This window comes from Pseudomonas sp. GM79 (genome assembly GCF_000282495.1).
Taxonomy (GTDB): domain Bacteria; phylum Pseudomonadota; class Gammaproteobacteria; order Pseudomonadales; family Pseudomonadaceae; genus Aquipseudomonas.
In genome coordinates this window covers 1-57,671 of the sequence record NZ_AKJE01000050.1, presented here as the reverse complement: position 1 = coordinate 57,671, position 57,671 = coordinate 1, and the positions used below count along the sequence as shown (strand labels likewise).

38 protein-coding genes (1 of these 38 running past the window's edge) are annotated in these 57,671 nt (G+C 58.9%); 20 read left to right on the top strand and 18 right to left on the bottom strand.

Features of this window, described 5'->3' with window-relative positions; genetic code table 11:
- Window positions 1-3,434: the 3' portion of a dermonecrotic toxin domain-containing protein gene (locus PMI36_RS14095; RefSeq protein ID WP_008072316.1), read on the top strand. Its footprint begins 2,140 nt before the window's first position; only the last 3,434 of its 5,574 coding nucleotides appear in the window; its start codon lies beyond the left edge, outside the window; it ends in the stop codon at window positions 3,432-3,434.
- 198 nt (window positions 3,435-3,632) lie between these two features.
- On the opposite strand, the gene metE is transcribed toward PMI36_RS14095, so the two are convergent.
- On the bottom strand, window positions 3,633-5,945 hold the full coding sequence (gene metE / locus PMI36_RS14100; protein ID WP_008072315.1) for a 5-methyltetrahydropteroyltriglutamate--homocysteine S-methyltransferase: 2,313 nt from the start codon (window positions 5,943-5,945) through the stop codon (window positions 3,633-3,635).
- 109 nt (window positions 5,946-6,054) lie between these two features.
- Here metE and metR point away from each other — a divergent pair, with 109 nt between their 5' ends.
- On the top strand, window positions 6,055-6,972 hold the full coding sequence (gene metR / locus PMI36_RS14105) for a transcriptional regulator MetR (RefSeq protein WP_007898547.1): 918 nt from the start codon (window positions 6,055-6,057) through the stop codon (window positions 6,970-6,972).
- Between the two features lie 146 nt (window positions 6,973-7,118).
- Here the strand turns inward: metR and PMI36_RS14110 are convergent, their stop codons facing one another.
- The 4 genes from PMI36_RS14110 to PMI36_RS14125 all read right to left on the bottom strand — a co-directional run bounded on the left by PMI36_RS14110 (window position 7,119) and on the right by PMI36_RS14125 (window position 10,280).
- Window positions 7,119-7,616: a GNAT family N-acetyltransferase gene (locus PMI36_RS14110; RefSeq protein WP_008072314.1), complete on the bottom strand. Its 498-nt coding sequence runs from the start codon at window positions 7,614-7,616 to the stop codon at window positions 7,119-7,121.
- A gap of 1 nt (window position 7,617) precedes the next feature.
- On the bottom strand, window positions 7,618-8,256 hold the full coding sequence (locus PMI36_RS14115) for a LysE family translocator (RefSeq protein ID WP_008072313.1): 639 nt from the start codon (window positions 8,254-8,256) through the stop codon (window positions 7,618-7,620).
- 23 nt (window positions 8,257-8,279) lie between these two features.
- Window positions 8,280-8,714 carry an NUDIX hydrolase gene (locus tag PMI36_RS14120; RefSeq protein WP_008072312.1) on the bottom strand — a complete coding sequence of 145 codons (435 nt, stop codon included), beginning with the start codon at window positions 8,712-8,714 and terminating at the stop codon, window positions 8,280-8,282.
- Between the two features lie 207 nt (window positions 8,715-8,921).
- Complete coding sequence (locus PMI36_RS14125; protein ID WP_008072311.1) at window positions 8,922-10,280, bottom strand: HD domain-containing phosphohydrolase; 1,359 nt, start codon at window positions 10,278-10,280, stop codon at window positions 8,922-8,924.
- A 252-nt stretch (window positions 10,281-10,532) separates the two neighbouring features.
- Between PMI36_RS14125 and PMI36_RS14130 the strand changes: the two genes are divergently transcribed.
- The 6 genes from PMI36_RS14130 (at window position 10,533) to PMI36_RS14155 (ending at window position 19,615) form a co-directional block, all read left to right on the top strand.
- On the top strand, window positions 10,533-12,839 hold the full coding sequence (locus tag PMI36_RS14130) for an EAL domain-containing protein (RefSeq protein WP_008072310.1): 2,307 nt from the start codon (window positions 10,533-10,535) through the stop codon (window positions 12,837-12,839).
- Entirely contained in the window at window positions 12,836-14,710 is a 1,875-nt protein-coding gene (locus PMI36_RS14135) for a putative bifunctional diguanylate cyclase/phosphodiesterase (protein WP_008072309.1), read from the top strand. Before PMI36_RS14130 ends, PMI36_RS14135 begins: the two co-directional genes overlap by 4 nt.
- Window positions 14,711-14,756: 46 nt before the next feature.
- Window positions 14,757-15,716, top strand: coding sequence for a cytochrome-c peroxidase (locus tag PMI36_RS14140; RefSeq protein WP_008072308.1), 960 nt, complete (start codon window positions 14,757-14,759; stop codon window positions 15,714-15,716).
- Window positions 15,713-17,524, top strand: a complete 1,812-nt coding sequence (locus tag PMI36_RS14145; protein WP_008072307.1) for a DAHL domain-containing protein — start codon at window positions 15,713-15,715, stop codon at window positions 17,522-17,524. The genes PMI36_RS14140 and PMI36_RS14145 overlap by 4 nt, the downstream gene beginning before the upstream one ends.
- A complete protein-coding gene (locus tag PMI36_RS14150; protein WP_008072306.1) occupies window positions 17,521-18,924 on the top strand; it encodes an ATP-binding protein in 1,404 nt (467 codons plus the stop codon). Before PMI36_RS14145 ends, PMI36_RS14150 begins: the two co-directional genes overlap by 4 nt.
- 406 nt (window positions 18,925-19,330) lie before the next feature.
- Window positions 19,331-19,615 (top strand): putative quinol monooxygenase, encoded by a 285-nt coding sequence (locus PMI36_RS14155; protein ID WP_007905780.1) that lies wholly within the window; start codon window positions 19,331-19,333, stop codon window positions 19,613-19,615.
- Here the strand turns inward: PMI36_RS14155 and PMI36_RS14160 are convergent.
- From PMI36_RS14160 to PMI36_RS14170, 3 genes are read right to left on the bottom strand one after another with little or no spacing between them, the layout of a single operon-like run.
- Complete coding sequence (locus PMI36_RS14160) at window positions 19,563-21,134, bottom strand: glycosyltransferase family 39 protein (protein WP_008072305.1); 1,572 nt, start codon at window positions 21,132-21,134, stop codon at window positions 19,563-19,565. The genes PMI36_RS14155 and PMI36_RS14160 overlap by 53 nt on opposite strands.
- Window positions 21,135-21,181: 47 nt before the next feature.
- The gene (locus tag PMI36_RS14165) at window positions 21,182-22,690 is read right to left on the bottom strand and encodes a glucosyltransferase domain-containing protein (RefSeq protein ID WP_008072304.1); all 1,509 of its coding nucleotides are present in this window, start codon (window positions 22,688-22,690) and stop codon (window positions 21,182-21,184) included.
- A 1-nt stretch (window position 22,691) separates the two neighbouring features.
- On the bottom strand, window positions 22,692-23,633 hold the full coding sequence (locus PMI36_RS14170) for a glycosyltransferase family 2 protein (RefSeq protein WP_008072303.1): 942 nt from the start codon (window positions 23,631-23,633) through the stop codon (window positions 22,692-22,694).
- Window positions 23,634-23,854: 221 nt separating this feature from the next.
- Between PMI36_RS14170 and PMI36_RS14175 the strand changes: the two genes are divergently transcribed.
- Entirely contained in the window at window positions 23,855-24,979 is a 1,125-nt protein-coding gene (locus PMI36_RS14175) for an OpgC family protein (RefSeq protein WP_008072302.1), read from the top strand.
- A 163-nt stretch (window positions 24,980-25,142) separates the two neighbouring features.
- On the opposite strand, the gene PMI36_RS14180 is transcribed toward PMI36_RS14175, so the two are convergent.
- The gene (locus PMI36_RS14180) at window positions 25,143-26,564 is read right to left on the bottom strand and encodes an amino acid permease (protein ID WP_008072301.1); all 1,422 of its coding nucleotides are present in this window, start codon (window positions 26,562-26,564) and stop codon (window positions 25,143-25,145) included.
- 671 nt (window positions 26,565-27,235) lie between these two features.
- On the opposite strand from PMI36_RS14180, the gene PMI36_RS14185 reads away from it, so the two are divergent.
- Window positions 27,236-30,385, top strand: a complete 3,150-nt coding sequence (locus PMI36_RS14185; protein ID WP_008072300.1) for a transglycosylase domain-containing protein — start codon at window positions 27,236-27,238, stop codon at window positions 30,383-30,385.
- Between the two features lie 146 nt (window positions 30,386-30,531).
- A complete protein-coding gene (locus PMI36_RS14190; RefSeq protein WP_008072299.1) occupies window positions 30,532-35,643 on the top strand; it encodes an NEL-type E3 ubiquitin ligase domain-containing protein in 5,112 nt (1,703 codons plus the stop codon).
- 222 nt (window positions 35,644-35,865) lie between these two features.
- On the opposite strand, the gene PMI36_RS14195 is transcribed toward PMI36_RS14190, so the two are convergent.
- The 6 genes from PMI36_RS14195 to PMI36_RS14220 form a co-directional block, all read right to left on the bottom strand.
- Window positions 35,866-37,152 (bottom strand): hypothetical protein, encoded by a 1,287-nt coding sequence (locus PMI36_RS14195; protein ID WP_008072298.1) that lies wholly within the window; start codon window positions 37,150-37,152, stop codon window positions 35,866-35,868.
- 49 nt (window positions 37,153-37,201) lie between these two features.
- Complete coding sequence (locus PMI36_RS14200) at window positions 37,202-37,696, bottom strand: CS1 type fimbrial major subunit (RefSeq protein ID WP_008072297.1); 495 nt, start codon at window positions 37,694-37,696, stop codon at window positions 37,202-37,204.
- 47 nt (window positions 37,697-37,743) lie between these two features.
- Window positions 37,744-38,487, bottom strand: coding sequence for a hypothetical protein (locus PMI36_RS14205; protein ID WP_008072296.1), 744 nt, complete (start codon window positions 38,485-38,487; stop codon window positions 37,744-37,746).
- Between the two features lie 59 nt (window positions 38,488-38,546).
- Window positions 38,547-39,803, bottom strand: coding sequence for a hypothetical protein (locus PMI36_RS14210; RefSeq protein ID WP_008072295.1), 1,257 nt, complete (start codon window positions 39,801-39,803; stop codon window positions 38,547-38,549).
- A 37-nt stretch (window positions 39,804-39,840) separates the two neighbouring features.
- A complete protein-coding gene (locus PMI36_RS14215) occupies window positions 39,841-42,363 on the bottom strand; it encodes a CS1-pili formation C-terminal domain-containing protein (protein ID WP_008072294.1) in 2,523 nt (840 codons plus the stop codon).
- 107 nt (window positions 42,364-42,470) lie between these two features.
- On the bottom strand, window positions 42,471-42,965 hold the full coding sequence (locus PMI36_RS14220) for a CS1 type fimbrial major subunit (RefSeq protein ID WP_008072293.1): 495 nt from the start codon (window positions 42,963-42,965) through the stop codon (window positions 42,471-42,473).
- 515 nt (window positions 42,966-43,480) lie between these two features.
- Between PMI36_RS14220 and PMI36_RS14225 the strand changes: the two genes are divergently transcribed.
- Window positions 43,481-44,062 carry a PadR family transcriptional regulator gene (locus tag PMI36_RS14225; protein WP_008072292.1) on the top strand — a complete coding sequence of 194 codons (582 nt, stop codon included), beginning with the start codon at window positions 43,481-43,483 and terminating at the stop codon, window positions 44,060-44,062.
- The gene (locus PMI36_RS14230) at window positions 44,059-44,856 is read left to right on the top strand and encodes a siderophore-interacting protein (protein WP_008072291.1); all 798 of its coding nucleotides are present in this window, start codon (window positions 44,059-44,061) and stop codon (window positions 44,854-44,856) included. The genes PMI36_RS14225 and PMI36_RS14230 overlap by 4 nt, the downstream gene beginning before the upstream one ends.
- A 128-nt stretch (window positions 44,857-44,984) precedes the next feature.
- On the opposite strand, the gene PMI36_RS14235 is transcribed toward PMI36_RS14230, so the two are convergent.
- The 3 genes from PMI36_RS14235 to PMI36_RS14245 all read right to left on the bottom strand — a co-directional run bounded on the left by PMI36_RS14235 (window position 44,985) and on the right by PMI36_RS14245 (window position 47,427).
- Window positions 44,985-45,644, bottom strand: coding sequence for a Pr6Pr family membrane protein (locus PMI36_RS14235; protein WP_008072290.1), 660 nt, complete (start codon window positions 45,642-45,644; stop codon window positions 44,985-44,987).
- A gap of 2 nt (window positions 45,645-45,646) precedes the next feature.
- Window positions 45,647-45,877: a VF530 family DNA-binding protein gene (locus PMI36_RS14240; RefSeq protein WP_007941719.1), complete on the bottom strand. Its 231-nt coding sequence runs from the start codon at window positions 45,875-45,877 to the stop codon at window positions 45,647-45,649.
- A 161-nt stretch (window positions 45,878-46,038) separates the two neighbouring features.
- Entirely contained in the window at window positions 46,039-47,427 is a 1,389-nt protein-coding gene (locus tag PMI36_RS14245) for an aminotransferase-like domain-containing protein (protein ID WP_008072289.1), read from the bottom strand.
- A gap of 349 nt (window positions 47,428-47,776) precedes the next feature.
- Here PMI36_RS14245 and PMI36_RS14250 point away from each other — a divergent pair, with 349 nt between their 5' ends.
- The 7 genes from PMI36_RS14250 (at window position 47,777) to PMI36_RS14280 (ending at window position 57,472) form a co-directional block, all read left to right on the top strand.
- A complete protein-coding gene (locus tag PMI36_RS14250; protein ID WP_008072288.1) occupies window positions 47,777-48,982 on the top strand; it encodes a benzoate/H(+) symporter BenE family transporter in 1,206 nt (401 codons plus the stop codon).
- Entirely contained in the window at window positions 48,979-50,151 is a 1,173-nt protein-coding gene (locus tag PMI36_RS14255; RefSeq protein WP_008072287.1) for an NAD(P)/FAD-dependent oxidoreductase, read from the top strand. Before PMI36_RS14250 ends, PMI36_RS14255 begins: the two co-directional genes overlap by 4 nt.
- Window positions 50,152-50,181: 30 nt before the next feature.
- The gene (locus PMI36_RS14260; protein WP_007941724.1) at window positions 50,182-50,613 is read left to right on the top strand and encodes a Rid family detoxifying hydrolase; all 432 of its coding nucleotides are present in this window, start codon (window positions 50,182-50,184) and stop codon (window positions 50,611-50,613) included.
- A 106-nt stretch (window positions 50,614-50,719) separates the two neighbouring features.
- Window positions 50,720-51,973, top strand: a complete 1,254-nt coding sequence (gene thrC, locus PMI36_RS14265; RefSeq protein ID WP_008072286.1) for a threonine synthase — start codon at window positions 50,720-50,722, stop codon at window positions 51,971-51,973.
- Window positions 51,974-51,984: 11 nt separating this feature from the next.
- Complete coding sequence (glyA, locus tag PMI36_RS14270) at window positions 51,985-53,223, top strand: serine hydroxymethyltransferase (protein WP_008072285.1); 1,239 nt, start codon at window positions 51,985-51,987, stop codon at window positions 53,221-53,223.
- A 245-nt stretch (window positions 53,224-53,468) separates the two neighbouring features.
- Window positions 53,469-54,851 carry a carbohydrate porin gene (locus tag PMI36_RS14275; RefSeq protein ID WP_008072284.1) on the top strand — a complete coding sequence of 461 codons (1,383 nt, stop codon included), beginning with the start codon at window positions 53,469-53,471 and terminating at the stop codon, window positions 54,849-54,851.
- Between the two features lie 212 nt (window positions 54,852-55,063).
- Window positions 55,064-57,472, top strand: a complete 2,409-nt coding sequence (locus tag PMI36_RS14280) for a glucose/quinate/shikimate family membrane-bound PQQ-dependent dehydrogenase (protein WP_008072283.1) — start codon at window positions 55,064-55,066, stop codon at window positions 57,470-57,472.
- The last annotated feature ends 199 nt before the right edge of the window (window positions 57,473-57,671 follow it).

Here is a 57,671-nt window from a genome sequence, read left to right as displayed (position 1 = left end):
ACTTCTCGATCAAGGGCCATTTCGACGTGAAGCTCGACTTGCCCGATTCGGTGAAATGGGCAAAGCATCTCGATCCCGCTCCCGGAGCGCCAGGAACCCCGCAAAAACTCGTGCTGATTCCAAGTGTGACGCGTAGCAGGATGTCTCTCGAGGATCTGGCCCAACACAATATAGACAACACACCGTCGATGAACCTGGAACCCCTTTCCCTGCGATTGAGCTTCATGCAGGTGGAGGTTACTGCGGCGAACAAGTCAGAAGCCCAGGCCCTGAAAAGCGGCATCACCCGTGATTATCTGATGAGGGTCCTGCCGGAGCTCGACTTGCCCAAGGCATACGAAACGCTGATCCGCGACGCGTTCACGGGGGCGGCCACCGAGTCCGTCTTCAGCAAAGAGCATCACCGCGAGAGCCTGATCGAGCCCTGGGCTCTGATGCTCAAATTGCAGGGTGAGAGCGCCCTCTTGCAAAAGCAGATCGACCAAAACGACCTGCAGGTCCTGAACATCGCCATCGACGCCGACAACCCCGAAGCCTGGCGCACCGATGGCAAGCGCATCGTATTGCTGCCGGCCCACTTGAGCGTGGGTGGCAAGGACACACCCAATGAAGGCCCCGTGACTTTGTCTGGCGTGAACTTCATCGAGGAACAGGTCAGCGGGGTCACCCTGCTATACCTGCCCGACAGCCCCGATGGCCAATTCCTGCGCCGTTACGACAGCCTGGAAACCGCTCGCAAAGCCCTGTTCAACCTGTGTCTGCATGACAAATGGGTCGGCTACCTGGCTGGCCGGGCCTTACAGGGCGACGTACGAGCCCACGAAGTCCGCATCAAGCAGAGCATGCTTAAACACTACGACGCGTTGATCGGAGTCGGCTTGCGTTGGCCGGCGACCACCTCGTTGGCCGCCCACCTGGTCAATGCTCATATGGGTCGCCTGATCGAAACTCATCGCGGCACCTCCCGCGCCAACGACGCGCTGTACATGGAGCGTTACGCACTGAAAGGCCCGCGCGCCTTCAACTACATAAAAATGGCTTTTGGACTGGTGCCTTTCGTCGGGACCGCTATCTCACTCTACGATGTCTGGATCGCCGCAAACCAGGCGGTGGCGGCCTTTTTACGCGCAGACGTGGGTGACGGCCTGGCGGAAGTCGAGTCGGTGCTGTTGTCATTGATTGACGCGGCCATGGATCTGCTCCCCGGTGAAGTTGCAGTCTCGGCGCTTTCCCGGACAGCCCGCTCCGTCACGCGCGCGCGCCAGCTTCACAAGTTGGGCACAACGGCGGCCGCGATACGGATGCCCTCGATGCGTCAGGCCCGGTATGCGGCCGAACGCTTCGCCGGTTACGAATATGAGCAGCCAGTCTCCCTATCGGGACTCCAGCCGGCAACCCATGGGACCTATCGCAATATCTACCGCCATGCCGAGGGTGATTTTATCGTGCGCCAGGGACGGATTTTCCAGGTCGAGCGCAGCAAGGATTCACGCAACTGGCGCTTGAGCGGCAATAGTCAAAAAACCTACAAACAGCCCATCGCGCTCGATGAAGCAGGCCACTGGGATACTTATTTCGGCGTTTATGGCGTTACGTTCGAAGGCGGGGGGCTCGGTGGCGGCAACATGCTCGGGCACCTGGCGGATACGCTTGATCCGGTATGGCCTCAGGCTCTGCGCGAACGGTTGCCTCGCTGGTGGAGCGACCATGCTTATCGTCGCCATCATGCATTGACCATAGAGGCCGATAGACTCGCCCTGCAATTCGATACCCAGGTAAAGCGCACCAAAGCCGCCCTGCAAGCCTACAACGCCAATCCAGAGCGTCCCAAGGCGCTGATGCGCGAAGCTGAGACAGCCTGCATCGCCGATATCGAGTTAGCCAAACAGCACTACCAGACGCTAGCAGATCTGCTTCCACTCAGCCACGGCAACAAAAAGCGCGCGCTTGTGCAAATCCAAAGCGATGACGCGGCGTTACTGACCGACAGGTACAAGCAACAATTGTTCTTTGCCAATCATCGAACCGATCCGCTGCTGAACAGTATCGATGCGCTGATAGAGAGCCTGGACACATTGCCTGCTACAGCGCTCTCCGACCGGTTGCGGGCGCTGGGGGATATCAGGAAGCTGCGACTGGAAACGATTAAGGAACTCGACACCATCAAGGCCCAAATGCGGGACCTTAACTATTGGTACGAAAAAATTACCGTCAAGGCACACAAAGCCCAACTGACCCAGGAAGTCACAATGCTGAACGGGCGTCTCAGCGAGACAAACCTCCTTTACATGAGAACCGGTAACTTGCTGGAAATGGTGACACGCTATGACACCGCCAACGATGTGTCCTGGTTCTGGCTCCAAAGCCAGGCACAAGTGAAAAGAGCCCAAGTCGACCGCGCCCTGTTCACCCAATTCAGTCTGCCGGAAGTCAATGTTACCAAGGCTCAGCGTAACCAGATCCTTCAAGAGTGCATCGAGTACTACAGTCAATTTCGTCGGGATATGAATGCCTGGACTGCCAGCTATCCTCAGCATTTTCATCTGGATGACGTGCCGTCATTGATGGACGGCATCGCGAAAATGGCCGAGAGAGCGCGCAAGGCGCTTGATTTGCCTGCACCGACTATTCCAGGGCGCAGCAACAAAAGAGTGTTCACCACTGAAGGCGACCAATTGTTGATCGGGGTGGAGCGCTGGGAAACGACTAAACAAAAGCGGCAATACATCCTGACGGGACGAAGTGGGTACATGGAAATCTGGGAACAAGGGAGCGACGGTAAATTCCGCCTCTTGAACCCACAGCCACAGCCATCCCACTCCATTCGCAGAGAACTTGAACCGTTAGTGGCAGATGCCCGCCACCGATTGCAATCGCAAGGAACCTACCAGACCAGGGTTCAAGCCTACGCGGATCAAGACATGCTCCCGGTGGACCTTGAGCACATGATGATCAGTGAGGCGAATGAACTCACACGCCGCGCTCTTGGCATCGAGGACATTGCTCCAGGCAATGCCCTTGTCCAGCAGCTACGCGACAAGGCCACCGAACTGATTGCCACCGGTCGCGCACTGCGAACCCGTCAGTCGCTGCTGATTAAAAAACCAACCGATGGAATGCTCGACGACCTCGTCACGCACAACGTGGTAGATATCCGTAAAACCAGCCCGATCAAAAACCTGGGCAGACGCTCGAATGGTCGAATTGACTATATGCAGGAATACGAAGTCTGGAACTTGACGCAAACACCAGCGAAAGTGCTGTGGTACGCCCACTTCCATTACAACAAGGCCGCACCTGCATTCGGCGCATTCGAGAAAGCCCACTTGAAATTACCGCAACATCGGTTTCTCACCCACGCGGACAACGCCGACCTGCCTTACGCCGATATCGGCAAACAATCTGCCGCGCTGCCACACTTCGAAAACCTCTGATGAGAAAAAGGAGCGGGATTACCCCCAATGCCAGTCAGTTAAGGCGCAATCCATGTGGGAGCGGGCTTGCTCGCGAAGACGGCGGCACAGTCAACATTGATGTTGCCTGATACACCGCTTTCGCGAGCAAGCCCGCTCCCACAGGTTCCGCGCATTAACTGACTGGCATTGGGGATTACCCCGCTCCTTCCTGGCGCTTCACGCCAGCTGGCTACGCAACTGCCGTGCTGCCGCGACCATGTTTACCAGCGCTGCTTCGGTTTCCGGCCAGGCGCGGGTTTTCAAACCGCAATCGGGGTTGACCCACAAGCGCTCGGCTGGAATGCGCTTCACGGCTTTGCTCATCAATTTGACCATCTCGACCGTGTCCGGCACCCGTGGCGAGTGGATGTCATAGACGCCCGGGCCGATGTCGTTGGGGTAGTCGAACGCTTCGAAGGCTTCCAGCAATTCCATGTCCGAGCGCGAGGTTTCGATGGTGATCACGTCGGCGTCCATGGCGGCGATGGACTCGATCACGTCGTTGAATTCGCTGTAGCACATGTGGGTGTGTATCTGGGTTTCGTCACGCACGCCCGATGCACTCAAGCGGAAGGCTTCCACCGCCCAGTCCAGGTATTCCTGCCATTGCGCCCGGCGCAGTGGCAGCCCTTCACGGAACGCGGCTTCGTCGATCTGCACGATCTTGATGCCGGCGTTTTCCAGGTCCACCACTTCATCACGCAAGGCCAGGGCCAGTTGCTGCGCCTGAATTTTGCGCGAGACGTCTTCGCGCGGGAACGACCACATCAGCATGGTCACGGGGCCGGTGAGCATACCTTTCATGACTTTGTCGGTGAGGCTCTGGGCGTAGGTGATCCAGTCGACGGTCATCGGCTTCGGACGGCTCAGATCGCCGTAAATAATCGCCGGTTTAACGCAGCGCGAACCGTAGCTCTGGACCCAGCCGAACCGAGTGAACAAGTAGCCGTCCAGTTGCTCGGCAAAGTACTCGACCATGTCGTTGCGCTCGGCTTCACCGTGCACCAGCACGTCCAGGCCCAGGCGTTCCTGGATTTGCACGGCGTGGCGGATTTCGCTATGCATGGCATCGGTGTAATCGTTGGCCGACAGCTTGCCTTGCTTGAAGACCTGGCGCGCCAGACGGATCGAAGCGGTTTGCGGGAACGAACCGATGGTGGTGGTCGGGAACGCCGGCAGTTTCAGCCGTGCCTGTTGTTGTGCGATGCGTTTGGTAAATGGTGAGAGGCGTTGGCTGTCCGCTGCGCCGATGGCATTGATTCGGGCCTGCACATCCGCTTTGTGGATACGCGGAGATTGAGCGCGACTGGCCGCAATGGTGCGGCTTTCAGCCAGGGCGGTTTGCACTTTGGGCGATTGCGGATCGTTGAGGGCATCACGCAGCACGGCGATTTCACCGCACTTCTGCACGGCAAACGCCAGCCAGCTTTTCAGTTCCGGGTCGAGTTTGTCTTCACGGTCCAGGTCCACGGGGCTGTGCAGCAGCGAGCAGGAACTGCTGACCCACAAGTTATCGCCAAAGCGTTCCTGGGCTGGCTGCAGTTGCGCCAGCACTTGCTCCAGCTCGCAGCGCCAGACGTTGCGGCCGTTAACCAGACCCACCGAGAGAATCTTGTAGGTCGGCAGACGATCCAGCACCTGGCCAAGTTGATCCGGTGCGCGCACCGCGTCGATGTGCAGGCCTTGCACTGGCAGGCTGACAGCCAGGCCGAGGTTGTCTTCCAGGCCACTGAAATAAGTCGCTACGAGTTTTTTCAGCGGCGAGTATTGGAGGATGTGATAGGCGCGTTCGAAGGCGTTTTTCCAGGCCTGTGGCAGGTCGAGGGTGAGGATCGGTTCGTCGATCTGCACCCACTCCACGCCTTGGGCTGCGAGGCGACCGAGAATTTCGCCGTAGATCGGCAGCAGGCGCTCCAGCAGGTCGAGCTTGTCGAAGTCATTGCCTTTGGCCTTGCCCAGCCACAGGTAAGTCAACGGGCCGATGATCACCGGTTTGACGTTGTGGCCCAGGGCTTTGGCTTCGTCGACTTCGTCGAACAGCTGTTCCCAGCTCAGTTTGAACTGTTGATCAGCGGTGAATTCCGGGACCAGGTAATGGTAGTTAGTGTCGAACCATTTGGTCAGTTCCTGGGCGTATTGCGCCTGGGTATGTTCACCGCCGCAGCAGGCTGCGGTAGCGCCACGGGCCATGGCGAACAGGGTGTCGAGGGTCGGCAGGCCACGGGAGTCTTTGGCACCGTCGAAGCGCTCGGGAATCACGCCGAAGGTCAGGGAGTGAGTCAGTACCTGGTCGTACCAGGCGAAGTCGCCCACGGGCAGCAGGTCGATACCGGCGTCTTTCTGCAGTTGCCAGTGGGTGGCGCGCAATTGGCGGCCGACGCTTTTCAGTGCGTCCTGGTCAAGATCACCCTTCCAGTAGGATTCGAGGGCTTTTTTCAATTCGCGGTCAGCGCCGATGCGCGGAAAACCAAGTGTGTGGGCCAAGGCCATGGTGAGATTCCTCCCTATAAAAGATGGTGCTATTGTCGACAGCCCACCCAACATGAGACAAACTCAACCTTTTCGTGTTGATCACAAGTTTTCCTCATGGAGCCCCCCGGTGCTTGAAATCCGTCACCTGAAAACCCTGCACGCCCTGCGCGAAGCCGACAGCCTGGTGGATGCGGCCGACCGCCTGCACCTGACCCAGTCGGCACTGTCCCACCAGTTCAAGGAGCTGGAAGAGCGCATGGGCATGCCGTTGTTCGTGCGCAAGACCAAACCGGTGCGCTTCACCAGTGCCGGCTTGCGCCTGCTGCAACTGGCCGACGCCACCCTGCCGCTGCTGCGCGGTGCCGAGCGGGACATCGCACGGCTGGCCGGCGGCACGGCGGGGCGTTTGCACATGGCGATCGAGTGCCACAGTTGCTTTCAGTGGCTGATGCCGACCATCGACCAGTTCCGCGATGCCTGGCCGGAAGTCGAGCTGGACCTGGCCTCGGGGTTCTCCTTCGCCCCGCTGCCGGCGCTGGCCCGAGGCGACCTGGACCTGGTGGTGACCTCCGATCCGCTGGAACTGGTCGGGATCACTTACGTGCCGTTGTTCACCTACGAAGCCATGCTCGCGGTGGCTAACCAGCATCGCCTGGCGAGCAAGCCGTACATCGTGCCCGAAGATCTGCTGACGGAAACCTTGATCACCTACCCGGTGGAGCGTGATCGGCTGGACATCTTCACCCGCTTCCTGGAACCGGCCGACATCGAACCGGCCCAGGTGCGCACCTCGGAACTGACGGTGATGATGATGCAACTGGTGGCCAGCGGTCGCGGCGTCTGCGGCATGCCTCATTGGGCGCTGCATGAATACAGTTCACGGGGCTATGTGAAGGCCAAGCGACTGGGTGAGAAAGGCTTGTTCGCAACGCTCTACGCCGGCATTCGCGCCGACATGCTGGATGCACCGTACATGCGCGACTTTTTGCTGACGGCCAAGGACACGTCGTTTTCGACGCTGGATGGGGTTAGTGCAGTTCGCTAATGTTCTGTCACCCGAAATGGCTGGGGCAATGATGATCAAGTGTGGGAGCGGGCTTGCTCGCGAAGGCGGGTTCATATTCAACATAAATGTTGGCTGACCTACCGCTTTCGCGAGCAAGCCCGCTCCCACATTGGATCGAGGTGGTTTCAGATCTCACGCCACATGTGGATCTTGTCGAAGTAGTCCTCACCGACCCGCACCGCCAATGGTTCCAGACCGAACTGCACGAAACCGCATCGCTGATACAGCTTGAAAGCGGCTTCGTTGCCTGCGGTAACGGTCAGCTGGATCAGCTTCAGGCCCTGGTGAGCCTGGGCTTCAGCCAACGCTGCCTGAACCAGTTGATAGCCGAGCCCGCGCTGCCGAACCTCACCCGAAACGTACATGCCGAACAGCGTCGCCTTGTGCCGGGCCTTTTCCCGAGACTCGAAGGCCAGGCCGACGATGCCCGCCAGCTCACCCTTCTCGAACGCCCCGAACACTACGTCCAGCTTGCCGGTCAGGCGCGATTCCCACCAACTCAACGGCATTACCGCGCGCTCGCGCACGCTGGACGTGAACGCCTGGGGATGCAAGTCATAGGCCTCAAGCATCAGCGCCCGGTAATCCAGGGCGTGGCTGGCATCAAGCCGTTGAATCCACATTTCAGGCCACTCGCCGCTGCTCGAGCATCAAGCGCACCGCCAGCCCGGACAGCACGAAGCCCATGAAGTAACGCTGCATCGCCAGCCAGTTCGGGTTGTTGACGAACCAGGAGGCGATGCCCGCGGCAAACAGCGCGATCAGCAGATTGACGCTGAAGCTCACGCTGATCTGGGTCAGGCCGAGGATGATGCTCTGGGTGAACACCGAACCGTGCTCAGGGGTAATGAACTGCGGAAACACCGACAGGTAAAACACCGCGATTTTCGGGTTCAGCGCGCTGGTGAGAAAGCCCATGGTGATCAGCTTGCGGGACGAGTCCGCCGGCAACTGCTGCGCCTCGAACGGCGAACGCGCACCGGGCTTGACCGCCTGCCAGGCCAGCCACAGCAGGTACAACGCACCGGCCCACTTCAACACTTCATAGGCCATCGGCACTGCCACGAACACCGCGGTCAAACCCGCAGCGGCCGCGAACAGGTGCACTAAAAACCCCGCAACCACGCCGAGCAACGAAGTCACTCCGGCCTTGCGCCCCTGGCAAATTGAACGAGAGATCAGGTAGATCATGTTTGGCCCGGGCGTGAGTACCATCAGCAGCGCCGCCGCGGCGAAAATCAGCAAATCTTGAAGCGGGATCATGGGCATCCTCCGTCCTTGGACGATCAAGCGGTTTCGTTTAGTGAGGCTCGATAAAACGGCAATATCTGGTCCCGTGTCAATGGCGCCAGCATGACATCGCCGTCGGTGGCCGGATCGATCCAGCGCACCTCTTCGATTTCCGCCGCAGGGGAAACGTGCGAGTCGATGGTCAATTGAAAGAGTTCGGCTTGTACGACAAAACCCGGCTCATTGGCGGCCGGGGCCGAGAATTGTCCCAGGTAGGCGGCTTGCGCCGGATCGATGACCAGTCCCAGTTCCTCTTCCAGCTCCCGAGCGAGGGCATGGGCCGGTTGCTCACGGGCCTCGATCTTGCCTCCCGGCTGCATGAACGCCTGGGTACCGCGCTTGCGCACCAGCAGGGTGCGACCGTCGGGGCCGATCAGCAGGGCAGCGGCGATGCGGATGAGGCGGGGCGAAGCGGCGGATGGAAGCGTCATGGATCAGGATTGGCCTTGGGTAAAGGGTGCAAGGATCACATGTGTACCGGTTCTTCGTCACGCCGAAAACTATCTGCCGAGCGCCAAATAATGTGGGAGCGGGCTTGCTCGCGAAAGCGGTGTATCAGCCAACATTAATGTTGAATATAAAACCGTCTTCGCGAGCAAGCCCGCTCCCACACTGGATCTGTGCAAAGGCCAGGAAGCTCAGCTCGTCTCGAGAAGCGCGCCCTCCACTTCCTCCGGCACTTTCACAAATATGCTGTACCTGGCACCTTCCATCGCCTCGAAAGCGATCAACTTCTCCACCAGCGGCCCATTCAACACCTTGCCAGCATTGAGCAGCAGCATGCCGTTGTCAGCGTTGAGATTGCGCGCCAGGATCATGCCCGCGGCCAGATCCCGGGTGGTCAGCACCTTGACCGTCGGATCGGCCAGCGTCACGTCGCTCAGATAAGTGGCGCAGACCTGAATGAAATCCGCCACCAGTTCCGGGTCGTAGAGGCGACCGGCGTACTGGCGGATGTACACCAGGGCTTCATCGCTGTTCATCTGCCGTTCGAGGATCAGCCCGCGCTGCAACTCGATGAAATCCACCGCCAGTTTCAGCAACCGCGAACCGAACGGAATCGCTTCGCCCTTGAGCCGATCCGGAAAACCGCTGCCGTCCCAACGCTCCTGGTGATGCAGGATCAGCCGAGCGGCATCCTTCATTGGGTCGAGCGTCATCAGCAGCGACTCACTCTGCTTCGGGTACCCCCGATAGCGCTCGCGGTCATTGTGATGCAGCAGGTCCGAGGGCGTGCTCATCATGCTGTCGGTCCAGCTCAACTTCCCGATGTTGTAAAGCGCCGCGGCCATGGTCAGGTCACGACTGCTGCCTTCGTCCAGGCCATGCAGTTTGCAGTACACCCGCACCAGTTCGATGATCTGCCGGTTGGTCTGTTTGGCGGGCGGCAGGCGCAGGTTGGCCAGCAACGAAAACACCTCGGTGCCCGTGACATAGCTGCGTTTGAGCTCTTCGTAGGCCAGGTCCAGCATGTCGGCGGTCTGCTGCAGCTCGCTGGTGCGGGCCGCGACGTGTTTTTCCAGGGTGGCGTTGAGCAGCTTCAGTTTCTCGTTCTGATCCCACGTCTCCTGCACCAGACGCAAGCGTTCACGCTCGGAATGCTGATAGGCGAGTGATTGTCGAAGGGTCAGCAGCATTTCCTCATCGTGCCAGGGTTTGCTGATGTAACGATGAATCTGCCCTCCATTGATGGCTTTGATAATGACCGACGGATCGGCATAACCCGTCAGCATGATCCGCAGAGTGTCGGGGTAACGCTGATGGACATGAGCCAGCAGCGTGGCGCCGTCCATATTGGGCATGCGCGCGTCACTCATCACCAGATCGATCGGCTGCTGCGCCATGATCTCCAGCGCCTGGGCACCGCTGGTGGCCAGCAGCACCTCGTAGGGCTGACCGCGCAGCAGACGGCGCAGACTGTTGAGAATCGACTCCTCATCGTCGACCAGCAGTAACTTGGGTTTATAGGTCACAGTCGTGGGGAGTTGCTCTTCCATGGCATTACCTCAAGAAAACGTGTGTCTTTGTCGCGCGCGGGGCAAACGTCCTGGCGCCCCGAGCCTGACCTACAGGCTAGATGATTTTCAGCCCGACCCCGGAAATGATTCGTTTCAGTCAACCGGGCGCATTTCTGGCCGGGCGACTATGCTCAGATCACTCGGATCCAAACGATACCCGCTTCATCCTGCGATCAGGGAAGGGATACCCTCTATGAACTCATTGCACCAACCTGCTGTCGGCACAGGCGCATGTCAGTGAATACGCTGCTTGCGCGTATTAATCGTCGGATTCTCATTGTCGATGACACGGCGTCGATCCATGAGGATTTTGCCAAGATTCTCAGCCCGCCATCGATCGAAGACGACAGCCTGATCAGCGCCGAAAACGCCCTGTTCGGTACCCCTGTGTCGGTATCGTTGCAAAGTTTCGTCATCGATTCCGCGTTTCAGGGCCGCGAAGCGCTGGACAAGGTCGAGAGCGCACTGGCGAATGACTCGCCCTACGCGATGGCCTTCATCGACATGCGCATGCCGCCGGGCTGGGACGGCCTGGAAACCATCGAACGCTTGTGGCAAGTCGATCCCAAGTTGCAGGTGGCGCTCTGCACCGCGTATTCCGACTATTCCTGGGAAGACATCGCCGAGCGCCTGGAACTGGGCGATCGCCTGCTTATCCTGAAAAAACCCTTCGATGCCATCGAGATTCGTCAGATGGCCAGCGCATTGACCGCCAAGTGGCAAATGACCGAAGACGCGGCACTGAAGATGTCGCTACTGGAGCATGCGGTCGAAGAGCGCACCCGGGAGCTGTCCGACGCCAACATCATCGTGCAGAACAGCCCGACCATTCTGTATCGGCTGCGGGGCGAACCGTCGTTTCCGTTGATGTACATCTCCCACAACATCACCAAATACGGCCACATCGCGGCGGCCCTGGTGGCGTCGGCCAATTGGGCCCAGGAGCTGATCCATCCTGACGATCAGGCAAAAGTCGATACGGCGATGGCCAGGGTACTGGACCGCCATGCGTCAGGTGCTTCCATCGAGTTTCGGATGCGCACCGGCGACGGTGACTGGCGCTGGGTCGAAAACCGCTATATCCCGGTGCGCGACGATGAGGGCCGCTTGCTGGAAGTCGAAGGCATCATCATCGACGTCACCGAACGCAAACTGGCCGAGGAAAAAATCGCCCTGTTGGCCCGCACCGACGGGCTGACCGGGCTGGCCAACCGCGCGACGCTGATCGAACGGCTGCACCAGGCGTTCGCCGCCGCCCGGCGCGGGGCCACACCGTTCGCCATGTTCTATCTGGATCTGGATCACTTCAAACGCATCAACGACACCCTGGGCCACCCGGTGGGCGACCTGTTGCTGCAGGAGGTTGCCAGGCGCATCAAAAATTGCGTGCGCGAAAACGACGTGGTCGCCCGCCTGGGTGGCGACGAGTTCGCGATCCTGCAACTGGACGTCGGCGACCCGACCCAATCAGCAGCCCTGGCCGCCAAGGTCCGCGATGCACTGGTGCTGCCCTATTCCCTGGCCGGCAATGATGTGCGGGTCTCGGTCAGCATCGGCATCAGCAGCTACGCCCCGGCCAGTCTCAGCGCGGACAGCCTGTTGACCCAGGCCGACATGGCGCTGTATCGCTCCAAGGAAAAGGGCCGCAACCAGTACCACTTCCACTCTGAGGAGATCAATCAGGAAGTGGTCGAGCGCATGACCATCGCCAACGACCTGAAAAAGGCTATCGAACACGACGAACTCGAACTGCGTTACTGGCCGGAAGTGGATCTGAGCAGTGGCAAGATCCTCGGCATGGAAGCGCAGGTCAGCTGGAACCACCCCATACGCGGTTTACTGGAAGCCCCGGCGTTTTTGCCCGCGGCGGAAAAGACCGGCATCATCATCGCCCTCGGTCACTGGGTGCTGGAGCGCGCCTGTCGGCAAATGCGCCAGTGGCGAGACGAAGGCATGGCGCCACCGGTGGTGGCGATCAAACTGTCCCTGGCCCAGCTCAAGAGTGGTCCCGAGCTGATCTATGACGTGTTGCGCACCACCGCGCGCTGGGAACTGTGCCCGTGGGACCTGCGTTTCGACGTCACCGAAGCGACCCTGGCCCAGACCAAGTGGACGCACAACGATATCCTGCCGCGCCTGCATGAACTGGGGGTGAAGATCGCCATCGATGACTTCGGCACCGAATACTCTTCGTTCGACTACCTAAAGACTTACCAGGTCAATCACCTGAAACTCGCTCAGGCGTTCATCGACACCGCCGCCCACGACGCGGCCAGTGCCACCACCCTGCGGGCTATCATCAATTTCGCCCGCGATGTCGGGATCGGCATCATCGCCGAAGGCGTCGAAACCCAGGAGCAACGCCGCTCGCTGATAGCCACCGGCTCACCGATGAACGCCCAGGGTCACTACTTCAGCCAAGCGGTCAGCAGCCAGCAGGCCGCCGAGCTGCTGAAAGCCGGGAGTATCGTGCATGCCAGCCTCGGAACCGCAGCGATGCGCGACGACCCGAGGCGTGCTGAGGAGGACAAGGAATGAAGACTCCGTCCGTCCAGGCCAACCGGCGCATTCTGATCATCGACGACACGCCTTCGATCCATCAGGACTTTCGCAAGATTCTCGGCCCGGATACCGACGACGAACAAACCCTCGCCGGCACTGAAGCAGCGCTGTTCGGCAGCCCGCAGTCGGCACGGCTGATATTCCAGCTCGACTCCGCCTATCAGGGCGAGGAAGCGCTCGAACTGGTCAAGCGCGCCCAGGCACAAGGTCGCCCTTACGCCATGGCGTTCACCGACATGCGCATGCCCCCGGGCTGGGATGGCCTGGAAACCATCGAACAGCTCTGGAAGGCTGATCCTCACTTGCAAATCGCGCTGTGCACGGCCTTCTCCGATTACACCTGGGAAGCCATGGCCGAGCGACTGGAGTTCGGCGATCAGTTGCTGGTGCTGAAAAAACCTTTCGACAGCCTGGAAATCCGCCAGATGGCCAGCGCCTTGACCTGGAAGTGGCAGATGGCGCAGGACGCGGCCATGAAAGTGCAAACACTGGAGCAAACCATCGAGGCCCGGGTCCATGAGCTGCTCAAGGTGTCGCACTTGTTGCAGTACGACGTATTGACCGAATTGCCCAACAGCACCTTGCTGGGCGACCGGCTGAACCAGTCATTGGCCCTGTCGCGACGCCATGACAAACAACTGGCGGTGATGTTTCTGGGGCTCGATCGCTTCAAGCGCATCAACAATGCCTTGGGTCACCCGACCGGTGACGAGATGCTCAAACGTGTCGGGCACAATCTGGTGGCCTGCGTGCGCGCATCCGACTCGGTGTTTCGTTACGGCTCCGATGAGTTTGTGGTGATCCTGGCTGACATCCATCACCCCCAACAGACCAAGGGCATCGCCGAAAAGCTCTTGAACGCCATACGCGCGCCTCAACACATTGCCGGCCACGACCTGAGCGTGACGGCCAGCCTGGGCATCAGCATCTACCCCGAGGACGGCTTCGATGCCATTGCACTGATCAAAAAAGCCGAAACCGCCATGCGCAACGTCAAGGAAAGCGGCCCGAACGATTTCAGCTTTTTCATTGATGAGATGAACCAGCGCGCCCGGGAACAGCAGAGCATCGAGTCGGGTATTCGCCTGGCGCTGGAACGCAACGAATTTGTCCTGCACTACCAACCCAAACTCGACCTGGGCAGCGGCAAGGTGGTCGGCGCCGAGGCATTGATCCGCTGGCAAAAGCCCGGGCAAGGCTGGGTTTACCCGACAGATTTCATCGGTGTGGCCGAGGACAGCGGCTTGATCGTACCGTTGAGCAAATGGGTGCTCGCCCAGGCCTGTCAACAAGCCTGCGCCTGGCAGGCGAAAGGTCTGCCGAAACTCTGCATGTCGGTGAACGTGTCGGCCATCGATTTCCGTCAGCGGGACTTTGTCAAAGGGATCGAACAGATACTCAAGCAAACCGGTATGGACCCCACCTTGCTGGAGCTGGAAATTACCGAAGGCGTATTGATGCAGAACGTCGATGCCACGATGCTCGCGCTGAATCGGCTCAAGGCATTGGGCGTACGGCTGGCTATCGATGACTTCGGCACCGGCTATTCGAGCCTGAGTTACCTGCAACGGTTTCCCATCGATGTGTTGAAAATCGACCAGTCATTCATTCGTGGCCTGAGCCGTGACAGCAATGACGCGGCCCTGGTCAGCGCCATCATCAGCCTGGGCAAGAGCCTCAAACTGACCGTCATTGCCGAAGGGGTGGAAACCCTCGAGCAATTGAATTTTCTCAAGGCCCTCCAATGCGAGGAAGGCCAGGGTTATTACTTCAGCAAAGCCGTGGAGCCGGAGGCCTTCGTGCAATACCTGATGTCCGTGCAGCCCGCTCCATCCATCACCAGATAAACGACGCGCAACGACACCCAGGCCCCCTGCGCCAAGGAATCATAAGATGTCGAGCCCCTTCTACTACCTGCTTCTTGCGCCTCTACTCGGATGTTGTCTGATAGCCAACGGCGCACCGCTGGACGAACCACTCAAACCCTTGCCCGCAGTGCCCCAGCAGAATCCCTTGCAAGTCGAACTCGGTCGCCGGTTGTTCAACGAGCCACGCCTGTCGGTCAATAACACCCTGTCCTGCGCCAGTTGCCATCGTCTGGAAAGTGGAGGCGCCGACGCCCAGGCGTTTTCCATCGGCTTCAACGGCGCCCCCTTGACGATCAACACCCCTAGCGTCTTCAACTCAAGCCTGAATTTCCGGCAATTCTGGAACGGCCGCGCCGACACTCTGGAAACACAAGTCCACGAAGTGGTGCAGAGCCCCAGCGAAATGGGCAGTCATTGGGAGCATGTCGTTCGGACACTGACCGCCGACCCGGCTTACAAAAGCGCTTTCGCCCAGGCCTACCCTGACGGCGTGACCATGAACAATGTGCAAAAAGCCCTGGCCACCTATGAGCGCACCCTGATCAGCGCCAACTCGCGTTTCGACCAATACCTGTTGGGCAACACCGAAATTCTGACGATCGAGGAGAAGTACGGTTACCAGCGCTTCAAGGACTACGGCTGCATCGCCTGCCATCAGGGGGTCAATATCGGCGGCAACATGTTCCAGAAATTCGGGGTCATGAGTGATTACTTTGAGGTCCGGGGCAACCCCACCGAAGCCGATCTGGGCCGCTATCTGGTCACCAAGGCCGAAGAGGACCGCAACGTGTTCAAGGTTCCGAGCCTGCGCAACGTCGCCGTGACCGCGCCGTATTTTCACGACGGCTCGGCCAAGACCCTGGAAGACGCGGTAGACGTGATGTTCAAGTTCCAGCTCGGTCGCGTGCCCTCTGACAAGGACAAGACCTTGATCATCAAATTCCTCAAGACCCTGACCGGTGAGTGGGGAGGCAAATCTTTATGAAAACGTACCACCGTCGCAACCTCTTGTTGCTCAGTGGCGTGGCCGTGTTGCTGGCCTCGACACTGCTGTTTCTGTACCTCAAATCAAGCTCCGACCAGACCTCGACGTACGCCGAGTCCCGGGACCTGATTGGCCGGATCAAACAGTTCAACGCGCAGTGGGAAACCGAGATTCTCAAGGCCAGGATTGCCATCAGCCACAACTACGACCCGTTGGTTGCACCGCTGACCGAGATAACGAACCTGTGGGAGCGGTTCGAGACCATGGAGTCCAATCATGGCCGCAACGACTCGCCAACCTGGCGCGCCAGCCATGAGGCTTACCACGCCGCCATTCAGGAAAAAACCCGGCTGGTGGAGCAGTTCAAATCGCACAACGCTGTGCTGCGTAACTCACTGGCATTTTTGCCCACCGCCGAAGATGACATCCAGGAACCGCTTACCCAACTGGTCGACGAAGACAAACTGCAACTACAGAACATCGCCACCGACACCTACGACTTAATGCTCAGCAGCCTGGAGTTCGCCCAGGTCACCTCCAACGACAAAGCGGCCGATATCCTGGTCGGGCTGAACAAACTGCGGGTGAACAAGGAACGATTACCGGAGCAGTTTCATAGCCCGATCGATGTCTTGAGCAATCACATTGCGCTGATCCTGCGGGAACAACCCGTGGTCAATCGGCTGCTGGAGAATATCGAAGCCGTTCCCGTGGCCGCACGGCTGGACGACATTACTGCGCTGCTGAACAAGGACCAGCAGCAAACCGATGCAGCCAACCGGCGCTACCACTTCTACATGTTGGTATTCTCGACGTTGCTGGTGATGGTGCTGGTGTACTTGGCCATTCGCCTGATGCGCAGCTTCGGGGAGACCAACCGGGTCAACAAGGAACTGCAAACCGCCAACGACGTCCTCGAACAACGGGTCGAGGAGCGCACCCGCGAACTCAAGGATACCCAGAGCGAACTGCTCGACACCGCGCGCCAGGCCGGCATGGCTGAAATCGCCACCAATGTGCTGCACAACGTCGGCAACGTGCTCAACAGCGTGAACATCTCGGCCGACCTGGTCACCCGCAAACTGCGTAACAGCAAGGCCCAGGGACTGGGCAAGGCGATGCAGCTGATCAACGCGCATCAAGACGACCTGGGCGCCTTCCTGACCCAGGACGAGAAAGGAAAACTGCTACCCGGTTATCTGAACCAACTGGTGGATGCCATTGCCCTTGAACAACAAGGCATGACCGACGAACTCGCGCAACTGAGCAAAAGCGTCGACCACATCAAAGACATCGTCGCCACCCAGCAGTCCTACGCGGGTGCCAACAGCCTGATGGAACCGTTGCACGTCAGCGAACTGCTGGAGGACGCCCTGCGGATGAACGCCGGCGCCCTGACCCGGCATCACGTCACGGTGGTCAAGGAGTACGGCGACGTACCGCAAATCATGGGCGACAAACACCGATTGTTGCTGATCCTGATCAACCTGATCAGCAACGCCAAATACGCCATGACTGACCTCAGCAATCGCCCGCGGCAAATGACCCTTGGGGTGAAAATCGTCGAAGACACGATTCTGCAAATCAGCGTCAAGGATGACGGCGAAGGCATCGAGCCGCAGAACATGACACGGATCTTTGCCCACGGTTTTACCACCCGCAAGGAAGGTCACGGCTTCGGCCTGCACAGCTGTGCCTTGGCCGCGATCGAGATGAACGGCCATCTCACCGCCCACAGCGACGGGCCGGGCAAAGGCGCACTGTTCACTTTGCAGATCCCGTTGAAAACCGTCATGGAGGAAGCATGAGCGACCTTTCGAACCGACGCATTCTGCTGATTGACGACACGCCGTCCATCCATGAAGACTTTCGCAAGATCCTCACCCCAACGTCGGCACTGCATGTAGAACTGGACGAAATGGAGGCCGCGCTGTTCGGCAGCGAAGTGAAATCCACCAACCTGCTGTTCGAGCTGGACTCGGCCTATGGCGGTCAGGAGGGTCTGGGCAAACTCACTCAGGCCTTACAGGAAAACCGCCCCTACGCCCTGGCCTTCGTCGACATGCGCATGCCTGAAGGCTGGGACGGTGCGCAGACCATCGAGCACCTGTGGCAGGAAGACCCGCAGCTGCAAGTGGTGGTGTGTACTGCCTATTCCGACTATTCGTGGGATGAACTGCTGGAACGCTTGCACGCCCATGATCGCCTGCTGATTCTGAAAAAACCGTTCGACAACATTGAAGTCCAGCAGATGGCCAATACCCTGCTCACCAAATGGGAGATGACCGAGCGGGCTTCTATTCAGATGAGCCATCTGGAGCATCTGGTGGATCAGCGCACGGCCCAGTTCAAGCAAGCCAGCGAGGCGTTGCAGCGGGAAATCGACGAGCGTAAACAGCTTGAATCCCAATTGGTGCAGTCGGAAAAACTCGCTTCGCTGGGGCAACTGGCGGCGGGCGTCGCCCATGAAATCAATAATCCCATCGGCTTCATTTCCTCCAACCTCGGCGCCCTCGATGGCTACTTCAAACAACTGCAGGACATGCTCGATGCCTATCGGGAGGCGGAAAACGCCATTGGCTCAAGCGAGGTCATCGAGCAACTCAGTCAGTTGCGTGAACGGGTGGAACTGGACTTTCTGCGTGAAGACATTCCCCTGCTGATCAAGGAGTCCAAGGAAGGCATCGGCCGCGTCGGGCAGATCGTCAAAGACCTGAAGGACTTCTCCCGCGTCGACTCCAATCAGGAATGGCAGTGGACCAATCTGCACCAAGGCATCGAGTCGACCTTGAACATCGTTGCCAATGAACTCAAGTACAAGGCCGATGTGGTGAAGGAGTTTCAACAGCTGCCCGATATCGAATGCCTGCCATCGCAAATCAATCAGGTGATCATGAACCTGATTGTCAACGCGTCTCAGGCAATGGGGCCGGAACGGGGCACCATCACGCTACGCACCGGGCTTGAAGGTGAAACGGTATCGATCGAGGTCGCGGACACGGGCATAGGTATCGAGCCGGACAACCTGCAGAAAATATTCGACCCGTTCTACACCACCAAACCGGTGGGCCAGGGGACAGGGCTCGGGTTGTCCCTGTCCTATGGCATCGTGAAAAAACACCAGGGCGATATTTCGGTACGCAGCGAAGTCGGGGTGGGTAGCACGTTTCGGGTCGAGTTGCCGGTGCGGCAATCCTGGCCAGCATAAGCACGCTCCTACCCGGTTGCTCCAATATAGCCATCGCCCGTAAGCTGGAAATCTCTGTCCACAGGAGATCTCTGTGGCGAGGGAGCTTGCTCCCGCTGGATCGCGAAGCGATCCCAAAACAGACAACGCGCTCAGTCAGACAAAGCCCGTCAGCAGGTTTTGCGACTGCTGCGCAGCCGAGCGGGAGCAAGCTCCCTCGCCACAAGAGCCTGTATGCCACTGCCTACCATTACCGGGTCCGAACCCAAGGAAACCGTTTGAGCCTGTCCCTCCTGAGTCGCTCGCCCTTTTCCAAGTGACCCGCCGTAAGGGCGGAACCCTAAGTGGCCATTACCGCAAAAACGGATATGTACACCCTCAAAATCCGGGAAGATGTGTAGATACCCATGCGCCAAGGAAGAACACCATGCTGAAAGTAATCGCTCAAGATTTCATCAAACCCGAATACATTGAAACCGTTCGCCCGTGGTACGCCGAACTGGTCGAGAAGACTCGACTGGAACCTGATTGCATTGCTTACGATCTGTTCATCGATCAAAAAGACCCGGGGCACTTTATCTTCGTCGAACAATGGCCGAATAAGGCAGCGCTGGATGCTCATTGCCAGTCTGAGCATTTTCGGCGTCTGGTGCCGCAGATCAATGGTTACCAGGCGAAGGATTGTATTGTTGTGCTGATGGATGCGTTCTGACGTCAACCTCAAGGGGGGTTGCCGCTTCCCCTCGGATAAACAAACGGGCTTCACTGTCCCCTTCCTTTAGCATCAGTGCTTGTTTCCAGTGTTTGGGAAACAAGGCGTCGTGTTCAGGACGAGCATCGCCCGTGACCCACCAGATCCGCTTGGCATTGAGTTTCAAAGTTGAAAAATCGTCGAAGAGAATCGAATGCAAATGACGGGGGATGAGTGCCCAACCTCCGTATTCGGCGGTTCCCCAAAGGGTGCCTGTCGGTGGTTTGAAAGCGTATAGCCTCGGCTGAATACCGGTCGAGTTGTAGTACGTAAACGGCAAATACCAATACAGGTTATCCACAACGATCTCGTCACCCGGACGTACTTCGCGGCCAAGCCCTGCGACCACGGCGTCCAGTCTTGCGTCTTTGCGAATGCTCGTCCCGCTCATCTCATCGGTTTGCGCGTAGACCGCCGAAAGCCCGTGTACTTCTGCCAACAAAACCAACGTCATGGCGACAGCGGCAAGAACGGCATGGCGTTGGCTGAATGCGTCCAGCGCGAGCGCAACGATCAGGGGCAACGCGACAGCCGCGAACACCAGGTACCTGGCGTTGAAGACCGGAACAATCAGCGACACCAGAAACACGCTCAACACCGGCACAAAAAAATAGCCCACCAGCAAGACGCTGAAAGGTCGCTCATGGCGTGCCTTGAGCAGCACCGCAGCGGCGCAAACAACGATCAACACCGAGGGCAACACACGCCATAGGGATGAATAACTGACCTCTCCCTCCATCATCACCAATTGCCAAACGAAGGTCAGCGCTGTTTGCCAAGTGAGCGGCGGTATCCACTCGAGCCCGTCCATTCGCAACAATTGATCGATGAAATGAGGAATCCACGGCAGGTACAGCACAACGATTGCGCTGTTAGCCACGACCCACGCACGAAACGTTATTGCCCCGGGCCGACCGCCCTCTCGCACTCGCCACCAACAAAGCCAATGCACCAGCACGCACAGTGCGGCGAAGTAGTGCGTGTAGAAAGCAGCCGTCATCAGCAGCACGTAAAAAACCGGATAACGCTTTTGATCCGGTGCCTTGACCCAGCACACCAGCGCCACGGTCGCGCCCATCAGCCAGAAGCCGAGCAAGGTGTACATTCGCACTTCCTGGCTATAGCGCACCGATATCGGTAGCAATGCCAACAACAATGCCGCTATCCAGGTCGACTTTCGCGTCGTCACCAGACTCATCAATTTAATGCACAGCAACAGCGTGCCGACATCCGCCAGCGCACTCAGGGATCGCGCAGCCAACACGCCATTGCCGAACAGCAACATCCACAAATGCAGCAAGACATAGTAAAGCGGCGGATGAACATCCCGTGCCGTCGTAGCCCAGATATACGCAGGCGAGCCTTCGGCCAGCAAGATGCTGTAGGCCTCGTCGTACCAGATGACCGGCACGGTGATGGAATGAAACCTTGCGAACAACGCGAGGACGATCACCGCCACCAGGCCTGCCCTGTCGGCCATCCGGGATGGAAACCTTTCGGGAGGGATCAAAGAGGTAATCACCAGGCTCACCACTGAAGCGTGGTGATCGGGGTTGGCTCCTTCATGACGATGAAACCGTAATCACCCAGCAGATAGATGCGGTAAAACTTGCTCTCCACCAGCGGCGGATAAGCCTGGTAACCCATCAGGGTCGCATTACGCCGCTCCCTCTCCGCGACCACATTGGTGATGCCCGCCTTCGGCAGGTTTTCAGCCAGCATGAAGAAGTTGATGTTCAGCAGATAATGCAAGACCGGCATCTGCTTGAACGAACCCGCGGCCCCCACCAGCCAGTGATCGGAATAACTCACCGCCAGGTAAATGCGCTTGGCCTCGTGCAATTGCCGATGGGCCGCGATGTCATGCCCCAGGGAAAACAACGCGCTGGACGCAAAAGTGTTCTGCACCGTCAGCACACGGCCATAGGCGTAAGACAACGAAAGCATGGCCAACAGAGGCACCGCCAACAGCAGCGGCAACCGCTCATGGATGGGGGCCAGCGCCAGATGGCTTAAATAGAACACCAGCACCAGCAACACCGCAAAACCCATCAAGGTTCTGGCGCCTTCATTGAAGTCGCGGAAAAACAGCGCAGCCCCCGACACCAGCAAGGTCACGACCGATACCGTCAGCACGCACGCCAGGCCCATCACGATTTTTCTCAGCCCGGTGTCGTGGCGTTCCATCACGTTCCGGACCAACCGTGCGCTGCCCACTAGGGCACACAACAGCAGCACGGCGAACACCCAGGTGAATCCACCGTGAAACAGCAGCGCGACTTTTTCCAGCACCCGGCCGATGTTGATTTCAACTTGCAGCAAAGGCTCTGCTGCCCAGTTCAGCAGCAAGGCGCGATCCTGGTTCATGTACGGATAAGCCGTGACGCTATAGATCAACCCACCGAGCCCTGCCTGGGCGATTTTCCAGCCAATCAATTCGTACCACTGCCGCCACGCCCATTTGTCATTCGCGCCCCTGAGCAGTTCCAGGCAACACAGGCCCAGGAACACATTCAGGCTCACCTGATAGAGCCCCAGCGCCAGCGCAATCAGGAAGGCCGGCACCAGCCATTGCAGAATGCGCGAGGGATGACGAAAAGTGATCGCGCAGATCACTGCCACCAGACTCAAGGCATTGGCCGGCCCGTCGTATTGATAAGACAGGTTCTGCAGGAAGAACGGGTTGTACCAGAGCGGCAACAGCACCAGGCAGCAGGATAGTGTCGGCCGTGGGTAGTAATGGAAGGTCAGGCTGGTCAACGCAAAAGCCATGGCGAGCGTGGCGATCAACAGCGGCAATGGAAAGATGTTCGGTGCGCCATCGCTGAACGTCAGCAGGTTGTAGAACAGCTCGGTGAACAACCGCCCCTGCCCCGCCCAGGCCGTACCGGCCGACAGCGAGCGCCAGTTGTCATCGATGTAGGGATAGTCCGCGAGGATTAGCGGAATGACATAAACCAGGGTCGCGATCAAAAAAAACAGCCAGACCCGACGATACCCGAGTTCTTTGCTGAAAAAGTCGCCCAGTCTGCCCATGCTAAAGCCCGGTCCGGTCTTTGCCGCCAATGACGTCTTTGACTACATAACGGGGTCGATGCTTGGCTTCGATATAGATGCGGCCGACATACTCGCCGAGGATGCCGATGCCAATCAATTGGACGCCACCAAGAAACAGAATGGCCGTCATCAGCGAGGGGTAACCGGGGACATTGTTGCCGAAGAAAATCTTGTCCAGCACCATGTACACCGCGTACAGCACCGCGAAGATCGAAATGCCGCCACCGATGTAAGTCCACAATCGCAAAGGCACCGTGCTGAAAGAGGTAATGCCTTCCAGCGCCAGGTTCCACAGTTTCCAGCCATTGAACTTGCTGCGTCCTGCCACTCGCCGGGCCCGCTCGTACTCCACCACCGCGGTGGTGAATCCGGCCCAGGACAGAACGCCCTTCATGAACAACTGATGCTCGGGAAGCGCACGAATCACATTGACCACCTTGCGATCCATGAGCCGGAAATCCCCGACGTTTTCTTCGATCCGGGTGTAGGAAATCCTGTTCAACAAATGATAGAAGAGCGATGCGCTGTGGCGTTTCAAATAACTGTCACTGTCACGATTGCGGCGTTTGGCGAGCACCACATCGGCCCCCTTCTGCCACTCGGTAATCAACTGCGGGATGACGCTGATCGGATCCTGCAGGTCCACATCCATGGGGATCACTGCATCGCCGGTGGCGTATTCCAGGCCGGCAAACAACGCCGGTTCCTTGCCGAAGTTGCGCGAAAAGTTGATCAGCAATACCTGTTCATCGACCTGTGCCAGCGCCTTGGCCTGCTCAGCCGTCCGGTCGGTACTGCCGTCGTTGATGAACACGATCTCGACTTCACACGGGTCAAGTTTCAATTCGCGACGCACCGCCTGATGGAACAGACTGATCGCCTGCTCTTCATTGAATACCGGGACAATCAGCGAAACTTTCACGTTTCACACTCCTGAAAATCGAAGTGTAGATGTTCGGCAGACCGCCATCAGGGGGCGTTCTGGTGCGCGAACTGCCCGGCAGACCGACGGACACGCCATCCCGATCGTTCGCTATAGCCCCCTGAGACATTCGGTAATATCCAGCCTTTTGCAATTGGCGGCGAATCACGCCACCCTGCGCGCCGCTCGCTCCTACTCAACCCGTTCAAGAGCCCGCCATCATGACGTTTGAACGCGATCACCGAATCGACTTTTTTCGCGGCCTGGCCTTGATCTTCATCTTCTGGGATCACGTGCCACAGAACCCGCTCGCGCAGTTCACGGTGCGTAATTTCGGGTTCAGCGATGCGGCAGAGATTTTCGTGTTCCTGGCCGGGTACGCGGCCGTGCTGGCCTACGGAAAAATCGCCCGGCGCGACGGTTTCATGGTCGCCACGGTAAAAATCCTGCGACGCGCCTGGGTGCTGTATGTGGTGCATATCTTTTTGCTGGCGCTGTTGATGGGCATCGTGTTTTTCGCCAACAGCCATGTGGAAACCCGTGACCTGGTGCAGGAAATGGGCTTGCAGTATTTCCTCAGCAATCCGCAGCAGGCATTGATGGATGAGCTGTTGCTGCGCTTCAAGCCGAACCTGATGGACCCGCTGCCGCTGTATATTTTATTGCTGCTCGGCCTGCCGTTGGTGCTGCCGATGCTGCTGCGCAAACCTGAATACGTGGTGGGGTTGTCGGTGGTGGTGTATCTGCTGGCGCCATGGCTTCAATGGAACCTGTCGGGCACCGACGGTGGCGTGTGGTTTTTCAATCCGATGGCCTGGCAACTGTTGTTTATTCTCGGTGGCGCGACGGCGATTCACGGGCAAAGGCCTCGGGCGCCGCAACCTCGACCGCTGACTCGGCAGCCGGTTTTTATCGCAGCGCTGACCTATCTGATGGTGACCGGGCTGATCGCGGTGTCGTGGAAGTGGCCGACCGTGCATGACGCCTTCATGCCCCAGACACTCGGCGAATGGCTCTATCCGATCAGCAAGACCAACCTCTCGCCGGCACGCCTGCTGCATTTCCTCGCCCTCGCCTACGTCACCGCCAGGTTGTTGCCCGACAATGGCTGGACGCAACATTGGCTGGCGCAACAAAGCTGTCGCATGGGTCGTTATTCGTTGGAAGTGTTTTGTTTTGGCGTGTTGCTGGCGCCATTGGCGGACATGCTCAACGCCTTGGGCGGGAATGCACTGGCGATGCAGGTATTCAGCGCAATGTTGGGGGTCGGGCTGATGGTGCTGCTGGGGGCCTGGCTGGATTTCAACAAGCGGTTGAATCGGTCTATGGTGGTGTCGGTAGCTTAAGATCAAAAGATCGCAGCCTCGTTGCACTCGACAGCTCCTACATTGGGATGGTGTACACCCTGTAGGAGCTGTCGAGTGCAACGAGGCTGCGATCTTTTGATCTTCCACAACGCAAAAGCCCCGGTCATCTAAACCGGGGCTTTTGCATTTCTGGCGTTACGACTTACGAAGCCGAACGCACCGCACCTTGCGACACATTGGTCGGTTGCAGCTTGAACACGTAGAACAACACCGTCAGCAGCACCAGGAAAGCAGGCCCGACATACAGCGCCACGCGAGTGTCCGGGAAGTACGCCATCAGGCCGACCACCAGCACCAGAAATGCCAGTGCCAGGTAAGAACTGACCGGGTACAGCCACATGCGGTATTTGAGACCGGCACGTTCGCTGGCGCTCAGGCCTTGGCGGAACTTGAGCTGGGCCAGCAGGATCATCACCCAGGTCCAGATCGCGCCGAAGGTGGCAATCGCGGTGACCCAGACGAAGACTTTCTCTGGCACCAGATAGTTAAGCAACACGCCCAGCAGCAAGGCACCGATCGACAGCAGCAGCGCGCGACGCGGCACGCCGTTGTTCGAGGTCTTGGCGAAACCGGCCGGGGCCTGGCCGTTCTGCGCCAGGCTGTAGAGCATGCGTCCGGTGCTGAAGATGCCGCCGTTGCAGGACGACAGCGCCGCGGTGATCACCACGAAGTTGATGATGCCGGCGGCGGTCTTGATACCCAGGCGCTCGAAGGTCATCACAAACGGGCTGCCCTGGGTGCCGATTTCGTTCCACGGGTAAATCGACAGGATCACGAACAAGGCGCCGACGTAGAACAGCAGAATCCGCCAGAATACCGAGCCAATCGCATTGGGAATGGTCTTCTGCGGGTTCTTGGCTTCACCGGCGGTCAGGCCGATCATCTCGACGCCGAGGTAGGCGAACATCACCATTTGCAGAGACATCAGCACGCCTTGCACGCCGTTGGGCATGAAGCCGCCGTGAGCCCAGAGATTGGAGATTCCCAGGGCGACGCCGTCATTACCGAAGCCAAATGCGATCACGCCGATGCCGCCGACCACCATTGCAATGATGGTGACGATCTTGATCAGGGCGAACCAGAATTCGAACTCACCGAAGGCTTTCACCGCGATCAGGTTGATCGAGCCCATGCTGATCAACGCCGCCAATGCCCAGATCCAGCGCGGCACGTCGGGGAACCAGACGCCCATGTACACCGCCACCGCAGTGATTTCCGCGACGCAGGTCACCAGCCACAGGAACCAGTAGTTCCAGCCGGTCAGAAAACCTGCCAACGGGCCGAGATAGTCTTGAGCGTAACGGCTGAACGAGCCGGCGACCGGGTTGTGCACGGCCATCTCGCCGAGGGCACGCATAATGACCAGGATCGCCAGACCGCCAATGATGTAAGAGAGCATGATGGCCGGGCCGGCCATTTCGATGGCCTTGGCCGAACCCAGGAACAGGCCGACGCCGATACAGGCACCGAGCGCCATCAAGCGAATATGCCGTTCGCCGAGTTCGCGTTTAAGCGGGCCGCCCTGAGCGGTCTCGCCGTGAGGCAGGTGATTGCCAACTGGCATAGGGGTACCTCGTCTTGTTATTGGATATGACCACCGAGTGTCGAAGCACCGACCGATAAGCCAGCGCTTCTGCGAAACCGGGCCTGCTTCATGGGCAGACACGTCTTGCAGGACCAAAACCTGCAAGATCAGCGGGCATGCAGTATAAAAAGCTTCCAGCAGGGTTTTTCACTCTATAAACCACAACATTCAGCCATAACTCTCGGCAAAAGCGCGGTTTACGGAGGGGCATTACCTGCCTTATGCAGGATTTATTCGCCACTAAAACGGCGCCGAGTATTGCACGGCAATGGTGCATCGTCATGCCCCTACTTCAGCAGCATTTACTACTTTGATACGTCTAGCTCGGCTATTACAGACGACATCACCGTCCCTGTGGCGAGGGAGCTTGCTCCCGCTCGGCTGCGCAGCAGTCGCAAACCCAACACACCGGTTTACCTGGCAGATCACGTTTGCAGGGATAGGGCCGCTTCGCAGCCCAGCGGGAGCAAGCTCCCTCGCCACAGGTCACAAGCCACAAGCCACAAGCCACAAGCCACAAGCCACAAGCCACAAGCCACAAGGAATGGTGCGTACCCGATATTTGGTTATTCACAATTTTTTCACCAACGCCAACCACCGTCTAAGCTTCAAGCAAGTCCGATCAATCTGCGTGAATGGATCAGTCGACTATGGGCGCTTTGTGGCAAACCGATTCGAGTAAAACCGTGGTTCCGACTGAACGAGTGGATGAAGCGCCTTTACCTGAGAAACCCCGTCGCTCCCGGCACGGCTGGGGGGCTTTCTGGTTGCTGTTGCTGATTATCCTGATTGTCCTGGGCCTCGCCGCGGCCAAGGAAATGCGCACCTCCAAGTTTCAGGCCCGGGAAATCAGCAAATACGCCGCCTCGCTGAAGTACGAGCTGCAACCCGGACACAGCGATGCGATTCGCTACCCTGGCGCAGGCCCGTTCGATCAGCGTTTGGGTTACAGCGCCATGGATGAGTTTCTACCGCGACTGCTCAAACGCGATTACGTAATAGCGGCACAAACCCGCTTTTCCCCAGCGCTGATGAATTACACCGACAAGGGTTTTTTTGTGCCCTATGCAGAAAAAATCCAGGCCGGGCTGTCGATCACCGATTGCCGCGCGGCCCCGTTGTACCAGTTCAAGTACCCCCAGCAACTCTATTCAAGCTTTGCCGCGATCCCGCCGGTCGTGGTCAGCAGTTTGCTGTTTATTGAAAACCGTTTTTTGCTCGATCCCCGTCAGCCTCTGGCCAACCCCGCCGTGGACTGGCCGCGGTTCGGCAGGGCGGCGTGGTCCCAAGTGGCCAAACTGTTGGGCCTGCCCGGTCAGTCGGCGGGCGGCAGTACGCTGGCCACGCAACTTGAGAAATATCGCCATTCGCCCGATGGCTTGACGGTGTCGGGCGCGGAAAAAATCCGGCAGATGATTTCCGCCAGCGTGCGCGCCTATCAGGCGGGGCCGGAAACCCTCCAGGCGCGACAAAACGTGATTCGCGACTACCTCAACAGTGTTCCGCTGTCGGCGGTACCGGGCCACGGTGAAGTACATGGCATGGCCGAAGGTCTGCGCGTCTGGTACGGCGCCGACTTCAACCAGGCCAATGAACGGCTGGCCAGCACCGATACCGATCCGAAAAGCCTGTCGGAAAAAGGCCTGGCCCTGCGCGAAATGCTGTCACTGATGATTGCTCAGCGCCGCCCTTCCCATTACTTGACCAAGGGTCGTGATGAATTGGCCAGCCTCACCGACAGCCATATTCGCCTGCTGTCTCAAAACGGCGTGATCGATGCGCCACTCGCCACGGCGGCATTGGCCAGTAAAGTGACTTACCGCGACTGGGCCACCCAGCCCACCATTCAGCCCATCGAAACCAATAAAGGCATCAGTGTGGCGCGCAGCCGCCTGGCCGGTTTGCTCAATCGTCCGCTGTATGACCTCGACCGCCTCGACCTGTCCGCCACCAGCACCTTGCAAGGCGAGCTGCAAACCCAGGCCACCGCATACCTCAAGCATCTGGCCGATCCAGCTTATGCCGCGGAAATCGGCCTGATCGGCGAACGCCTGCTCACCCCCACCAACACCGCGCAGGTGCGCTATAGCTTCACCCTGTTCGAATTGACCCCGGACGGTTCGCGCGTGCGGGTGCAAACCGACAGCACCGACCAGCCATTCGACATCAATGAAGGCAGCAAGCTGGAATTGGGCTCCACCGCAAAAATGCGCGTGCTCACCACCTACCTGCAGATCATGGCCGAACTGCACGATCGCTACGCCAGCATGAGCGTCGCCGAACTGAAGAAAACCGAAGTCGCCGACCCGGATCGCCTGACGCGCTGGGCCGTCGATTACATGATTCAGAACACCGACCGCAGCCTGCCGAAAATGCTCGGCGCCGCGCTGGATCGCAAATATTCCGCCAGCCCTGGCGAGGCCTTTTTCACCGGCGGCGGACTGCACACATTCGTCAACTTCCGCAAGGAAGACAACGGCCGCCTGCCGACCCTGCGCGATGCTCTGCGCGAATCGATCAACCTGCCGTTCATTCGGCTGATGCGTGACCTGGTGCGCTACAGCACTTACTCGGGGCCCAACAGCAGCGCCGAATTGCTCAAGGACGATCGCGACCCGCGGCGTCAGGAATACCTGGCCTCATTCGCCGACAAAGAAGGCACCTCGTTCCTGCTGAAGTTCTGGAAGAAATACCGCAACAAGGACACCCAGGCGCGGCTCGAAACCTTTCTCGACGGCATGCGCCCGACGCCGATTCGCATGGCCGCCGTGCATCGTTATCTATTCCCCCAAGCCGACCAGGAAGACTTCAATACCTTCGTACGCTCGCACCTCAAAGGCGCCAAGCTTCAAGAAAAACTGACCGATGAACGCCTCGAACGCCTCTACCTGAGTTATGGCCCTGGCAGCTACGACCTGCCGGATCAAGGCTTCATCGCCAAAGTCCACCCGCTGGATCTGTGGCTGATCGGCTACTTGCTGAATAACCCCGATGCCAAGTTCAGCCAGATCGTCAAAGCCAGTCAGTTCGAACGCCAGGAAGTCTACAGCTGGCTGTTCAAAAGCCGTCACAAGGGCGCCCGTGACAGCCGCATCCGCACCATGCTGGAGATCGAAGCGTTCCTCGACATTCACCAGCGCTGGCAGAAAGTCGGCTATCCGTTCGATCACCTGGTGCCATCGCTGGCCACCGCTATCGGCAGCTCGGGCGATCGCCCCGCTGCGTTGGCAGAGTTGATCGGCACCATTCTCAACGATGGTGTGCGGATGCCGACATTGCGTATCGACAGTCTGCACTTCGCGGCAGAGACGCCCTATGAAACCCGCCTGATCAACAATCCGGTGGTCGGCAAACGAGTGATGCCTTCGGAAGTGGCCGCCGCGATGCGCGAAGCCCTCTCACAAGTGGTGGACGCCGGCACCGCCAAACGCCTGGCCGGCAGCTTCAAACTGGCCGATGGCAGCCCGTTGGCCATGGGCGGCAAGACCGGCACCGGCGACAACCGCATTGAAGCCATCGGTTCCGGCGGGCGGATTCTCAGTTCCAAGTCAATCAACCGCACGGCAACTTTCGTGTTCTATATCGGCGACAAGCATTTCGGCACCCTCACCGCCTATGTTCCCGGTCGCACGGCGGAGAATTTCAAATTCACCTCGGCGTTGCCCGCGCAGGTGCTCAAGGGCATGGCGCCGATCCTGTCGCCTTATCTGCAACCGGGCACCCACACGTTGTGCCATGCCGGGACGGGATTACCGGTCGTCACTCAAGCTACGGCCGCACTGGGCACATCTGCACGTTAAAGGGTGGTATTCCTGTATTTTTCGCTCTTTGTTTATCGTTGGATTGAGGCGTCTTTCGGGGCAATCCAACCCTGTATTTGAGCTTTTTTCGACCATAGCACCTGCCTAACCTGAAGAGCCTGATTACAGCTTTAGACGGTTAGCACATGACGAATTTATCAAGGATTGATCAAAGACGCCGCAACACCAAAAACCAGGACGGCATTAATGACACCTGGATCGCGCAGGCGCTGCCCGCCTGGATCACCGACATTTCCCCTGTCAACGCTCGCGCATTAAAGGCTGTCCAGCGCGACTTCGCTCCGTTCAAAACCCATGCCCGCTCAGCTCATCATCAGCTCAAAGAGGCGATATCCGAGCACTGGTCTACCCAGAACGCCGTGGACGCCCTGCTTGATAACCTGACCGATGTTTATGCGTTTGCCGAGCCCCTGTTGAAAAAAACGCTCAGCGAGCACTACGGCGACATTGATGTCAGGAACACCTACCTGCGGCTTTACGCCGCCGTCGGCCGCCCATGGTGGGTGCACGATTTCAAGGGTGGCACGAAGGTCCGGACGGTCTCGTTACTGAACGCGGCCCTGCACAATTTCTCGGATGACGAAACATTTTCGGACTTTGCTTTTCTTGACGCGCCGGACCCGCGCGGACAGATGAAAACGCTGCACATCAACCACAGGATTACGGGAGCTCCGCTTACCGCCCAAGCGTTCAAGGCCATCTGCCGTGATCTGGACATCGGCGCCCGCTACCAGCAGGCACTGCGTCAGGCCCTCGGATTCGGCAGCCCCCAGGTCGCCAACAACGTGCGCACGGCGGTCATTGCCAGCCAAAAAGCCGCGTTGAAAGCAGCGGCACATTTGGCACTGCTGAACAAACACATTGATGCGCACGCCCATCGACTCATCCTCGATCTGGTCCATGGCCGACAAGATTTGAGGCTGGACGGCAAGCACGTGAGCTACTACAACCTGGCCATGATGGAAACGGTGCTGGCGGGCATTCTGTTGATCACAACCGACCCGGGACCGGGTGGCTCTCCCGGTCGCCTGATCGCCTATGTGCCACATGACAACCAACACCCACTCAAGGAATACCCCTCGCCCGCCGAGTTCATGGCCGAACTGACCCGCCAGTTGCGGGAAGAAAAACCCGCCAACGGACAGTCATCGGGTGGGTTCGGTTATCAACAGTTCTTCAGCCAGTTCGTGCCCCACAAGGAGCGAGGGCATTTCTTCGCCAGTCTCAATGAACGTCTGAGCACGGTGAAATGGCATCAGCAAGATCGACAGGCCGGCGGCCCCGTCTGGAGGGATACGCCGGTGGACAATCCCAACCTGAGTTTCAGCGTCCAGGCGATCACCGATGACTATCAAAACCGCTCGCCCGACCCGGCCCACGACGACCTTTGGCAATACCTGCTCCGGGTCAGGCTCAACAAGATCGTCAACGATGCCCGCGACCTCGCGATCTCCACCCAGGATGCCGACCGCATGGCCCGTTGGGCCTGGTGGGATAACCTGGAGAAGATGCTCTCGGATATTTTCAATGTGGCCCTGTTCGTGGTTACGCCGTTCGTGCCGGTGCTCGGTGAGCTGATGCTGACGTACACCGTTTACCAACTGACGGATGAGGTGTTCGAAGGCGTTGTGGACTGGGCAGAAGGACAGACCACCGAAGCGGCCGGGCATGTATTGGGCATAGTCGAAAACCTGGTTCAGTTCGGTATCTTCGGCAGCGCCGCCGAGCTCGGCAAATCCCTCTCCTCACCGTTCATCGACGCGATGAAACCGGTGCAATTGCCTGACGGCAGCCAACGCCTGTGGCACCCCGATCTCACCCCCTATCAACAGCACAACCTGTCATTGCCCGCCGATTCGACACCTGATGCCTGGGGGTTGCACCGGCATCAAGGCAAATCCATTCTGCCCCACGAGGGCAAACTGCTTGAGATCGAGCGAGAACCCTCCGGCCGGGTGCGGGTGATTCATCCCCGGCGGTCGGACGCTTATCGGCCGCAGGTGACGCACAATGGTCTGGGTGCCTTCGTGCATGAAGGCGAACAGCCCGGAGCCTGGAGTGAACGCCAACTGATGCGCCGGCTCGGGCATTCGGTCGAGCGCTTTAGCGACGGCGAACTGGAACAGATCCGCGCCATCAGCGGCACCGACCACGATGCGTTGCGGCGGATGTACGTCGAATCCGAAGCGCCACCGCCGCTGCTGGCCGATGCGCTGAAACGCTTCGAGGCGTATGAAGATGTCGCCCGGCTGGAAGAACAGATTCGCAGTGGTCTGCCGCTGACGCCTGATCCGGCTTCGGCCTGGTTCGAACAAACCGTGACCGAGCTGCCCGGCTGGCCTGAGGACAAGGCCCTGCGCGTGCTTCATCAAACCAGTGCTTCGGCCCAGGACCGCCTCTATGGCAATCCCGACGCCTCACCCTCGAACACCCTCAGCATCACGCTGACAGAGGTCATGGCCGGGCTGTTGCCCGAACGCGTGGTGGCGTTTCTGGATGAGCCCGAACTCGCCGTCATGCTCGGCCCCGACGTGCCACCGGCGCATCGGGCACAAGCCTTGCGCAATCAACTGGCCGACTACGTTGAAGGCCATATGAACAGGTTGGCCAAACAGACTTATCGCGCCCGGGAAAAAACCCGCGATCCGCAAGTGAGGCTGCTCAGAGACGCGTTCCCTGAACTGCCCTCAAGCATCAGCCAAACACTGCTGGCCAACGCCACGGGCGCGGAACGTTTCAAGATGCTCAGCGAAAAACGCCTTCCGTTGCGTATAAAAAATCAGGCCCGTGAACTGAATTTCGAAGTGCGCGCGGTCCGGGCAACCGAGAGCCTTTATGGGCATTCGGGGTTAACAGCGGACACCGAGCGTCTGCTCCTGAATACGCTGAGACTGCACAGCGACGTATTCACCGACCTGCGTGTCGACATCCGCGACGGCTCCCCGCACGGTCGCTTGCGCTGCAGCGTTGGCGCGCAATCTGCTACCCGGGTCAGGACGCTCGTCAGCAGCGGCGCACGCAACAAATACGAAGTGTTCGACGAGGACAATCGCCTTTACGGAGCCAGCAGCCTCTATGAGTCGTTGCTGCGCGCAATGCCTCAGGATCAGCGCAACGCCTTGGGTTTCCAGCTCGGCCAGGGCAAGGCGCTCAAACACTGGTTCAAGCAAATCCTCGTCACCCCTGAAGTCCGCAGAACGGCGCTCGCCGAAACACCGATTCGCTCGCAACGTGAGCGGATCACCACCCTGCTGTTACAGGGTGGGGGGCTGAGCAAGGATGGTTCCGCCTCACTGGATCGGCGGGTTCGCGACCTTTACCCGACCTTCAGCGCTGAGGAGGCCACACGATTTGTCGAGGACTTGACCGCGCAAGGTGACCCCCTGACCGCCCTTTCGGCGCTTGAGGATGAACTCGACGACCTGCGCGTCACCCTCAATCAGTGGCGCTATCAGCAACCCGACATCTGGGGGCCTGACCCCCAGGGTTTCCGCGACGGCGGCGGGCGCCACATCGCCGAACGGCTGATCGAGTGTTTCGAACGTCGAAGCCAGGTGTTCGATGAACGCAGCCTGCATCCCCACGGCGGTTATCGTCTCGATCTATCGGTGGAGCTGAGCAGTGTCAATCTTGAGACCTGGTGGAAACAGAAGCCCGATCTCAAGCGGTTTCTCGACAAAGTCTCGGTATTGAATCTGGACAACACGCGTTTCTCCAGCGAACCGGGCGGTCTGTTAAAGGACTTTGCGCACCTGGACGAATTAAGCGCCAGAGGCTGTCAACTGACTGAAATACCCCAAGGCATCACCGCGATGCACGTTCTGTCGACCCTGCGCCTGAACAACAACCACATCCGCCTGACAGCGCAAAGCGTTGAACAACTCAGCCGCCTGACCTACCTGAAAACCCTCAGGCTGGATCACAACCCCTTGGGCGCGCTACCGGACATCGGACACATGCCCGGCCTGATGATCGTCAGCCTGCGTGACACCGGCATTCACACCTGGCCCCGAGGCACCTTCGCCAAACCTCGACCGCGCGGTTTTTTCCTCGACTTGCAGAACAACCCGCTGGCGCGTATTCCCGATGTGATCCCGGGCTCGAACGATGCCTTTGTGGTCGCGCGCACCCGGCTCAACGCGCAAGCGCTCAGTGACGTGAACCGGTTGGCCTACGAAAACCTCAGGAGGTCCGTGGGGCTCAGCCCCCGACATGCCTATCCACCTGCCACCGACAACGATCTGGCCTTCTGGCCTGTCACTGACGACAGCGAATGGTGGACGCCCTCTCCCGGGCTTGGCCGATACCGTGGCGAGGCCTGGAGCGATCTGGCCGATGAACCGGACTCGGCGGGATTCTTTACCGTGATCCGCGGCCTCACCCAATCGGCGGACTATCGAGCTGGAGGCGAGTTTCGAACCGAACTGGCCAAGCGTGTCTGGCGAATGATCGATGCAGCCGACATGGATGCCGAGCTCAGGAACAGGCTCTTCACCATGGCCAGCTCACCCGTTAACTGCGCCGATGCCGGCGCTCAGTTGTTCAACAACATGGGGCTGGAAGTGCTGGCCTCGGAAGCCAGGTCATTGAGCATCTCGCCGCAGATGCTCGAACGTCAACTGGTGACCCTGGCCCGGAGTGCGGCGCGTCTGGATCATGTGAACGAGATTGCCCGGGCGGACATGCAGGAACGGATGGCCAGCGGCCTCACGCCGGATGAAGTCGAGGTCTATCTGGCCTACCAGACCGGTCTGGCCCGACGGCTGGACCTGCCCTGGCAATCACGAAGCATGCTTCACAGGCCGGTTGCCGGCGTGAGTGAGAGCATGATCGATCACGCCTACGGCGCGGTGCTGTCACTGGAGTACGGTGACGGGCTGGTGAACCAGATGCTGGAGCAACGCTTCTGGGTTGAATACCTGCGCGCGACGCACCCGCGAGCATTTGAGGAAAACACCGAGCTGTACGCGGTGGTCAAGGCCGGGTTACTGGCGGATTTGCGGCAGACGCAAAATGAACGGGCTCATACCCGGCACCGCACGGACGAATACAAAAACCAGCTCGCGGAAAAACTCAAAGACCTTGCCCGACAGCTTCCTGTCCCCGAGTCGGTTGTGTTCACTGGCAAGGAAATGACCGATGAGGTGTACAACCGATTGATCAACGACCTTTTCGAAGACGAAAAAGAGCTGGCGCGACGCCTGACCCGAATAGCATTGAGAATGGCAGGTCATTGATAACGCCCTGAACGTTTCGACCACTGCCAGATGCCGTACCTGGAGGCAAACAGTCAGCCGGTAAGTCAAGACGCACAACCTGTGGGAGCGTGGCTTGCCCGCGAAGAACGATGACGCGTAGTACCTGAAAAACCGCGGTGCATTCTTCGCGGGCAAGCCACGCTCCCACAGGATTTTCGTCGCTCAAATGTCTTAACTTACCGGCATTAGCCCAAGGCCTTTTCATATTTCCGAATCCCAGATCACGACGATGTTCCCGGTATAGCGGGCGGCGACGCCAGGTTGCAGCATGTAATCCATGTATTCGCTCGCGACTTCAAAGTGCAATATGCCCGGCCGATTGTTCACATAATTCAGGGCCTGGTATTTTTGCTGCTCCTCCTGCCCCACACGTATCAGACGACGGCGATTGACCGGTACGCCAGCGAGATCGGTCAAGCCATCGGGCAGGGTGACGCTGAGTTCCACCAGGACGGCACGCTGCGAAACGGGATCGCGAATCATGCAGTCGTAAAGCCCGGGGATTTCACAGCCGATTTGCATCTTGAACCGTGACGACGCCGAGATATTGAAGACCTGGTCGCGGAACAGACGTACCGGTTTTCGTCCATGTTGCAGCCAGTTTTGCCACCCGCCGGCCGGCTCCAGCACGACTTTGTTACCACCCGGTGGAATATCGACCTTCAGCGTATGCTCAACATTGAGGGTAAAACTCAATGTCAGCGCGGAGTCGCTCGGCTGCATGATATCGCCCATGTCGAAGTCCATGCCCGGGCCGACGCTGTAGGTCAAATCGCCGATGAAAATTCCGGAAGACATGTGCAGCGGATCGGGTGTTCTCAATTCATAACCGATTTGCACCTGCTCATACCTGAACGTCTCGATTCGATAACCCGCAATTGCAGCACACTCGCCCGATGTGGGCGTCAGCCAGAAAAAAGTGCGCCACGCTGGCTGCACGTACATGCCGCCACCAGAGCTCATGCAGGGCGCAGGTGGTGCCCATGTCCAGTCGGTCCCTCCCCATAAACGGCGGTGCCAGACCGAATTATCATTGGATGGTGAGCCTTCACCGACCAGGTTTTGCGCCGTATCGGGAAGCATGTAACGGCCACCGATAGAAACAATACGAACTTCGACCTCCGATGTCTCTGGCTGACCGTCAGCCTTTCTGATCGTGAGCCGTCGCCAGTCGGCCGGCACTTTGAACATTGCCCCTTTGCGGCGATCGGCATGCCCGGCCAGGATAGGGGCGATTGATTGAAACTCAATGGGGACAAGCAATGAGAACAACCCCTGCTCCTTGCAGAATTCGGGTTGCTGTGCGCAATGTCCGCTCACAGGGGTGTCATTGGTGAACTTGTTTTCATGGGGTTTGGACGGATCCGGCCTGAACGAGGCGCTGATGTCCATGGTCGCGCCGATCGCCGATTCAACGGTTAATGCACACAACAACACCCACCCCGCGCTGCCCTGGAGGAGGGTTTTACAAACCTTCACTGATTTCATCTTCGCTCATGACTCCCTGTCATGGGATGGAGGACGTTTTTTAACGGGCTCAGGGCGCCACGGCACTGAACACCAACAGCACGTTGCCGTAGTAACTACCCGGTTTATAACCTCCAGTGGGGATTGTCGGCTCGATGTCCAACCGCACCCGACTGCCCGCCATGGCCTCCTGTGCCGAGACCACTTGCCGGGGCTGAGCGTCGTGACTCAGCGCCTGACCGTTGAAGCTGACGCGCAGGTATATATTCTCGGCATCGTTGCCGTTGGATATGTAAGGTTCACTCTCCAGCCGCGCCTCAATCGCGCTGGTGTCGTGCTTGACGTCGAAATACTTGCGCAAACCGCCCAAGGTTGAAGTATGAGGATTCCACGGCAATCTCTGCTCGCGATGAATCCAGTCCGTTTCCGCCGGTATCACGTAAAACGCCAAGGTGGGGATGTTCACCGAAATTTCGAACTCATGTTCTTCCCGCGCCGCGAACACCTGGGAGCTCATCAGCGTCGCGGCACTCAACGATGCCGCGAAGGCCCATTGCTTGATCATGTCTGGTACCTGTTCATCAAAGAAAACCGCAGCAACACGGGTCGGTGCTACCGGCTGGCAATGCGCATGGTCTTTTTGGCCTGGCCTTCAATCAGCTGGAAGCGGTACTCACGACCGGGTTTTTTCTCGAACTGAAAACTCTTTCCCGCGAGGATGTGGTGCTTGGTGGTCGGCTCGCATTCGGTCTCGACCTTCAGCGAGCAGTTCTTGAACTCGTCGACTATCACCACGGTGTTGCCGTTGTTGCGAATGCTGTAAGTGCCCGGACCATCATCGATCACGCTGTCGTAACGGGTGTTTTTCGGTCGCACGAAGAACACCGTGCCAAAACCGGCCATCACGTTGACCCCCGCCGACAGGTTCTTTTTGTAGGTGTCGCGGTCCTCCTCGGAAACGGCGAACTCATCCTCCTTTTCCGGCACCACGGGTACGAAGCGCACGCGAAAATACCGCTCTGTTTCACGCTCGCCCATGTACAACAGACGCGAACCCTGCATGCCATTAACGGGCACGATCAGCCGCGCGGGGCTGGCCATCAATCCATCGCGGGCGCTGGCATCTGCCTGGCTCTTGACCGGCACTTCGCGGGGCGTGCCATCGGCGTCGTAGATGATTTCCAGAATGTTGACCTTGACGAAAGCCGTGCTGTCGCCACCATTGAATACCCGTTTCAAATAGGTACTTTTATCGCCATCCAGATAGTCGTAGACCGTCCCGACGTTGATGTTGGGTGCCGCCTGAACGGCCAGGGAAAACCCGCCCAGACTTACCAGTGCAAGCAGACGCTTCATAACCTTGAACCTCATGACATTGAATACAACGCTGGCTCGATAACTCGATAAACAGCCCATCAGACTTCCGAATCCCAGATCACCGTGGCTGTCCCGACATAGTCGCCGGCCTCGCCGGGGCGGACCATGAGATCCATGTAAATGGGGTCAATTTCGAAGTGCAGAACACCGGGGGCCCGGTCCACATAGAAAGCGGGTTGAAACTGTGGCGGGTTCAAATTTGCCGGGATTAATTGCAGTCGCTTGACTGGTTGCCCGGTTAGGTCCGTCAAGCCGTCAGGCAGGCTGACTCTGATATTCACATTTGCGTTGCGTCCCGTAAGACGATCTCTAATCTGACAACCCTGAAACCCGACAACGTTGCACTGCAGGATCATTTTGAACCGCGAAGACGCCGAGATATTGAAGGTCTGGTCCCGGAACAGCCGCACCGGTTTGCGCCCGTTTTGCAGCCAGTTTTGCCAGCCACCCTCCGGGACCAGTTCGACCTTGTTGCCGCCGGGAGGAATGTCGACTTTGAGGGTGTGCTGTACGTCGAGATTGAAGTTCAAGGTCAACGTCGAACTGCTCGGCAGCATGACGTCCCCCATATCAAAATCGCCGCCAGGGCCGACGGTGTAGGTCAGTGCCCCAACGTACTGTCCCGTTTTCATTCCCAAAGGGTTCGGGGTTTCAAGTTCGTAGGCAAAGTCCAGGTACTCGAAGCGCAGCCACGGCACATCGAACTTTGCCTGTTTTGCGCATTCGCCCTGCGAGGGTGTTTTCCAGAAGAATTTGTAAGATATGTTTGTGAGGAGACCTACCCCGCTGTAAACGCATGGTGCGGGCGCGTAAACCCAGCTCGCCCCCCATAAAAGACCGTGGGCAAGTGTGTAGTTATCAGCGCCCCCCACCAGCTGCATTACGTCCTGAGTCACGTACCTGGACCCGATGCCGGCAATCCGGACCCTTACCGTCTCCGGTTCGTGGGTACTTTCGTGGTAGACCGTGAGGTCCCGCCATTGCGAGGGCACTGTGAGCATGGCGCCACTACGTGGGGAAGAATGATTGGCAGCAATAGGCGCTCGGGAATTGAACTCGATCGGGACCTGCAAACTGAACATCTGGTTACTGGCGCACTCCTCCGGAAAGGTTGCACAGTAACCACTGGGCGGCGTTGTATTTTCAAATTTGTTTTGATGAGGTTGCGCAGAGTCAGGCTTGAATCGAGCGGTGATGGACACCGACTCCGCCTCCGCTGATTGTTGAACGCCGACAATCAAAAAACTGACGATCGAAAGCGCAAGAAACTTGCCGTACCGCCTTTTATGAGTCATGGGTTTATAGTCCGAAAGTTAATATCAGTGTGCGGCATCAGCCCGCTGTTTCAGGCGCAAACGTTGCGTCCGCCAAGGTGTCCGGGCTGCAGCGCAGGTCACCGATCATCAGCACGTCGTTTTCACTGCGGTACTTGCCGGTATCGAGGCGGAACTGGCACAGCAACTGATCGGCGTAACGCACTTGCAGAGTCGGCGAGCCGGCGTTCATTTCCATGGAGAAGAACCCGTCGACTTCACTCACCCCGCGGCTGGCGTGGTTGATCACGTGATGCCCCTTGAGCGGCCGACCTTGTGGGTCAAGCAGGCGACCGAGCACGGTCAGGGTTTTCATCACGCGCACCTTGCGGTACTCCACCCCGCCCTTGTTCAGGTGGTAACGGGTGCGCGCCGGCTCGATGGTCGCCGCCGGAACGTGATTGCCTTCGAAATCGAAGCTCACCGAGCTGTTTTTGTAGGCGGTGATGGGGATGAAATTGCGCCCCGGTCGCAAGGCGGCGCTGCCGCCGCTGAGGTCGTCGGCGCGCAAGGCGATGCCGTCGATATCGGATTCGACATCGACGATCATCCCGGCGCCCCGCCCCTGAGGCTGGCTGGTCATCACCATCTGCTGGGCGCCGATGGCAACCGTGCTGTCCAGGTTCAGGCCACCGGTAAAGTTGCCGTTGTAGGACGAGCGCTGCACAAACCCGTCGCCCCGCATCGTGTCGGTACTGAAGTTCGCCAGGCTCGACACGCCGACGCCATAGGTGTCGGTGAGTGCCGTTACCGAAACGCTCTGCAATATGTGGTCCTGCAGGTCTTTGCGGTAACCCAGGGAGGCGTTGTTGTCACGGCTGCCATCGCGCGCCGTGCGCGAACCGATGCTGCCGGATATTTGTTGCCCCGGCGCCCCCAGCGCGACGTTGACGCTCAGGTCGACGCCGCGATTACGATCATTGCCGCTGCTGTAGCTACCGGGACGATCGAACAGCGACAGGCGCCAACTGGCATCGCTGCCAAACAGCTCGCCGCGCTGCGTCCATCCCAGGTCCACGCCAACGCCTTCGACATTGCCTTCGCTGTGGGACACCCGCGCGTTGACCGAGCTTTTGCGACTGATGCGGTGGCTCAGCGCCAGGGATGAATTGCTGGTCTGGCCGGTGAACACATTTTGTTGGCGCACCCGGGTACCGTCGGGCAGGGTGTCATAGGTGTAAGTGGTGTCGAGCCAGCTGCGGTTATGGCTGACCACCAGGCTGCCAGAGCCATAGTTGTACAAGCCTTGCAGATCGACCCCGGTGCCGTGGTCTTCGGTCTGATACACGTTGGCGTAAACGCTGAGGCTGTTGGCCAGGGTCCAGTCGATGGAGCTGCCGTATTGCAGTTTCTCGCGTACCTGACGCAACGACAGTCCGAGAATGGCCCTGGGGTGCAGCAGGTAGTTGATTGACGCGCCCGCCGCGGCATCACCACTGGCCTGTTGATCCCAGTTGCTGAACAGCTTGCGTTCCTGCCCGGCAAACAGGTTGTAGCGCCAGCGCTCATCGAAGTTGCGCCAGTTGTTCGGCTTGTACACCAGCTCCTGGGTCGTCGAGGTGATTTGACCGTCTTCGATCAGGCGTACTTCCACTTCGTAAATGCCACCGGGCAACGGCCGGGTGTCGAGGGTTTGCAAGCCGGCCGGCACCGATTGGGTATTGATCAGCAAACCGTCGCGGAAAATTTCCACCGAGGCCTGCCGGTTGGCAGTGACATAGATCGGATAGACGCTCGGTTTCGGGGTGTCGATCGCCAGGCTGTCGGAACTGCCGAACATCATGCCCATCGCAGTATCGGGGCTGGTGCCGAAAGTGCGCGGCTGGCGGGTCAGGCCTTCGGAATTGGGCGTGAAGAAGCCCAGGCGAAAAAAGCTGCCTTGCAATTCACGCTGGGTATGGAGTTCATGTATGGCGTGATAAAGCTTGTCATCGGGCCCACCGAGACGGGCCAGCTGCATGTTGAATGTCTGGCTCCAATTGCCCAGGCTGCCATTGGCTTCCAGGCCAAAACGGCCGCCCAGATCCTGTTCCTGCCCACCATTGAGGTTGAGCTGATTGCGCACGATCAAGCCACTGCTGCCACCCTCGGGCTGGTCGTAGTAGCGCTTGGCTTCGGTGTCGCGTTCGGCGTTTTCAGTACCGATGGACACCAATGAATTTTGCAGGTTGTAGTGGATCGCCTGCAGTTGTTCCGGACACGCACCCGTGCAGGCGCCAAGGGCCACGCCCGACTTCAGGTAAGTTGCCCAGGCATCACGTTCGACGGCACCAATGTTACTGTCACTGGTGTCGGTGAATTCAAGTAAGGTAATGCGATCATCGCGAGACAATATAATCATCGCCTCGCCCAGTGGCTGTTGATCAAGTTCAACCCGAACCGCTAACGGAACATCAAAGAAGTGTTCTTCGAAGTCCGCCGGCAAACCTTTGGCCTGAGACAACAAACTTCTCGGCGTATTAGCAACAGTGGCGGGCGCTGCAAATGCACTACTACAAAGCAGCAACGCAAGCGCAGCCGCGATGGGCGTCATCGGGAACATGAACACGTACTCTAATTACCAATAGATTAAAGCCCGGCCGGTAAAAAAACATTTACCGACCGGCTGCGTTACTTGGACAAGTAAGCGTTTGCTGTCACGTCAGACACTCATGGAGTGATGATAGGAAGAACGGCATCGAAACTCATGGCAACAGTGCCGGTGTAGTCCGCAGCAGGATGGTTGGTACCCACCGCGCTGATGTTGAGCGCCGCGCGATAGTTCGCATCGGACTCTTGTTCACCGACGACCAACTGCGGCGTAGTGGTGAGCGTAACGCCATTGAACGCAACGGTAAGAGGAATCGTGTTGGCGCCGCCGTAGAGCATTGGCGTACTTTCCACGCTGGCGTGAACCGAACCATTATTGTTGCGTACATCGAAGTAACCGACCAAAGGCGTCAGGGTATTGGAGCCTGTGCGCGGGCTCATGTCCTGATCCTTGTTGACCAGATCCGGATCGACAGGTGTCACGTAGAAACCGTTTTCCGGCACGGTGGCGATCAGACTGATGGAGTGTCGCGCTTCCCCGGCGGCAAAAGCCATGGAGGAACTCAGCGCCAGAATGGCCAGTGGAGCAGTCATCGCAATTTTCTTGAACATCATCTAATACCTGTCTTTTTATCTAAGGATTGGCTCATTGAAGTCAGAACACCTGTGATCGGCCACATAACCGTCCAGAGGTTTTGTTGAACTTTCAATGCCGGGAGATCATCAAGCAATCTCTCCTGAAAGTAAGCAGGCAACTTCTGATGAGCGTGTAGCCAAATGAACATGACGGCAGCGTGAAAAAACCCGAAATATTGAAATAATCAAACAGTGACTGTAAGAGACGGACTACAAATCATGCAAAACACGACCTGATTTACTTGTCCAACACCGTGCAACTTCCGTAAGACAAGTACCACACGCCCTGAAATTAAAGGTTAATGTCCACGTATTAGAGAGTTAACACTAATTCTCTGTAATTAACAGGTATATGAATGTGAATTCCTTTGTGTTTTTTCCCTCGTCCAATGGTTTTTTTCGTCCCGGCACAGAGGCGCCGTTGGTCTGAAGCGCTTGCTCTGGCCTTAAGATATATCTTACGTTGTATCTAAACATGACGAGAGAACGCAAAAATGAGAGACCATCATTCCCCCCACCGCGAACACGGCGAAGGCCGCGACGGCTTCGAGAAACGCCCAGGACCCGGCCGCGAACGTGGCGGGCGCGGCCCACGGGTATTCGCCCCCGGCGACCTGAAATTGCTGCTGCTGGCACTGATCGCCGAGCAGCCGTGCCACGGCTATGACCTGATCCGCCAGATCGAAAGCATGTTCGACGGCGCCTACAGCCCCAGCCCCGGTGTGATCTACCCGACTCTGACCTTCCTTGAAGAAAGCGAAATGATCCTGGGCGATGCCGAAGGCGGAAAAAAACGCTACAGCATCACCGACGCCGGACGTCTGTCATTAAGCGAGCAGGCGATTGCCCTGGACGGCGTGCGCATGCGTATCGAAGTCAGCAAGCGCTCATTGCGCGGCCATGACCGCCCCGCCGAAATTCACGAAGCGGTGCACAACCTGCGCCATGCCTTGCAAATGCACCATGGCCGCTGGAGCCCGGAAGAAATCCTGCGGGTACGCGATCTACTCAATAACACCGCCAAGGCCATCGTCGATGGCCCCGCTGTTCAACCTGTTCAGGAGAAAGCCGAATGACTGACGTGATCCTGCAATCCCCATCCCAATCCATTCACCGCGTCATGCATGAGCTCAAACGCCGTCGCCTGAAAGTGTTGCGAGTGGTCGACCTGACGCCGCGTATGCGCAGGATTACGCTGGGTGGCCCTGAGCTGGCAGGCTTCATCAGCCTCGGGACGGACGACCATGTAAAACTGCTGTTCCCGCAAAATGCCGAGCAAGAGGCAGCGCTGGAAAACCTGGTGCTGGGCGCCGGCAAAGACAACGGCCCGTTGCCCGAAATGCGCGACTACACCCCGCGCCGCTACGACCTCGACACCCTGGAACTGGACATCGACTTCGTGCTGCACGGCGACGGCCCTGCCTCGACCTGGGCCGAGCAGGCCAAACCTGGCCAGTTCTTGCAAATCGGCGGGCCACGGGGCTCGATGATCGTGCCGGACATCTTCGACAGCTATTTGCTGATCGGCGACGAAACCGCCCTGCCCGCCATCGCCCGCCGGCTCGAAGGCCTGGCGGCCAACCGGCGTGCGCTGGTGATCGTGGAAGTGGAGAACGGCGCCGAACAACAACGCCTGGAAAGCGCCGCCCAGGTCGATGTGATCTGGGTGCTGCGTGAGGGAGGCAAAAACAACCTGCTGACCACCGTGCAACAGATCAAGGTGCCCGATGGCAATCTGTATGCGTGGGTGGCGACTGAGTCCAAAGTGTCGCGGCAGATCCGTCGGGTATTGCTCGATGAGCACGGGCTGGATGAGCAATTCGTCAAAGCGGTCGGCTACTGGCGACTGGATGACAGTGACGAGGAATAACCGCCTCTCTCTCGGGCCCCTTCGCGAGCAAGCCCGCTCCCACACTGAATCGAGTCGCATACAAAAAATGTGTCCAGCGGAGATCAAATGTGGGAGCGGGCTTGCTCGCGAAAGCGATTTCAGTCTCGCTACCGGTCCGAGCCTGTGCCAAGTCGCCCCTGCCACCGATCCAGCCCGACCACCAACAACGCAATCACCACAAACCCCGCCAACAATCCCCCTGCATTCACAAACACCTGTGGATAACCCAGCTTGTCCACATCAATGAACGGATACGGATAAACCGCCAGCAGATGCCCGCGCCATAACGCATAGCCGAAGTACACCAGCGGATAGATCACCCACAGCGCAATGTGCCGCAGCCGCAACGTGCCTTTGGGCACACAGAACCACCAATAAACCAGAAACAGCAGCGGCATGACGTCATGCATCAGCTCATCGGCCAGCCATTGCCAGCCTTCTGGATGCCATAAATGGCGCAACAACAGGCTGTACGCCACACCGACCACGGCGATGCTCACCGCAATCCCAGTGCTCACCCATGGCTGCAAAAACCAGCGTCGCGCAGCGGATTCGCGGGACGTCAGTTCACAGGTCAGCACCACCGCCACCAGCGTGTTTGTCAGCACGGTGAAGAAACTGAAAAAACTCACCAGCCCACCCAGCAGACTGGCCGCGATACTCCAGCGGGCATAGAGAATCAGGTACATCTGAATGCTCAAGCCCGCCCAGCCCAGAATTGCCGCCACGGCAACACAACGACGCCTCGCGGTCGAGGGTATGACCATGCTCAGACCGGGCGCTTGGTGCGCATCAGCTTCACGTACAGGCGTTCGACCTTCTCCCGCGCCCACGGGGTTTTGCGCAGGAACGTCAGGCTCGACTTGATGCTCGGGTCGCTCTTGAAGCAGCGGATATCGATACGCTCGGCCAGCCCCGACCATTCGTAGTGTTCAACCAGGGCGTTGAGGATCTGTTCCAGCGTCACGCCATGCAGGGGGTTGGTGTTCTGTTCGGTCATGCCGGGCCTTCGAGCGATGAAAGGATGGGAAGCCGCGCACCTTAGCGGAGGCTTTCGCCCGGTGGAAGGGCTCCGGACAGAGGCATTCGTCAGATGCTGAATTAACTGTAGGCGAGTTGGCCATCATCTGAGGGGCAAACGTCAGGAGATACTGCCAGGGCTCAGTAATAACGACGCGGGTCCGAATCGATCAGACTGGCCAGCTTGGTCAGGGCAAACCTCAATTCGTCCTGGCTGGTGGGCGACATCAACACCAATCGCACGCAGCGGGTAATGCCGCTACGTTCGGCCTGGAACTGGGTGCCACTGAGGACCAACACACCGTTGGCACGGGCCAGCATGGTGAATTCGTCACTGGTCCAGGGTTCGGGCAACGTCAACCAGACGTGGTAGGAATACGGCTGGGTCTTGAGCTCGAAATTGGCGAAGATTTCCTGAGCAATCGCCTGCCGCCCGGCGGCTTCGTTGCGCTGAATACGGATCAGCTTTTTATCCAACCCCTGCATGATCACATTACTGGCCAACTGAGCGGTCAATGGCGACGGCATCCAGACGCTGCTGCGTACCATGGAGGTCAGGCGCGACAGCAGTTTCGGCGGGCTATAGAGATAGCCAATCCGCAAGGCCGGCATGACCGACTTGGACAGACTGGTCAGGTACACCGAACGATCCGGGGCAAACGCCGACAGTGGTTTGATCGACGGGTCTGTGGCCAGAAAACCGTAGATGTCATCGTCCAGAATGATGAAGTCGAACTCCTCGGCCAACGCCGCGATTTGCGCCCGACGTTTTTGCGACATGATTGCGGCCGTCGGGTTCTGACAGGTCGCCACGCAGACCAGCATCGCCGGTTTCTCACGCTGGCACAGTTCGCGTAACGCTTCGGGAATGATCCCTTCATCGTCCATTGGCACGCCACGCAGACGTCGTTCCAGCCCATGGGCAAGGGAAATGATGCCGGGGTAGCACAGCGCCTCGCAGAGCACCAGATCACCGGCGTTGGTCAGCGCACTCATCGCGACCATCAAACCATGCTGTGCGCCGGCGGTGATCACCACTTGCTGCCATTGTGCATCGGGCAACGAATGGCGCAGCCATTGCGCGCCCGCCTCGCGATGAGCCGGATGACCGCCATCGGGTGCGTAATCGAGGGCATGGGCAAAATCCGTGCTTTTGGCCATGTCCACCAATGCGCCGCGCAACCAGTACTCCAGGGTTTCGCTGTAAGGCTTGATGATCGAAAGATCCAGTAATTCAGACTGTCCAAGATTCAGCGAGACGGCACTGTTGCTGGCCGGCAATTCCAACTGCTTCTGGTTGAGTACATAAGTGCCACGCCCCACTTCCCCCTGCACCAGACGCCGCCGATGGGCTTCGCTATAGGCACGGCTGATGGTACCGGGCGTGACATTCAGCGTGGTGGCCAGCTCCCGCAGAGTCGGCAGACGATCACCTTCGTTCAGCACGCCGTTGCTGATATCGCGCGCCAACGCGTCGGCAATCGACAAATACATCGGCTGGCTGAACTCGCTTAGCTGAGGAACCCACATGAATGATCACTACCCATCGTAGAAATGATGAATATCCGAGCATATCACATGGTGGTTAGGCAACTAATAAATGGACTCAATCAATAAATTGAGTCGATTGATTCGGCGATTGAATCGAAAATCATCTTTCATGAAAAATATTTTTAAACAACAATAATTACTTAAAAATCAATTGCCTATCTGGAAAAAATCTGACAAATACACCTTGATAGCAAAAAAACATCTCGTAACAACCTTCTCACCTATTGAATCAACTCAATTCATTCAAATACACTCATCTCGAATCGAAGCAATCGACTCAATCTCAATTCTGAATCACCGCGTGCCCGCCACGCCAAGTCGAGACATCATGGACACACTCAGAAAGGATCTATCCCTGTCAGCGGTCATTGCAGGCTTCATCGCCGTGATCATTTCCTATGCCGGCCCGCTGATCATCGTGTTTCAGGCGGCCCGGGAGGCACACCTGCCCAATGATCAGGTGTCGTCCTGGATCTGGGCGATTTCCATCGGCAGCGGCATTACCGGTCTGTTATTGAGCTGGCGTTTGCGAGTTCCGGTGATTACGGCTTGGTCGACACCAGGCGCGGCGTTGCTGGTGTCGATGCTGCCCACGGTCTCCCTGCCCGAGGCCATCGGCGCCTATGTGGCGGCTTCGGTGATTATCGCGGTGGTCGGCCTGTCCGGTGCGTTCGACAAACTGATGAGTCGCCTGCCAAAAGCCATCGCCGCCGCCATGCTCGCCGGCATCCTGTTTCGTTTCGGCGCCGAACTCTTCACCTCGATCAAGCTGCAGCCGAGCCTGGTGCTGTCAATGATCGCGGCGTACCTGATCTTCAAACGCTTTTCACCGCGCTACGCCATCCTGTCGGTATTGATTGTCGGCTGCGCCGTGGCCGCCTCGTTCGGTGAACTCAACACAGGTTCGATCACCATCGATGTCGCCCACCCGATCTTTATCGCCCCGCAGTGGAGCTGGCACGCGATCATCAATATCGGCCTGCCGCTGGCCCTCGTCACCCTGACCGGGCAGTACGTGCCGGGCATGGCGGTGTTGCGCACCTCGGGCTACAACACCCCCGCGCGTTCGATCATTTCGGTCACGGCCATCGGTTCCATCTTGATGGCGCCATTCGGCTCCCATGGCTTTAACCTCGCGGCCATCACCGCCGCTATCTGCACCGGCCGCGAAGCCCATGAAGATCGCGACAAGCGTTACATCGCCGGGATCGCCTGCGGGGTGTTCTACATTCTGATGGGCACCTTCGGCGCGACCCTGGCTTCGGTGTTTTCTGCCTTGCCCAAAGAGCTGATCGCCTCGCTCGCCGGCCTGGCCCTGTTCGGGGCGATCAGCGCCGGGCTGACCGGTGCCATGGCTGACGAGAAACAACGTGAAGCGGCGCTGATCACCTTCCTGGTCACCGCCTCGGGCATGAGTTTCCTGGGGCTGGCCGCTGCATTCTGGGGGCTGATCTTCGGGCTCGTGGCACATTTCGTACTGACCTACACCCGGGAAAGCAAAGCCAGCACCGTCGCCGAGGGCAGCCGACCATGACCGCCCGTTACGACTTCATCGTAGTCGGCGGCGGGATTGCCGGGGTATCCGCCGCCTATGAACTGGCGGCTCACGGCAGCGTGTGCCTGCTTGAACGCGAATCGCAACTGGCCTATCACACCACCGGGCGTTCGGCGGCGATTTCCATGGAAAGCTACGGCAACCAGCAGATCCGCTCGCTGACTTGTGCCTCCCGGAGCTTTTTCGAGAATCCGCCCGAGGGGCTCGCCGAACATCCATTGTGGGCACCACGGGGCGCGTTGATCGTGGCCCAGGCGGCACGTGTGGATAAGTTGGCCGCCCGTTTCACCGCGGTTCTCGGACAGGTGCCAACCGCGCAGTTCCTCGACGAGAAACAAGTCCTTGAGCTGGTGCCTTACTTGGCAGAGGGCGCGTGGAGCGCAGGGATTTTCGAACCCAGCGCCTTCGATCTGGATGTACACGGCATTCATGGTGCCTATCTTGGCGGCCTGCGCGCTCGCGGCGGTGTGGTCAAACGTGAGACCGAAGTGCTGCGAGGCCAGTACCGTGCCGGTCACTGGGCTTTGCACACCCAGGATGGCCAGCACCTGGAGACCGCAATTGTGGTCAACGCCGCCGGCGCCTGGGCCGATGAATTGGCCGAGCGCTGCGGTTTGCCCAAGGTAGGTGTGCGGCCACTGCGCCGCACGGTGCTGGCGGTCGATCCGCAATGCGACGTGCACCGCACGCCATACCTGGGAACGGTCGACGAAGACATTTTCATCAAGCCGGAGGCCGGACGCCTGATCGTCTCGCCTTGCGATGAAAGCCCGTCGTTGCCTTGCGATGCCCTGCCGGATGAGCTTGACCTGGCCATCACCATGGATCGCCTGCAAAGCACCACGCGGCTGCGCCCTCGCTCGATCATCAACAAATGGGCAGGCCTGCGCACCTTTGTTGCCGACCGTTCGCCGGTACTGGGCCAGGACCCGTTGCAGGACAGTTTCATCTGGCTTGCCGCACTGGGCGGCTACGGCATTCAGGCCGCACCGGCCATTGCCCGGTTGTGCAGCCACGCCGCACTGGGCAGCGCGATGCCGTCCGACCTGGCGGCCCTGCACCTCAACTACCAGCACTTTTCCCCGGCGCGTTGCCGCGACGAGGAATTCTCGGCCCTGGCCGTGCGACAGGTTGCCGATTTGCACTAACCCCCCAACCCACTAACAAGGATCGTCATCATGCAGACCAACGCTCAACTCCAGCCCTTGGCCAAGCCTTTCCTGGGCGAAGAAAACGTCATCTTCACCGACAAGGCCCCGCTACCCCTGGGTACTTACTCCCAAGGCATCAAGGTCAGTCACGGGCAGACCATCTACCTGTCGGCACAGACCCCGGTCTCGGCGTTGAACAACGAAGTGCTGGCTCAGGATTTCGAAGGGCAACTGCGTCAGACCCTGGACAATCTGGCGCAGATGGCCGAAGCCGCGGGCGGCACCCTGGCGAACGTGGTCAAGGTCACTGCGTTCATCACGGACCTGAGCGAGTTCCCGACCCTGAACCGGGTCATGGAAGAGTATTTCACCCAGCCTTATCCAGCCCGCACCACCGCCGGCGCCAGCGCCTTGGCGCGCAATACCCTGGTCGCCATCGACGCCATCATGGTGGTCTGAAAAAGCCTTCAGACAGCGAAGTACCCGTCGGTCCGGCGCATCGGAGTGATCCGTGGTTCTGCGCTGAACCGACGTTGTCAGGGAAGCGTACTTTCAAGGGTTGGCCATGAAGAAGTCTTACAGAGAGTATGTGTTGCAGTGCCTGGCTTGCGAACGCCGCTACCAGCCACATGAAGTCAGCTATTACTGCCCCCATTGCAAAATCGATGGCGCTCTCGATGCGCTCTACGATTACCCGACACTGGCGCGCGAATGGTCAAGGGACAGCCTGGCTCACGACCACGCCCGGGGAATGTGGCGTTATGACCGGCTGATGCCGCTGAACTCCACGCAATTCATTCCGCCATTACTGGTGGGTAACACGCCGTTGTATTCACGCCCCGAACTGCTCGGCACAGGTGCGCCGATCAAGGTCTTCATCAAGGATGAATCCCGGCAGCCTACCGGCTCATTGAAGGATCGCGCCAGTGCCCTGGCGGTAGCCCACGCGATGCAAACCGGTGCGCGTACCGTCGCCGTCGCCAGCACTGGTAATGCCGCCTCGGCGCTGGCCGGAATGAGCGCGAGCCTGGGTCTGCGCAACGTGATTTACCTGCCCAAAAGTGCTCCCCGCGAGAAACTCGCACAAATGCTGGGCTACGGCGCCGAGATCGTACTGGTCGACGGGCAATACGACGAAGCGTTCGAACAATGCTTCGACGCCTGCGAAACCCACGGCTGGTACAACCGCACCACCGGCATCAATTCGTACATGAGCGAAGGCAAGAAAACCGTGGCTTTCGAGATGTGCGAACAGCTCGCCTGGCAAGTCCCCGACCTGGTGTTTGTCCCTGTCGGCAATGGCTGCATCCTGGGTTCGGTGTACAAAGGCTTCTTCGATCTGCTGCAACTGGGCTGGATTGAACGCATGCCACGGCTGATCGGCGTACAGGCACAAAACAGCAATTTCATGTATCGGGCCTGGTGCAGCGACCAGCCGATGCAACAGACCGAACGCATTGCTCCCACCAGCCTCGCCAGCAGCATCAACGTGGCCCTGCCGCGCGATCGTCTCAAGGCCTTGCGCGCGGTAACGGCCAGCGAGGGCGAGTTCATCTGTGTCAGTGACCCGAGCATTGTCGCAGCGGCATCGAAACTGGCCGCCAGCACCGGTGTTTTCCCCGAAGCCGGGGCCGCCAGCGCCTTCGCCGGTCTGCTCAAGTACGCCGAAGAACACCCCGACACGCCGCAGACCGCCGTGGTGCTTATCACGGGCAGCGGCCTGAAAGACACGTCCATTTTTCTTTCCGACACCAGCAAAAGCCAGTCACGGGCATTGCCGCATCACGCGCCAGCTCCCTTGGCCGAAGCACTTATTTAAAGGAAGACTCCATGAGCCTGCAGAATTTAGACCCCACCCTCGCTCGCCTGATCGGCCGCGAACGCAACCGCCAGGAAACCCACCTGGAGCTGATCGCCTCGGAAAACTACGTCAGCGAAGAAGTGTTGGAAGCCCAAGGTTCGGTGCTGACCAATAAGTACGCCGAAGGCTACCCGGGCAAGCGCTATTACGGCGGCTGCAAGGTGGTCGACGAGATCGAAAGCCTCGCCATCGAACGCGCCTGCAAACTGTTTGGTAGCGAATATGCCAACGTCCAGCCGCACTCCGGTTCCCAGGCCAATCAGGCCGTGTTTCTCGCTGTGCTCAACCCTGGCGACACGATTCTGGGAATGTCCCTGGCCGATGGCGGCCACTTGACCCACGGCGCCTCGGTAAACTTCTCCGGCAAGTTCTACAACGCGTACTCTTACGGCCTGGAAAAACACAGCGAAACCCTTGACTACGCCGAGATGGAAGCCCTGGCCCGGGAACACCGGCCGAAAATGATCATCGCCGGTGCCTCGGCGTATTCCAGGACCATCGACTTCCAGCGTTTTCGCAAAATATGCGATGAAATCGGGGCATACCTGATGGTCGACATGGCGCACTACGCCGGACTCATCGCCGCCGGCCTGTACCCCTCGCCGGTCGGCATTGCCGACTTCGTCACCTCGACCACTCATAAAACGCTGCGCGGCCCACGGGGCGGTCTGATTCTGGCTAAACGCGAACATGCGGCGTTGCTCGACAAGACGATATTCCCGGTCTATCAGGGTGGACCTCTGATGCACGTCATCGCCGCCAAGGCCGTAGCGTTCAACGAAGCCCTCGGTGATGAGTTCAAGCACTATCAGCAACGCGTCATCGACAACGCCAGGACGATGGCGAACATCCTTACTCGACGGGGCGTGCGGGTGGTGTCAGGTGGCACCGATTGCCACATGTTCCTGCTCGATCTGCGCACGAAGAACATCACCGGAAAAGATGCCGAGGCGTTGCTCGAGAGCGCCCACATCACCTTGAACAAGAACGCGATCCCCGACGATCCGCAAAAACCTGCGATCACCAGCGGCATTCGCATTGGCACACCAGCCCTGACCACGCGTGGCTTTGGCGAAGCCGAATGTGCCGAAGTGGCCAACCTGATTGCCGACCTGCTTGAGCAACCGACCAATGCGGCGCTACTGGACAATGTCCGTCGACGGGTGATGCATTTGTGTGAGTGTTTCCCGGTCTATCTGTTGAATTAACGGCAGTGAAACATAAGGGGGCGGACGCTTGAGTCCGCCTTTTTTTTGGCACCACCTGGCACTCCGGCGACCGGTCGCAGCCGACTGTTACGGAATCCGAAAGGATCCATGTCAGTAAAAGCCCTTTCTCAATGTGTTACAGAACATTATCCTTACGCCCGTCCAGCTGAAACGCTTCTCCCCCTGCTGCATTCCCGCTGCGTTCAGTTCACCCCCTTTAGAAAAAGACCAAGAATTTCTTCTCTATGCCTGATTTTCAAACTCCGCGAGACAGCGCTGTCTTATCCCCTGTGGCCAATCGAAAAGCCCTCAACCTGATTGGCGGATTCACCGCGTTGGGCCTCGCCACCTGCATCCAGGCTGCGCCGGCCTTCGATAGCGATTCGCCGTGGATGCTCGGTGACTGGAACGGCACGCGCACCGAACTTTCGGAAAAGGGCTACGACTTCAAGGTCGATTACACCGGTGAAATGGGCAGCAACCTGCACGGTGGCTATGACCATGACCGCACCGCTCGCTACAGCGACCAGTTCGGTTTTGGCACTCATCTGGACTTGCAGAAAATTTTGGGCTGGGACGACGCTGAATTTCAGCTGACCATCACCGAGCGCAACGGCAACAACATCAGCAACGACCGGATCAACGATCCGCGGGTCGGCGGTTTCACTTCGGCTCAGGAAGTCTGGGGTCGCGGCCAGACCTGGCGCCTGACGCAGATGTGGTATCAGCAGAAATTCTTCGATCAGAAGCTCGATATCAAAGTCGGCCGCTTCGGCGAGGGCGAAGACTTCAACAGCTTCCCCTGCGACTTCCAGAACCTGGCGTTCTGCGGTTCCCAGGTCGGCAACTGGGTGGGCGACATCTGGTACAACTGGCCGGTCAGCCAGTGGGCGATGCGGGTCAAATATCACCTGACGCCGCAGTTGTACGCGCAGGTCGGGGCTTACGAGCAAAACCCGTCCAACCTGGATCGCGACAACGGCTTCAAACTCAGCGGCAGCGGCACTCAGGGCGCGATCCTGCCGGTGGAACTGGTCTGGACCCCGAAATTCAATGGCCTGCCGGGTGAATACCGTGCCGGTTATTACTACAGCAATGCCAAGGCCACCGATGTCTACAAGGACAGCAACGGCCAGCCAGCAGCCCTCAGCGGCGAGGCTTATCGCAGCGCATCGAGCAAGCATGGCGTGTGGCTGGGCGTGCAGCAGCAGCTGACCAGCCGCGCCAGTGACCACTCACGCGGCCTGAGCGTGTTTGCCAACGGCACGATGCACGACAAAAAGACCAACGCCATCGACAACTATGTCCAGGCCGGCGTCGTCTACAAAGGCTTGTTCGATGCCCGCGCCAAAGACGACATCGGTTTTGCCCTGGCCCGTGTCCACGTCAACCCGGCCTATCGCAAGAACGCCGAGGCCACCAATCAGGCCCGCGCCGTCTTCGACTTCGACGACCCGTCGTTCCTGCCTCCGCAGGACACCGAATACAGCAGCGAGCTCTATTACGGCGTGCACGTCACGAACTGGCTGACCGTGCGCCCGAACCTGCAATACATCCGCCACCCCGGTGGCGTGGACAAGGTCGATGACGCGCTGATTGGCGGGATCAAGATCCAGTCATCGTTCTAACTAACGGCACAAAACCTGTGGGAGCGGGCTTGCTCGCGAAAGCGGTCTATCAGGCAACCAGGAGGTTGAATGTGATGGCCTCTTCGCGAGCAAGCCCGCTCCCACAAGGACCGTATCAACCCAACAGTTTTTCTATGAACCCTGCCCACGCCAGATCGTCATCTACAGTGAACTTGCGCGGGCTTACTTAAAACGTCACGGAGAACCACACTATGAGCGCTGATGGTGCTTTCAGTCGAAGCCGTCTGCTGCCGAGCCTGCTCGGTATCGTGCTTCTGCTAATGGGCCTGGCCTTGCTGGCCGGGGGGATCAAGCTGAGCATGCTCGGCGGCTCGCTGTATTACCTGCTGGCCGGTCTCGGCCTGATGCTGACCGGGGGGCTGCTGCTTGCCGACCGTTATGCGGCGCTAAGCCTGTACGCAGTCGTGCTGTTCGCCAGTACGGTCTGGGCACTGTGGGAAGTCGGCCTGGACTGGTGGCAACTGGTGCCACGTCTGGCGCTGCTCTTTGCCCTCGGTATCGTCATGCTGCTGCCATGGTTCCGTCGCCCGTTGCGTACCGGCGAGTTCAACCCGGTCGGCACCGGCGTGCTGAGCGCTGCCGTGGTCATCGCCGGTATCGCCGCGCTGGCCAGCCTGTTCACCAACCCCGGTGAAATCAAAGGCGAACTGGATCGTGACGCCGTGCCTGGCATGAGCAACACCGCCCCGGCCATGCCCGATGGCGACTGGAACTCCTACGGCCGCAGCGCCCATGGCGATCGCTACTCGCCACTGGCACAGATCACGCCGCAGAACGTCAACAAACTGGTACCCGCCTGGACCTACCGCACCGGCGACCTGCCTGGCCCGAACGACCCGGGCGAAACCACTGCCGAAAACACCCCGCTCAAAGCCAACGGCATGCTCTATGTCTGCACGCCGCACAGCCAGGTGATCGCGCTGGACCCGGACACCGGCAAGGAACTCTGGCGTTTCGATCCGAAGCTCTCCACGCAAAACGCGGCGAACTTCAAGGGTTGGGCACACATGACCTGCCGTGGCGTGACCTATCACGATGACGCCGCCTACGCGTCCGAGCAGAGCCCTACCGGCACTGCCAACGCGCCAGTTGCCAGCGTCTGCCCGCGCCGGATCTTCCTGCCGACCGCCGACACCCGCCTGATCGCCCTGAACGCCGACACCGGCAAAATGTGCGAAGACTTCGGCAACGGTGGCCAGGTTGACCTGACGACCAACATCGGTGAATTCACCGCCGGCGGTTATTACTCCACCTCTCCACCGGCGGTCACCAAAGACCTGGTGGTGATTGGCGGCCACGTGACCGACAACGTTTCCACCGACGAGCCAAGCGGCGTGATCCGCGCGTTCGACGTGCACACCGGCAAACTGGTGTGGAACTGGGACAGCGGCAACCCGGACGACACCACGCCGATTGCCGAAGGCAAGGTCTACACCCGCAACTCGCCGAACATGTGGTCCATCTTCAGCGTCGACGAAAAACTCGGCATGATCTACCTGCCGATGGGCAACCAGACCCCGGATCAGTTCGGTGGCGCACGCACCCCTCAATCGGAACTGCACGCCGCCGGCCTGACCGCGCTGGACATCGCCACCGGCAAGGTACGCTGGCACTTCCAGTTCACCCACCATGACCTGTGGGACATGGACGTCGGTGGCCAGCCAACCCTGATGGACCTGAAAACCGCAGACGGTGTGAAACCGGCGGTGCTCGCGTCCACCAAGCAAGGCAGCATCTACGTGCTGGACCGCAGCAATGGTCAGCCGATCGTGCCAATCAAGGAAATTCCGGTGCCGCAAGGCGCAGTGGAAGGCGACCACACTTCGCCGACCCAACCGATGTCCGACCTGAACTTCGTGCCGCCGACCCTCAAGGAACGCGACATGTGGGGCGTGACCCCGTTCGATCAGATGCTGTGCCGGATCGACTTCAAATCCCTGCGTTACGACGGCATGTTCACCCCGCCGTCGCTGCAAGGCTCGATCGTTTATCCCGGTAACTTCGGTGTGTTCGACTGGGGCGGCATGTCGGTTGACCCGGTGCGTCAGATTGCTTTCGTGAACCCGAGCTACATGGCGTTCAAATCGAAACTGATCCCGGCCGCCGAAATCGCCAAACAAGGCCCTCGCGTCAGCGAAACCGAAGGCGTGCAGCCCAACAAAGGCGCGCCTTACGGGGTGATCCTCGAAGCCCTGCTGTCGCCAATGGGCTTGCCGTGCCAGGCACCGGCCTGGGGTTACGTGGCGGCGGTCGACTTGACCACCAACAAAACCATCTGGATGCACAAGAACGGCACCGTGCGCGACAGCTCGCCGGTTCCAATTCCTCTGAGCATGGGCGTACCGAGCCTGGGCGGGGCCTTCACCACTGCCAGTGGCGTGGCCTTCCTGAGCGGCACCCTCGACCAGTACCTGCGCGCCTACGACGTGAAAAACGGCAAGCAACTGTGGGAAGGCCGCCTGCCAGCAGGCGCGCAAACCACACCGATGACCTACACCGGCAAAGACGGCAAGCAATACGTGCTCGTTGTTGCTGGCGGTCACGGATCGCTGGGCACCAAACAGGGTGACTATGTGATTGCGTACAAACTGTCGGAATAAGCGGTAGCGGCGGTTAAAGGAAAGGCGACGCCTGTGAGGGGGTCGCCTTTTTTGTGGGCGCTGTAATACCCGCGATATCCAAAATCCCCTGTAGGAGCGAGGCTTGCCCGCGAAGACGGCCTGATATTCAACATTAATGTCGCCTGACACGCCGCCATCGCGAGCAGGCTCGCTCCCACAATTGAACCGTGTGCATCTG

Excerpts from the sequence above, each read along its gene's own strand:
- metE (WP_008072315.1), bottom strand. The coding sequence starts at position 5,945 with ATGGCCTTGGCCCACACACTTGGTTTTCCGCGCATCGGCGCTGACCGC.
- PMI36_RS14110 (WP_008072314.1), bottom strand. The coding sequence starts at position 7,616 with ATGTGGATTCAACGGCTTGATGCCAGCCACGCCCTGGATTACCGGGCG.
- PMI36_RS14115 (WP_008072313.1), bottom strand. The coding sequence starts at position 8,256 with ATGATCCCGCTTCAAGATTTGCTGATTTTCGCCGCGGCGGCGCTGCTG.
- PMI36_RS14120 (WP_008072312.1), bottom strand. The coding sequence starts at position 8,714 with ATGACGCTTCCATCCGCCGCTTCGCCCCGCCTCATCCGCATCGCCGCT.
- PMI36_RS14125 (WP_008072311.1), bottom strand. The coding sequence starts at position 10,280 with ATGGAAGAGCAACTCCCCACGACTGTGACCTATAAACCCAAGTTACTG.
- PMI36_RS14130 (WP_008072310.1), top strand. The coding sequence starts at position 10,533 with ATGTCAGTGAATACGCTGCTTGCGCGTATTAATCGTCGGATTCTCATT.
- PMI36_RS14135 (WP_008072309.1), top strand. The coding sequence starts at position 12,836 with ATGAAGACTCCGTCCGTCCAGGCCAACCGGCGCATTCTGATCATCGAC.
- PMI36_RS14140 (WP_008072308.1), top strand. The coding sequence starts at position 14,757 with ATGTCGAGCCCCTTCTACTACCTGCTTCTTGCGCCTCTACTCGGATGT.
- PMI36_RS14145 (WP_008072307.1), top strand. The coding sequence starts at position 15,713 with ATGAAAACGTACCACCGTCGCAACCTCTTGTTGCTCAGTGGCGTGGCC.
- PMI36_RS14150 (WP_008072306.1), top strand. The coding sequence starts at position 17,521 with ATGAGCGACCTTTCGAACCGACGCATTCTGCTGATTGACGACACGCCG.
- PMI36_RS14155 (WP_007905780.1), top strand. The coding sequence starts at position 19,331 with ATGCTGAAAGTAATCGCTCAAGATTTCATCAAACCCGAATACATTGAA.
- PMI36_RS14160 (WP_008072305.1), bottom strand. The coding sequence starts at position 21,134 with ATGGCCGACAGGGCAGGCCTGGTGGCGGTGATCGTCCTCGCGTTGTTC.
- PMI36_RS14165 (WP_008072304.1), bottom strand. The coding sequence starts at position 22,690 with ATGGGCAGACTGGGCGACTTTTTCAGCAAAGAACTCGGGTATCGTCGG.
- PMI36_RS14175 (WP_008072302.1), top strand. The coding sequence starts at position 23,855 with ATGACGTTTGAACGCGATCACCGAATCGACTTTTTTCGCGGCCTGGCC.
- PMI36_RS14180 (WP_008072301.1), bottom strand. The coding sequence starts at position 26,564 with ATGCCAGTTGGCAATCACCTGCCTCACGGCGAGACCGCTCAGGGCGGC.
- PMI36_RS14185 (WP_008072300.1), top strand. The coding sequence starts at position 27,236 with ATGGGCGCTTTGTGGCAAACCGATTCGAGTAAAACCGTGGTTCCGACT.
- PMI36_RS14190 (WP_008072299.1), top strand. The coding sequence starts at position 30,532 with ATGACGAATTTATCAAGGATTGATCAAAGACGCCGCAACACCAAAAAC.
- PMI36_RS14195 (WP_008072298.1), bottom strand. The coding sequence starts at position 37,152 with ATGAAATCAGTGAAGGTTTGTAAAACCCTCCTCCAGGGCAGCGCGGGG.
- PMI36_RS14200 (WP_008072297.1), bottom strand. The coding sequence starts at position 37,696 with ATGATCAAGCAATGGGCCTTCGCGGCATCGTTGAGTGCCGCGACGCTG.
- PMI36_RS14205 (WP_008072296.1), bottom strand. The coding sequence starts at position 38,487 with ATGAAGCGTCTGCTTGCACTGGTAAGTCTGGGCGGGTTTTCCCTGGCC.
- PMI36_RS14210 (WP_008072295.1), bottom strand. The coding sequence starts at position 39,803 with ATGACTCATAAAAGGCGGTACGGCAAGTTTCTTGCGCTTTCGATCGTC.
- PMI36_RS14215 (WP_008072294.1), bottom strand. The coding sequence starts at position 42,363 with ATGTTCCCGATGACGCCCATCGCGGCTGCGCTTGCGTTGCTGCTTTGT.
- PMI36_RS14220 (WP_008072293.1), bottom strand. The coding sequence starts at position 42,965 with ATGATGTTCAAGAAAATTGCGATGACTGCTCCACTGGCCATTCTGGCG.
- PMI36_RS14225 (WP_008072292.1), top strand. The coding sequence starts at position 43,481 with ATGAGAGACCATCATTCCCCCCACCGCGAACACGGCGAAGGCCGCGAC.
- PMI36_RS14230 (WP_008072291.1), top strand. The coding sequence starts at position 44,059 with ATGACTGACGTGATCCTGCAATCCCCATCCCAATCCATTCACCGCGTC.
- PMI36_RS14235 (WP_008072290.1), bottom strand. The coding sequence starts at position 45,644 with ATGGTCATACCCTCGACCGCGAGGCGTCGTTGTGTTGCCGTGGCGGCA.
- PMI36_RS14240 (WP_007941719.1), bottom strand. The coding sequence starts at position 45,877 with ATGACCGAACAGAACACCAACCCCCTGCATGGCGTGACGCTGGAACAG.
- PMI36_RS14245 (WP_008072289.1), bottom strand. The coding sequence starts at position 47,427 with ATGTGGGTTCCTCAGCTAAGCGAGTTCAGCCAGCCGATGTATTTGTCG.
- PMI36_RS14250 (WP_008072288.1), top strand. The coding sequence starts at position 47,777 with ATGGACACACTCAGAAAGGATCTATCCCTGTCAGCGGTCATTGCAGGC.
- PMI36_RS14255 (WP_008072287.1), top strand. The coding sequence starts at position 48,979 with ATGACCGCCCGTTACGACTTCATCGTAGTCGGCGGCGGGATTGCCGGG.
- PMI36_RS14260 (WP_007941724.1), top strand. The coding sequence starts at position 50,182 with ATGCAGACCAACGCTCAACTCCAGCCCTTGGCCAAGCCTTTCCTGGGC.
- thrC (WP_008072286.1), top strand. The coding sequence starts at position 50,720 with ATGAAGAAGTCTTACAGAGAGTATGTGTTGCAGTGCCTGGCTTGCGAA.
- glyA (WP_008072285.1), top strand. The coding sequence starts at position 51,985 with ATGAGCCTGCAGAATTTAGACCCCACCCTCGCTCGCCTGATCGGCCGC.
- PMI36_RS14275 (WP_008072284.1), top strand. The coding sequence starts at position 53,469 with ATGCCTGATTTTCAAACTCCGCGAGACAGCGCTGTCTTATCCCCTGTG.
- PMI36_RS14280 (WP_008072283.1), top strand. The coding sequence starts at position 55,064 with ATGAGCGCTGATGGTGCTTTCAGTCGAAGCCGTCTGCTGCCGAGCCTG.